The following is a 55,001-nucleotide window of genomic DNA, read 5'->3' on the forward strand; positions in this document are numbered from 1 at the left end:
GCAAGAAGAAGTTCACGTTCGCGGCCATGCGGTGGAATGCCGTATCAACGCCGAAGATCCGAACACCTTCCTGCCAAGCCCGGGCAAAATCACCCGTTTCCACGCACCTGGCGGTTTTGGCGTGCGTTGGGAGTCTCATATCTACGCGGGTTACACTGTACCGCCGTACTATGACTCAATGATCGGTAAACTGATTTGCTACGGTGAAAACCGTGACGTGGCGATTGCTCGTATGAAGAATGCGCTGCAGGAACTGATCATCGACGGTATCAAAACCAACGTTGATCTGCAGATCCGCATCATGAACGACGAGAACTTCCAGCATGGTGGCACTAACATCCACTATCTGGAGAAAAAACTCGGTCTTCAGGAAAAATAATTTGTGACGCGCGGTGTTTTCATCGCGCTGAGCAAAGGACATATTAACGCCGGGCTTGTTAACGCTGCCCGGCATTAATTAACGGTAGCCTGCAATTTCCGCTTTCAACGCGCTAATTTCAGCATCGCCTTCAACAATTCCCAGCTCAAAGCAGTATTTCTTTGCTTCCCCTGGCTCAATAAAGGGCAGACGCCCCTGCGCTCGTTCTTTATCACGACCGTCAGGAAAACTATTACTGACCTCCAGTCCCATAACATATTCACCCGCGCCTAAATTTTTCCACTGGATAAAGTTGGGTAGCTGCATGGTGTCGAATTTCTCGTAAATTCCCCACCCCAGTTCGGCGTTCGCCAGCGCAACTTTACTCATCCCCTGACTGTCGCTATTCAACGTGAGATAGTAAACCTGCTCGTCAAAACCGGGCTGTGGGGTACAAATCTCCAGATGACTGGTTAACCCTTCCGCCGCATGCAGAGTTCGTGGCGTTATGCTTTTAGCCGACAGCAAGATTTCTGCCTGTGGCGATAATAAAGGCCAGCCGTAATTAAAGTGATAAAGAATTTGTAGCGGCTGGCGGGTGAAACCATGATTAGTCACCTTGTCTTCAATGCGCATTACATTTTCGCCATAACGGCAGCGAATGGTCCTTTCCAGCGTCAGATTTTCACCGAACAATCGTGTTTCCCGAACTTTGCCATTGATGACAAATTCAATACTGTCGTCGGTCCGTTCTGTGCGATACCCCACCTCTTCTGCTGGAGTCGCAGCCAAACGCCCGTGTAACCCCAGCGTTTCTCCTTCATCCTCACAGGGCGTGCCAATGTAGCTAAGTCCGCAGGTAGTCAGTAACCCCGCGTAAAAGCTACGTAAAAACCCGTTGCCCTGAGACTCAAAAAAAGCGGGGGCGACAACACCGTTGGGGGTGATAAAAGAGAGCGCAGTGTCCTTGTAGCTGGCCCATGCAATATCCAGCGCGCGATCTTTTACCACCGTAAATGCCAGTCCCGCACCAGTACGGACATCAAACGCTTCTGTACCCTTTGCTCTGCCACTACGTAACTCATAGTGTTTAATTCCGGCAACCTGCGAGAGATCGCCAATCCACGACCAAATTTCGTTTTTCATTGTGCTGCTTCCCGAATGGACATGTCATGGCGCTGGATGAACGTCTCGATTTCCATAAGGCGAGACGTTCCCTCCATTGGGCCACGTCGGGTTACCGCCAGTGCACCGCAGGCGTTGGCATATTGTAATGCCCGATGGGCGTCAAACCCTAGCTGGCGGCAGGCAATCCACGCGCCACCAAAGCAGTCTCCTGCACCGGTCGGGTCAACTTCTTCCACCGGATAGCTCTCAACATGAAACTGCTCATTCGCGGAGTAGTAACTGGCTCCTTGATTGCCGCGCTTCACAATCACCTCTTTAACACCTTCTTCAAGAAAACCAGCGATTGCACGCTCCGGCGTCGAATGTGGCGACAAGAGCAACACTTCACCCTCACTGGGCATATAGATATCCGTTAACTCAAGAACAAAGTGGAGGGCATCACGCATTTCTGGAATATCAAGCATTTCTTTACGAATATTCGGGTCGAAAGAAATAACGCCACCATTTGCTTTAACGATGGTTACTGCTTTTTTTACTGCGTCTACCATATGGAATGAAAACAGGGATGAACCCATAATATGAAAATGGGTACAATCCTTCAGAATATTTTCATCAACATGCTGTGCCGATAATTTACCGCAAGCGGCATTCTTGATATTAAAAATAAAATCGCGATCGCCAGAGTTATGATAAGTAACAAAGGCACTACCGGTGGCTTCCAGAGGTAAGACTGAAATCCCCCTGATGTCCACACCGTCAGCAGCCAGACGATGTATATTAATATCACCAAAGCCATCATTCCCCACACAGCTAATGATGCCGCACGGAACGCCAAGACGTGTCACCTGGTCAATAAAAATAGCGGGCGCGCCACTGGGATAAGGGCCGTTCCAGATACCAGGTTGATCAAATGGCTGGCCGATTTTACTCGCCATAATTTCAACCAGAATTTCTCCAATTGTGAAGACCTTACTCATATGATTAATTCCTTGAAATGATTAGCTGCGTTTTCTTTTATTTCTTACGTCAAAATAAACGGCTACAAGAATGACTAATCCTTTAACCACCATCTGGTAAAAATAAGGAACATTCATTAAGTTCATGCCGTTATTAATAACGCCGATGGTTAATGCGCCGATCACTGTCCCCACCACGGTTCCATGGCCGCCGTTCAGGCTGGTGCCTCCCAGTACAGCCGCGGCAATAGCATCCAGCTCGTAGCTCAACGCGGAATTCGGTTGCCCGGAATAGAGGCGTGAGGCAAGGATCATCCCGCTGATACCTGCCAGCACGGCTGTAATCATAAAGACTTTAATTTTCAAGCGGGTGACATTTATCCCTGAATAAATTGCCGCTTCTTTATTACCACCAGTGATATAAATTTTTCGTCCAAAGGTTGTTTTAGTAAGAATGAAGTGGTTTATCAGCAATAAGATGATTAATATCCATATAGGAATAGGTATATAGAGAAATTCTCCATTTCCCAGCGCCAGAAAGGCATCATCTTTAATCATGATGGGCATACCATCGGTCACTATATAAGCGATACCACGGAAGATCCCCATAGTAGCAACGGTGACAATAAACGAAGGGATCCCCGCTATAGCCGTCAAGCCACCATTTATCATCCCCAGAGCCAGTGCTGCAATAATGGATAATGGGACCAATAAAACAAATGGAATTCCCCATGAAGCCCCAAGCGCAGCAAATGTGCCAATCAATGCAATGGTTGAACCGACCGATAAATCAATATCGCCAAGCAAAAGCACATAAGTCATTCCATAGGCGGTAATTGCAATTATCGAAACCTGAAGAATAATATTAGTAATGTTATTGGCGGTAAAAAAACTGTCATTAATAAAACTGAACAGAATGATTAACACCACCATTCCACTGAGGATACCGCCATATTGCCTGAAGACTTTTTTAAAATTATTTGCAATGGGAATTTCCGAAGGTTTCGGACTGGCAAGAGTTCTCTCTGTCATTTAACGTACTCCTGTTGCAGCGGTCATTACCTGTGTCTGCGTTAAATTTTCACATGAATAAATATCGGCAATCGTTTTATTACGCATTACCACCAGACGATCGCTAAGTGCCATGACTTCTGGCAGTTCAGAGGACACCAGAATAATTGCTGTCCCTGCCGCAGCCAGTTGACGTATCACGTTATAGATTTCAAATTTTGCGCCGACATCCACTCCGCGCGTTGGCTCATCGAGCAATAAAATACGCGGAGTTTTCTCCAGCCACTTCGATAACACGATTTTCTGTTGATTACCGCCGCTCAGTGCTCCCACTGCCTGATGTACAGAACTCACTTTAGTGTTCATTCTGGCAATTGATTGCAGCGTCTTCGCCTCTTCTTGTCGGTGATTGATGAGTCCTATCCGCGAAGCGTTATATTGAAACGCCACATGGTGCGTGTTCATATTGACGTCGTGCATCAGCACTAACCCTTCTTCCTTGCGGTTTTCGGTCACAAAAGCAATGCCATGATCAATAGCCTGTTTGGGATTAGCGATCCTGACTTCCTTACCATCAATCAACACAGTCCCGTGATACGAAACGAGGCCAAATAGCGCCTTCATCACATCGGAACGCCCGGCCCCCACCAGGCCAAAAAATCCGAGGACTTCCCCCGGACGCACAGCGAAACTGACCTCTTTAAAAAGCGAAGGATGGGAAAGATTTTTTACTTCCAGTTTTGCAGGAACATTTTCATCCGGTTTTTCCCCAAGACGTGCTGGCCAAATATTTTTCATTTCCCGACCAACCATTTGGGCAATCAAGTGCTGGATATCACTGTTTTTCTTTTCATGCGTAGCGATATACTCACCGTCGCGGATCACCGAAATATCATCTGAAATCCGCATAATTTCATCCATGCGATGAGAGATATAAATAACCGCACAGCCTCGCTGCTTTAATTTTTCAATAATGTTAAACAGGATCTCCGCTTCATTATCACTTAGCGAAGATGTCGGTTCATCCATAATCACGACATCCGCTGCATAGCTTAAGGCTTTAGCAATTTCTACCAGTTGCCTATGTGCCATCGACATATTGCCGACCATTTCCAGTGGGTCTAGTGGTATGCCCAGTTCCGCAAGGAGATTCTGGCAATCTGCGAGCATTTTTTTATCGTTAATAATGCCAAAACGTCGCGGTTCATTATTGGCATAAATATTTTCCGCCACAGTCATATTATTACTCAGGCTCAGCTCCTGAAAAATAATCGCAATCCCTAACTGGCGTGAATGCTGCGGATTATTAATAGCGATAGTTTCACCACGTAGTGTTATCGTTCCCTGGGTTGGCGGATAAATACCAGCCAATATTTTCATTAATGTCGATTTACCGGCACCATTCTCGCCTAATAAAGTATGTACCCGCCCTTTACGTAAAGAGAGTGTAATATCTTTTAATGCCTGAACATGACCAAATGTCTTCGCAATATGCGAAACATCAAGAATAACATCCGTCATAATGACCTCGGTGTCACAACAAAACGTCAATAACGTTTTGTTGTGAAATGAAGATGTTTATTATTTACCTGTATAAACGCCGGGTTGTACCGGGATCATTTTTTCTACCGGTTTACCATTGAGGTGATCAACAGCAGCATCAATGGCTTTAGCACCCATTTGATCGGGATATTGTCGAATCACGGCCGCAAACGTTTTTTCACTGTCAACGGCATCTCGCGCTTCTTTCATACCATCAAAACCAATGATTTTGATGTTGTCATTATGCGCAGATTTCGCTGCTATAACCGCTGCCAGCGCCGCATCATCACCAAAGCCAAACAGACCATTCAGGTTGGCATTGGCCTGCATAATATTTTGCGCAGTCGTTAACGCTTCAGCGCGCGTAATACCTGGTTGTTCCGCAACAATTTTAATATCCGGTGTATCGCTTAACCCTTTCTTAAAGCCATCAACGCGTGCAACCACCGATTGTAGTGCCGGATAAGAAATAATGGCTACAGTACCTTTACCATTTAAAAGCTTGCCCATTAACTTGCCAGCTTCTACACCTCCCGCGTAGTTATCGGTCGCAACATGCGATACGACTGGAACGCCTTCCGCGGCAACGTCGACGGTGATAACGGGAATACCGGCCTTATCGGCTTTAATTATCGCCGCCTGGACACCTTTCGAATCGACCGGAGAGATAATAATGGCATCCACTTTTTTAGTAATAAAATCTTCAACATCAGAAAGTTGTTTGTTTAAATCCTGATTGGCAATAGAGACGCTTAAATTGACATTGTCTTTTTTCGCCTCTTCTTTCATGGCATTCGCAAGGTCAATATAAAAAGGATGTTACTGCGTTAATAATGATGCACCAATTTTATACTCTTTTGCCAATGAACTTTGCGAGAACAATGCCAGGCTCACCAACATCACAGAACCAAGTAATTTAATATTTTTCATAAACAATCCTCATTGTTTTTGTCGGGTACAACGTATTAAATTTTTCCTTCACTACCACAGACGCCAATAATACGAGTTACGACTTCTTTCATGGCGGCCTTTGCGGGCTGCATATAGTGGCGAGGATCATTTGCCGTAGGATTGTTATAGAAATATCCTTTTAACGCATCGGCAAACGCAATTTTCAATTCTGTCGCGACATTTACTTTACAAATACCACGGCGAATACAGTGCTGAACGTCCTGTTCCGATAAGCCCGAAGCACCATGCAACACCAGCGGAATCTCCACCAGCTGACGAATTTGTTCCAGCCGCACAAAATCCAGTTGTGGTTCATGCGGATATAAACCATGCGCTGTGCCGATTGCTACCGCCAGGGAGTCAATTTGGGTACGTTGAACAAACTCTGCAGCTGCGGCTGGTGAGGTATAAGCTGAATCTTTTTCATCCACCAGCAGATCGTCCTCCTGGCCGCCAAGACGCCCTAGCTCGGCCTCAACGCTAACATCAAAGCGATGGCAAAAGATGGTAACTTCTTGCACTCGCGCAATGTTGTCTTCAAATGGCAAATGGGAACCATCAATCATGACAGAACGGATCCCAGCGCGAACCTTGTTAAAAATGTCATCACTCTCTTCATGATGGTCGAGATGAAGGACTAACGGCAGGTTGTACTCGCGAGCCAGCGATTGTACTAACGAAATTAAACTACCTACGCCGCCATAACGATAAGTACCCGGTGTTCCCGCCAGCATAACGGGAGAGCGAAGTTGTGCAGCGCTCTCAACGACTACCTGTAAAGTTTCAAGGTTATGAATGTTGAAAGCAGGGACGGCATATCCCTCTGACTGGGCTTTTTTCAGCATGTTTTTGCTTGAAATGATGTACATCGCAGCTCCTGTTATTTGTCGTTCGCCTTACAAAATGAAGAAAGAAAATCTTCACTTTCATTTTGAAAGCAAAATAGCACAGCAAAAGCGGCAAAAAGCGTGATGAATGTCGAATATCATCAAAATAACTTACAAAAAATAACTTAATTTGTTTTTCACTTTGCAAGTGAAACTAATGACACCTCTGCATAAACATCATAATATTCATTTATTTTTCAATGCATTAAGATATTTTTGTTGTAATTTTTGGCCCATGCTTTTCTTTTCGAATTGCCGATATTATTGAAGGGTAACTTTCAAAGAAAAATACAAGGGGATATAGTGTTACGCATTAAAGGCCAATGAAGAGTGTTAACGTGCCGAGAAAATCGTCTAACCTACTGAAACGCAGATTAAAAATTGCAGAAATTGTTGCCGCCCAGGGTGAAATCAAAGTTGATGACTTATCTGCGCAACTTGGTGTCTCTGGCGTGACGATCCGCGGCGATCTCAGTTATCTGGAGCAACAGGGATATTTAAAGCGATCATTTGGCGGTGCTATTGCGACACCACTCTTCTCTGAACCAGAAGCGATACCACCGATCGCACCGTTGTCTCTGGCACAACAAATGGAAATAGCACGACATTGCGCACGGCTAATTCGCGATCGTGACACGCTATTTCTTGGACATGGGTCAATCAGCCGTAAGATCATTCCCTTGCTCAGCGAAGTGAAAAAACTGCGTCTGATCACCAACGATCCCGAACATGCGTTGCTGGCAAATCAGTTTATTGATGGCGAAATAATACTGGCTGGCAGTGAAATGCTGCGTCCCGACACCGCACTGGCCGGAAAACCGCTTGAACAGGCACTTCAGCATTTCACCATTACACATAGCATTCTGGAAATCAGCCATCTGGATGCTGATGGTACTTTAAATATCAACGTTCCCAGACTCGCCGCTGCCTGGCAGCTCTGTTTCGATAATGCCCAGAATAAGACGGTTATCGTTGCCGCCGATCCTGCGCCATCAACGGCGGCTATCGGACATTTGCATCAGGCAGAAAATGTGATCGTCAGCCGCAACATTAACGAACAATATCAGCAACAATTGCAGTCGGCTGATTTCGTTATCCTTTATACCAGTAATGAGTGCTTTACCTGGTCCAATCGCGAAAGGCTTCAAGAATGAGAGGGGTTTTGTGACAATAACTATCTGCGCTATGGGCGAATTGCTGGCCGAGTTTTTGTCCCGCACCCCACATCAAAAATTCACTCAGCCGGGGGAGTTTATCGGGCCATTTCCCAGCGGCGCGCCAGCAATTTTTGCTGCTCAGGTGGCAAAACTGTCCCATCGGGCCATCTTCTTCGGATGTGTTGGTAATGATGATTTTGGCCGACTCATTATAGAGCGTCTCCGTCATGAAGGTGTCATTACCGATGGGATCCACGTGATGAACAATGCCGTGACAGGTACGGCGTTCGTGAGTTATCAAAATCCCCAGCAGCGGGATTTCGTCTTTAATATCCCTAATAGCGCCTGCGGTTTGTTTACTGCCGAGCACATTGATAAGGATCTACTAAAACAGTGTAACCATCTGCATATAGTGGGCTCATCATTATTCTCATTTCGTATGATCGATGTCATGCGTAAGGCAATAACGACGATCAAATCAGTTGGCGGCACCGTTTCTTTCGATCCCAATATTCGCAAAGAGATGCTAAGTATTCCTGAAATGGCGCAGGCTCTCGATTATTTGATTGAATATGCGGATATTTTTATTCCCAGCGAAAGCGAACTCCCTTTCTTCGCGCGTCACAAAAATCTGTCAGAAGAACAGATTGTTAGCGATCTTCTCCACGGCGGCGTAAAACATGTGGCGATAAAGCGCGCCCAGCGTGGGGCCAGCTATTACAAGATAAAAAACGGTACATTACACGCCCAGCATGTTGCAGGCCACGATATCGAAATTATCGATCCAACGGGCGCTGGTGACTGTTTTAGCGCAACTTTTATCACTCTTTTCTTATCCGGTTTCCCGGCACATAAGGCGCTGCAATATGCTAACGCCAGCGGCGCGCTCGCCGTAATGCAGCAAGGTCCGATGGAAGGGATATCCTCACTGGCTGACATTGAAGACTTTTTGCAGCAGCACTGAACGGCAATTTTCTGTCAGATTATTTTCCCTGCCTGAAGAGTTGCCGTAGAATTGCCCGTTTCTCATATCCCCCCATGAGGAGGACACCTTCCGTGGACACTCGTTTTGTTCAGGCCCATAAAGAGGCGCGCTGGGCGCTGGGGCTGACCCTTTTGTATCTGGCTGTATGGTTAGTAGCCGCTTACTTACCTGGCGTTACCCCCGGTTTTACCGGCTTTCCGCGCTGGTTTGAAATGGCCTGCATCCTGACGCCGCTGCTGTTTATTGGACTGTGCTGGGCGATGGTAAAATTTATCTATCGCGATATCCCGCTGGAGGATGACGATGCAGCTTGAAGTGATTCTACCGCTAGTCGCCTATCTGGTGGTGGTGTTCGGGATCTCTGTTTATGCAATGCGTAAACGAAGCACCGGAACCTTCCTTAATGAGTATTTCCTCGGCAGCCGCTCTATGGGCGGTATTGTGCTGGCGATGACGCTCACCGCGACCTATATCAGTGCCAGTTCATTTATCGGCGGGCCAGGAGCGGCTTATAAATACGGACTGGGCTGGGTGTTACTGGCGATGATCCAGCTACCTGCGGTCTGGCTTTCACTCGGTATTCTCGGCAAGAAGTTCGCAATTCTCGCGCGTCGCTATAATGCGGTAACGCTGAATGACATGCTGTTTGCCCGCTACCAGAGTCGTCTACTGGTGTGGCTAGCGAGCTTGAGTTTATTGGTCGCGTTCATTGGTGCAATGACTGTGCAGTTTATCGGAGGCGCCCGCTTGCTGGAAACGGCTGCAGGTATCCCTTATGAAACCGGGCTGCTGATTTTCGGTATCAGCATTGCGTTGTATACCGCCTTTGGCGGCTTTCGCGCCAGCGTGCTGAACGACACCATGCAAGGGCTGGTAATGCTGATTGGCACCACTGTGCTACTTATTGGCGTCGTACATGCCGCTGGCGGTTTAAGCAATGCGGTAGAAACTCTGCAATCTATTGATCCGCAACTGGTTACGCCGCAAGGCGCTGACGATATTCTGTCGCCTGCCTTTATGACGTCGTTCTGGGTACTGGTGTGCTTTGGGGTGATTGGCCTGCCTCATACCGCTGTGCGCTGTATTTCCTATAAAGACAGCAAAGCGGTACATCGGGGGATCATCATCGGGACGATTGTAGTGGCAATCCTGATGTTTGGTATGCACCTGGCCGGAGCGTTAGGTCGTGCGGTAATCCCCGATCTCACCGTGCCGGATCTGGTAATCCCAACATTAATGGTAAAAGTGCTGCCGCCGTTTGCTGCCGGAATCTTCCTTGCTGCACCTATGGCCGCGATCATGTCGACGATCAACGCTCAATTGCTGCAAAGTTCCGCTACGATCATTAAAGATCTCTATCTGAATTTGCGCCCGGACCAGATGCAAAACGAGACGCGTCTGAAGCGGATGTCGGCGGTGATCACGTTGGTTCTCGGTGCGTTGCTGCTGCTTGCCGCCTGGAAGCCGCCAGAAATGATCATCTGGCTGAATTTGCTGGCCTTCGGTGGGCTGGAAGCCGTTTTCCTGTGGCCGCTGGTGCTGGGTCTTTACTGGGAACGCGCCAACGCCAAAGGCGCGCTAAGTGCGATGATCGTTGGCGGCGTGCTATATGCCGTACTCGCGACGCTGAATATTCAGTACCTGGGCTTCCACCCTATCGTGCCCTCGTTACTACTAAGTTTGCTGGCTTTCCTGGTCGGAAACCGTTTCGGTACATCCGTCCCGCAAGCTACCGTTTTAACTACTGATAAATAAAGAGTTTTGCCATGCCTTGGATCCAACTGAAACTGAACACCACCGGCGCAAACGCGGAAGATCTTAGCGATGCGCTGATGGAAGCGGGTGCCGTTTCTATCACTTTTCAGGATACCCACGATACGCCAGTATTTGAGCCGCTGCCGGGCGAAACGCGCCTGTGGGGCGACACCGATGTGATTGGTCTGTTCGACGCTGAAACCGATATGAACGACGTGGTGGCGATTCTGGAAAACCATCCGCTGCTCGGCGCGGGCTTCGCGCATAAAATCGAACAACTGGAAGATAAAGACTGGGAGCGCGAATGGATGGATAATTTCCACCCGATGCGCTTTGGTGAGCGTCTGTGGATCTGCCCAAGCTGGCGTGATGTGCCGGATGAAAACGCGGTCAACGTGATGCTAGATCCGGGCCTGGCGTTTGGTACGGGGACTCATCCAACCACCTCTCTGTGCCTGCAATGGCTCGACAGCCTCGATTTAGAAGGTAAAACGGTTATCGACTTTGGCTGTGGCTCCGGCATTCTGGCTATTGCGGCGCTGAAACTGGGTGCAGCAAAAGCTATTGGGATTGATATTGATCCGCAGGCAATTCAGGCTAGCCGCGATAATGCCGAACGTAATGGCGTTTCCGACCGACTGGAACTCTACTTACCGAAAGATCAGCCAGAAGCGATGAAAGCCGACGTGGTGGTTGCTAACATTCTTGCAGGCCCATTACGTGAACTGGCGCCGTTAATCAGCGTCCTGCCGGTTTCAGGCGGTTTGCTGGGCCTTTCAGGTATTCTGGCAAGTCAGGCGGAGAGCGTTTGCGAAGCTTATGCCGACAACTTCACCCTGGACCCGGTTGTAGAAAAAGAAGAGTGGTGTCGCATTACCGGTCGTAAGCATTAACCTTCGCAATACTGCGCGGTGATGCAAGGCGAAGTGCGAGCAACGTCACAAAAGGCACGTAAATTTGCTGATTATTTACGCAATTTTGCGTGCCCAAATTTTCATTCATAAAGAAAAATTGAGAACTTACTCAAATTTCTTCAAGTGCAAAATTTAGCCACTAATTTCTAATGTGATGATTTTTATGATTAATTATCGACACACGCTCATTTTAAATGCAATTCTTTGATCCATCTCAGAGGATTGGTCAAAGTTTGGCCTTTCATCTCGTGCAAAAAATGCGTAATATACGCCGCCTTGCAGTCACAGTATGGTCATTTCTTAACTCATGCGCATCGGACAATATCAGCTCAGAAATCGCCTGATCGCAGCGCCCATGGCTGGCATTACAGACAGACCTTTTCGGACGTTGTGCTACGAGATGGGAGCCGGATTGACAGTATCCGAGATGATGTCTTCTAACCCACAGGTTTGGGAGAGCGACAAATCTCGTTTACGAATGGTGCACATTGATGAACCCGGTATTCGCACCGTGCAAATCGCCGGTAGCGATCCGAAAGAAATGGCAGATGCAGCACGTATTAACGTGGAAAGCGGTGCCCAAATTATTGATATCAATATGGGATGCCCGGCTAAAAAAGTGAATCGCAAGCTCGCAGGTTCAGCCCTCTTGCAGTACCCGGATGTCGTAAAATCGATTCTGACCGAGGTCGTTAATGCAGTGGACGTTCCTGTCACCCTGAAGATTCGCACCGGCTGGGCGCCGGAACACCGTAACTGCGAAGAGATTGCCCAACTGGCTGAAGACTGTGGCATTCAGGCTCTGACCATTCATGGCCGTACACGCGCCTGTTTGTTCAATGGAGAAGCTGAATACGACAGTATTCGGGCAGTTAAGCAGAAAGTTTCCATTCCGGTTATCGCGAATGGCGACATTACTGACCCGCTTAAAGCCAGAGCTGTGCTCGACTATACAGGGGCAGATGCCCTGATGATAGGCCGCGCAGCTCAGGGAAGACCCTGGATCTTTCGGGAAATCCAGCATTATCTGGACACTGGGGAGTTGCTGCCCCCACTGCCTTTGGCAGAGGTTAAGCGCTTGCTTTGCGCGCACGTTCGGGAACTGCATGACTTTTATGGTCCGGCAAAAGGGTACCGAATTGCACGTAAACACGTCTCCTGGTATCTCCAGGAGCACGCTCCAAATGACCAGTTTCGGCGCACATTCAACGCCATTGAGGATGCCAGCGAACAGCTGGAGGCGTTGGAGGCATACTTCGAAAATTTTGCGTAAACAGAAATAAAGAGCTGACAGAACTATGTTCGAACAACGCGTAAATTCTGACGTACTGACCGTTTCTACCGTTAACTCTCAGGATCAGGTAACCCAAAAACCCCTGCGTGACTCGGTTAAACAGGCACTGAAGAACTATTTTGCTCAACTGAATGGTCAGGATGTTAATGACCTCTATGAGCTGGTACTGGCTGAAGTAGAACAGCCCCTGTTGGACATGGTGATGCAATACACCCGTGGTAACCAGACCCGTGCTGCTCTGATGATGGGCATCAACCGTGGTACGCTGCGTAAAAAATTGAAAAAATACGGCATGAACTAATTCAGGTTAGTTAACTGCTTGATTAAAAGGCGCTACTCGGCATGGGGAAGCGCCTTTTTTATAGGTGTCACAAAGGGAGTGACCATGAGAACAGGATGTGAAGCCACCCGATTTGGCGATGAAACAAAAACCATCATCCAGGGCGATGCTCTCTGCGAACTAAAAAAAATGCCCGCAGCCAGCGTTGATCTTATCTTCGCCGACCCACCTTATAACATCGGCAAAAATTTTGATGGAATGGTCGAAAACTGGAAAGAAGACCAGTTTATAGATTGGCTGCTTGAGGTTATTGCGGAGTGCCATCGAGTTCTGAAAAAACAGGGCAGCATGTACATCATGAACAGCACAGAAAACATGCCTTTTGTTGATCTCTACTGCCGCAAGCTTTTTACCATCAAAAGCCGCATCATCTGGTCATATGACAGTTCCGGCGTACAAGCCAGGAAATATTACGGTTCCATGTATGAACCCATTCTGATGATGGTGAAAGACGCCAAAAACTACACGTTTAATAGCGACGCTATTCTGGTAGAAGCTAAAACTGGAGCGCGACGCGCATTGATCGACTACCGCAAAAACCCTCCCCAACCCTATAGCAACCAAAAAGTGCCTGGTAATGTCTGGGATTTTTCACGTGTGCGCTATTTGATGGATGAATATGAAAACCACCCGACACAAAAGCCGGAAGCCTTGTTGCAGCGCATCATCCTCGCCTCTTCCAACCCAGGCGATGTTGTCCTTGACCCATTTGCGGGTAGCTTTACCACCGGAGCAGTCGCTATCGCGACCGGGCGAAAATTTATTGGCATTGAGATCAACAATGAGTACATCAAGATGGGATTACGACGACTGAATATCTCGTCACACTACTCCGTGGAAGATCTGGCGAAAGTGAAAAAAAGAAAAACCGGCAATCTGTCTAAACAATGCAGAACCAGCGAAGTTGACCCCGCTCTCATTGCAAAGTAAAGGAAGTGTAAGCCTGGTTTTCAGATTATTCATTTCGTGTATATTTCCTGCCAGACTTGGTTAAACATGCACAGGCTCAGGTAATGGTTCGCAAGTATTGGTGGCTCGTTATTTTCGCAGTCTCCGTTTTTCTGTTCGATATTTTGCTAATACAGTGGATTGAACTGCTGACAACGGAAGCAGATAAATGTCGGAACATGAATTCGGTAAATCCGTTGAAACTGGTTAACTGTGATGAACTGGATTTTCAAAATAGAATATGAACTTATACAACATCTAATTCATTTATCGGATGAATTAATTTCGCCATGTTTTCCTCTGGCATAAGAATTCTTAATACATTATCTACAAGCACGGGCGCTTGTTTGTACAGATCAAAACTCGCGGTATTCATTAACCAGTTTTTGACAATACCACTGAAAGCGCCATCAATAACAATCGTGACAACGTCTAAATCCAGGTGATTTGCCATATACCCCTGCTTTTGACAGGCTTGCAATACTTCACGCAAAATTCGTAGATTAAACCCCATCTTCTCGCGTATTACTGCCTCAGCCAATATCTCATCATTAAATTCACATTTATGATACAGGATTTGCAACAATGCCTGTTGTCGTGGTATCTCAGCAATATACTGTAAACCAACAATGATTTTTTCACGTAAATACTGGAGCGGATTGCTATCCAGTCCTTCTATCAGCCGCTCCTGAATCAGTTCCCGCAAAGAGGGCTGTTGTAGCCACATTTCATTAAGTAGTTGAGTTTTGTTTTCAAAGTGCCAATAGATAGCACCACGAGTGACGTTAGCCGCATCGGCGATATCATTCAACGTCGTCTTGCTTACGCCATGCTGCGCAAACTGGACGATGGCCGTTTCAATCAGCTCTTGTCTGGTCTTCAGGGCTTCAGCCTTCGTTCTTTTTGCCATTTTTAGTTATTCAGAAAATAAATATATTGGATATAGAGGAAGAAAATCACGAAGAGTAATGTATCACCTAATCATTATTTATACGAGAAACTAAAGAAAGTCTCAGGCACAACATTAAAATAGGCATCAATTATCATTAAATATATATACATTCATAAGATGAATGTATATTTCACTATACATCAAACTGCATCGATACCTTTCAATACTCATCAAAATAAAACATTAAGATATTAAGCTTTTTTTGTGTTTATGTGCCTTGAGATACCCATATTCATAACTATTCCTTACATCGCCAGGAGATAATTTGTAGGATAGCCAACTGTATTTTCTTTCTGCGAGTTAACGCGTTGCCTTTTTCTGGCAAATAACACGCTTTTGGTTTTTTGAGGAATAGTAATGACGAAACATGCCAGGTTTTTCCTCCTGCCCTCCTTTATCATCATCTCCGCAGCATTAATTGCGGGTTGTAACGATAAGGGAGAAGAGAAAGCTCACGTCGGTGAACCGCAGGTTACCGTTCATATTGTGAAAACGGCCCCGTTAGAGGTTACAACCGAATTGCCAGGCCGCACCAACGCCTTCCGTATTGCAGAGGTTCGCCCGCAAGTTAGTGGGATTGTGCTAACAAGGAATTTCACCGAAGGCAGCGATGTGCAAGCAGGTCAGTCGCTGTACCAGATCGATCCAGCCACCTATCAAGCGAGTTATGACAGCGCGAAAGGTGAACTGGCGAAAAGCGAGGCCGCTGCCGCCATCGCTCATTTGACGGTAAAACGTTACGTTCCGCTCGTGGGTACAAAATACATCAGCCAACAGGAGTACGATCAGGCAATTGCAGACGCTCGTCAGGCCGATGCCGCCGTAATTGCCGCCAAAGCCACTGTTGAAAGTGCCCGGATTAATCTGGCTTATACCAAAGTAACCGCTCCTATTAGCGGTCGCATTGGCAAGTCTAATGTCACCGAAGGGGCGCTGGTCACCAATGGTCAAACGACTGAACTGGCCACTATTCAACAACTCGATCCAATCTACGTTGACGTTACCCAATCCAGCAACGATTTCATGCGACTGAAACAGTCCGTAGAACAAGGAAGCCTGCATAAAGATAACGCCACCAGCAACGTGGAGCTGGTTATGGAAAATGGCCAGAGTTATCCCCTGAAAGGCACGCTGCAATTCTCCGATGTTACCGTTGATGAAAGCACCGGTTCCATTACTCTGCGGGCTGTTTTTCCTAACCCTCAGCACACGCTATTGCCTGGCATGTTTGTACGCGCGCGAATTGACGAAGGTGTGCAACCTGATGCCATTTTAATCCCGCAACAAGGCGTTAGTCGCACACCGCGAGGTGATGCCACTGTCCTGATTGTTAACGAGAAAAGTCAAGTTGAAGCGCGTCCAGTCGTCGCCAGTCAGGCTATTGGCGACAAATGGTTAATTAGCGATGGACTGAAAACGGGCGATCAAGTCATTGTCAGCGGCTTACAAAAAGCGCGTCCGGGTGAACAGGTTAAAACCACAACCGATACCCCCGCAGATATTGCATCGAAGTAAGGTAATCTGAAATGGCAAACTTTTTCATTCGACGCCCGATCTTTGCATGGGTACTGGCTATCATCTTGATGATGGCCGGCGCGCTGGCGATTTTACAATTGCCGGTCGCACAGTATCCCACCATTGCGCCGCCTGCGGTGTCGATATCGGCCAATTATCCTGGAGCCGATGCACAAACCGTGCAGGATACGGTGACGCAGGTTATCGAACAGAATATGAACGGTATCGATAACCTGATGTATATGTCTTCTACCAGCGATTCGGCGGGAAGTGTGACAATCACCCTCACCTTCCAGTCCGGGACCGATCCAGATATTGCCCAGGTTCAAGTGCAAAACAAACTCCAGCTCGCTACGCCGCTGCTGCCGCAAGAAGTTCAACAGCAAGGGATCAGCGTTGAAAAGTCCAGCAGCAGCTATTTAATGGTGGCTGGTTTCGTTTCTGATAACCCAAATACCACGCAGGACGATATCTCTGACTATGTCGCTTCTAACGTCAAAGATACCATTAGCCGTCTGAACGGCGTTGGTGATGTGCAACTGTTCGGTGCCCAGTATGCTATGCGTATCTGGCTGGACGCCGATCTGCTGAACAAATATAAGCTCACATCAGTTGATGTTATTAATCAGTTGAAGGTACAGAACGACCAGATCGCCGCCGGTCAATTAGGCGGGACGCCTGCATTACCCGGCCAGCAGTTAAACGCCTCGATTATTGCCCAAACACGGTTAAAAGATCCTGAAGAATTTGGCAAAGTCACTCTGCGCGTAAATAGCGATGGTTCCGTTGTACGCCTGAAAGATGTTGCACGGATTGAACTTGGTGGTGAGAACTATAACGTTATCGCCCGCATCAACGGTAAACCCGCAGCCGGTCTCGGTATTAAACTGGCAACAGGTGCTAATGCGCTTGATACCGCCAAAGCCATCAAGGCCAAATTAGCGGAATTACAGCCATTCTTCCCACAGGGAATGAAGGTTCTCTACCCTTATGACACCACACCATTCGTGCAGCTTTCTATTCACGAAGTGGTCAAAACTCTGTTCGAAGCAATTTTACTGGTGTTCCTGGTAATGTATCTGTTCTTGCAGAATATGCGGGCAACGCTGATCCCTACCATCGCGGTACCCGTTGTGTTACTGGGTACGTTTGCCATACTCGCCGCTTTTGGTTATTCCATTAATACACTAACGATGTTCGGGATGGTGCTCGCTATCGGACTACTCGTCGATGATGCGATAGTGGTGGTGGAAAACGTCGAACGCGTGATGATGGAGGATAAACTCCCTCCCAGAGAAGCGACAGAAAAATCAATGTCACAAATCCAGGGAGCGCTGGTGGGTATCGCGATGGTGCTGTCGGCGGTATTTATCCCTATGGCCTTCTTTGGCGGTTCTACCGGAGCAATCTACCGACAGTTCTCTATTACCATTGTTTCGGCGATGGCGCTTTCTGTTCTGGTGGCATTGATTTTGACCCCGGCACTCTGCGCAACCTTACTTAAGCCTGTTTCTGCCGAACATCACGAGAAAAAGAGCGGTTTCTTCGGCTGGTTTAATAACATCTTTGAACATAGCGTCAATCACTACACCAATAGCGTTAGCCGAATCCTCGGCGCAACGGGGCGTTATTTGCTGATTTATGTGCTGATCGTTGCGGGAATGGTGGTGCTATTTTTACGCCTGCCCTCTTCCTTCCTGCCGGAAGAAGATCAGGGCGTCTTCCTGACAATGATCCAACTGCCTGCGGGTGCGACACAAGAGCGCACGCAAAAAGTGCTGGATCAGGTAACGGATTATTATCTGCACAATGAAAAAGCCAACGTTAAAAGTGTCTTTACTGTTAACGGTTTTAGTTTTAGCGGTCAGGCGCAAAACGCTGGTATGGCCTTCGTTAGCCTGAAACCCTGGGAAGAGCGCAGTGGTAAAAAAAATAGCGCAGAAGCAGTAATTGCCCGCGCAAAGATGGAACTGGGTAAGATTCGCGATGGCTTTGTCATCCCATTTAACATGCCAGCGATTATCGAACTCGGCACTGCAACAGGTTTTGACTTTGAGCTAATCGATCAGGCTGGTCTTGGGCACGATGCCCTGACTCAGGCTCGCAACCAACTCCTTGGCATGGCTGCGCAACATCCTGACAGCTTAGTCAGTGTGCGACCTAATGGTCTGGAAGATACCGCGCAGTTCAAACTCGAAGTTGACCAGGAAAAGGCGCAGGCATTAGGTGTATCACTCTCTGATATCAACGACACGATTTCCACTGCCTTAGGTGGAACCTACGTTAACGACTTTATTGACCGTGGACGCGTGAAGAAAGTATACGTTCAGGCCGATGCAAAATTCCGTATGTTGCCAGAAGACGTTGATAAACTTTATGTCCGCAGTAACAGCGGTGAAATGGTGCCATTCTCCACCTTTACTACTTCTCATTGGGTGTATGGTTCTCCGCGTCTGGAACGCTACAACGGCCTGCCTTCCATGGAAATTCAAGGGGAGGCCGCGCCGGGCACCAGTTCCGGTGATGCGATGGCGCTAATGGAAAATCTTGCCTCACAATTGCCTAACGGAATCGGCTATGACTGGACAGGGATGTCGTATCAGGAACGTTTGTCCGGAAACCAGGCTCCGGCTCTGGTTGCCATCTCCTTTGTGGTGGTTTTCCTGTGTCTGGCTGCACTTTATGAAAGCTGGTCAATTCCTTTCTCGGTTATGTTGGTGGTGCCATTGGGTATCGTTGGTGTACTGTTGGCAGCCACGCTTTTTAACCAGAAAAATGATGTTTACTTTATGGTGGGCTTGTTAACCACTATCGGCTTGTCAGCCAAAAACGCCATTTTGATTGTTGAGTTTGCTAAAGACTTGATGGAAAAAGAAGGCAAAGGCATCATCGAAGCGACACTGATGTCAGTACAAATGCGTCTGCGCCCTATACTGATGACGTCTCTCGCTTTTATTCTCGGTGTATTGCCCCTGGCTATCAGTAACGGAGCAGGAAGTGGCGCGCAGAACGCGGTGGGAATTGGCGTGATGGGGGGGATGATCTCCGCAACATTGCTGGCTATCTTCTTTGTACCTGTATTCTTTGTAGTTATTCGCCGTTGCTTCAAAGGGTAAATCAGAAACAAAAAGGCGTCTCTGGACGCCTTTTTTAATCCTCCAAAAAGCGAGAATAATTAATAAGATAATCATTATTTCTTCTATAGTTACCTCTCCTTTATCTCTTATACCTTCATTATTTTTACAATTCACATAATTTGTCATTATTCACCCTGCAAGAGTTATAAGTACCAATGATAAAATAATCCTCCCTCCGTTAATAAGAGAGTTAGCTTATTAAGCGGCAGCATTCTTATTGAGGTAACACAATGAAAAAATTAATTTCTGTGGCATTGCTCACTGCACTGTTGGCGGGCTGCGCTCACGATTCATCCTGCGTTCCGGTTTATGACGATCAAGGTCGTCTGGTTCACACCAATACCTGTATGAAAGGCACCACTCAGGATAATTGGGAAACTGCAGGGGCAATTGCTGGCGGGGCTGCAGCTGTCGCAGGCCTGACAATGGGAATCATCGCTCTGTCGAAATAACGGAACAGAGCGTGGCACTTCCACGCTCTGTTTAATAATACAGAACCTGTCCGTAAGACATATACATTGTTATATTTTTCAATTAAATCTCCCCACTGATACTCACACAAATAATCATTATTCTATTTAGCAAAATGTGAATAATATTTTTGCATCCAAATATGGCGCATGTTTCATTTTTGCGCTAGCGACAACAGGAAAGCGAAATACACATCGATTATTACCAACTAGCGACAGTCGGGTATGACAATATTATTGTATGAGGTATGAAATGGGATTCACACGAACCAGGTAATTTTTGTGGATTAAGAGAGATTTTGGAACACACTACGACAGATAAATTTTTGCACACCCTGCATCGGAGCATATTCAGCCATCTTTATCGCAAGGCTTTATCAGGTTATATAGGCCCAAAATGCAAAAAGGCCATCCTCTCGGATGGCCTCTCGCTTGATTTGATGTCTGGCGGTTCCCTACTCTCGCATGGGGAAGCCCCACACTACCATCGGCGCTACGGCGTTTCACTTCTGAGTTCGGCATGGGGTCAGGTGGGACCACCGCGCTATTGCCGCCAAACAAATTCTTTTTTAATCTGTCGAACTTTAATCGAGAAAGTGGTGCTGATACCCAGAATCGAACTGGGGACCTCACCCTTACCAAGGGTGCGCTCTACCAACTGAGCCATATCAGCACGCTTAATTTTATGCCTGGCAGTTTATGAATCACTTCGTGATTCACCCTTCGGGCCGTTGCCTTGCAACGTTCAAAAGCCCTCGCTTTTGTCCTACTCTCTTATCGAGTAGCTAACTGCCTCAAAGGTCAGTGCCGTTCTTCGTAATTTGATGCCTGGCAGTTCCCTACTCTCGCATGGGGAAGCCCCACACTACCATCGGCGCTACGGCGTTTCACTTCTGAGTTCGGCATGGGGTCAGGTGGGACCACCGCGCTATCTCCGCCAGGCAAATTCTTTGTGCTCTGTCCTGTGTCTTTTCCACTGATACTGCGTCGGCTGCATTCCCGAAAGTCAGTCACATACTTCAGTATGCTCCTTCCTTCGCTTCATTTGCCGCCTTGTCTCAGCGTAAAACCCTTCGGACTCTGAATCTGAGCTGAAAATCTTCTCTCAATCCGCCAAAACACCTTCGGCGTTGTAAGGTTAAGCCTCACGGTTCATTAGTACCGGTTAGCTCAACGCATCGCTGCGCTTACACACCCGGCCTATCAACGTCGTCGTCTTCAACGTTCCTTCAGGAGACTCTAAGTCTCAGGGAGAACTCATCTCGGGGCAAGTTTCGTGCTTAGATGCTTTCAGCACTTATCTCTTCCGCATTTAGCTACCGGGCAGTGCCATTGGCATGACAACCCGAACACCAGTGATGCGTCCACTCCGGTCCTCTCGTACTAGGAGCAGCCCCCCTCAGTTCTCCAGCGCCCACGGCAGATAGGGACCGAACTGTCTCACGACGTTCTAAACCCAGCTCGCGTACCACTTTAAATGGCGAACAGCCATACCCTTGGGACCTACTTCAGCCCCAGGATGTGATGAGCCGACATCGAGGTGCCAAACACCGCCGTCGATATGAACTCTTGGGCGGTATCAGCCTGTTATCCCCGGAGTACCTTTTATCCGTTGAGCGATGGCCCTTCCATTCAGAACCACCGGATCACTATGACCTGCTTTCGCACCTGCTCGCGCCGTCACGCTCGCAGTCAAGCTGGCTTATGCCATTGCACTAACCTCCTGATGTCCGACCAGGATTAGCCAACCTTCGTGCTCCTCCGTTACTCTTTAGGAGGAGACCGCCCCAGTCAAACTACCCACCAGACACTGTCCGCAACCCCGATAAGGGGCCAACGTTAGAACACCAGCCATTAAAGGGTGGTATTTCAAGGACGGCTCCATGCAGACTGGCGTCCACACTTCAAAGCCTCCCACCTATCCTACACATCAAGGACCAGTGTTCAGTGTCAAGCTATAGTAAAGGTTCACGGGGTCTTTCCGTCTTGCCGCGGGTACACTGCATCTTCACAGCGAGTTCAATTTCACTGAGTCTCGGGTGGAGACAGCCTGGCCATCATTACGCCATTCGTGCAGGTCGGAACTTACCCGACAAGGAATTTCGCTACCTTAGGACCGTTATAGTTACGGCCGCCGTTTACCGGGGCTTCGATCAAGAGCTTCGCTTGCGCTGACCCCATCAATTAACCTTCCGGCACCGGGCAGGCGTCACACCGTATACGTCCACTTTCGTGTTTGCACAGTGCTGTGTTTTTAATAAACAGTTGCAGCCAGCTGGTATCTTCGACTGATTTCAGCTCCACGAGCAAGTCGCTTCACCTACCATCAGCGTGCCTTCTCCCGAAGTTACGGCACCATTTTGCCTAGTTCCTTCACCCGAGTTCTCTCAAGCGCCTTGGTATTCTCTACCTGACCACCTGTGTCGGTTTGGGGTACGATTTGATGCTACCTGATGCTTAGAGGCTTTTCCTGGAAGCAGGGCATTTGTTGCTTCAGCACCGTAGTGCCTCGTCATCACGCCTCAGCCTTGATTCTCCGGATTTGCCTGGAAAACCAGCCTACACGCTTAAACCGGGACAACCGTCGCCCGGCCAACATAGCCTTCTCCGTCCCCCCTTCGCAGTAACACCAAGTACAGGAATATTAACCTGTTTCCCATCGACTACGCCTTTCGGCCTCGCCTTAGGGGTCGACTCACCCTGCCCCGATTAACGTTGGACAGGAACCCTTGGTCTTCCGGCGAGCGGGCTTTTCACCCGCTTTATCGTTACTTATGTCAGCATTCGCACTTCTGATACCTCCAGCATGCCTCACAGCACACCTTCACAGGCTTACAGAACGCTCCCCTACCCAACAACGCATCAGCGTCGCTGCCGCAGCTTCGGTGCATGGTTTAGCCCCGTTACATCTTCCGCGCAGGCCGACTCGACCAGTGAGCTATTACGCTTTCTTTAAATGATGGCTGCTTCTAAGCCAACATCCTGGCTGTCTGGGCCTTCCCACATCGTTTCCCACTTAACCATGACTTTGGGACCTTAGCTGGCGGTCTGGGTTGTTTCCCTCTTCACGACGGACGTTAGCACCCGCCGTGTGTCTCCCGTGATAACATTCTCCGGTATTCGCAGTTTGCATCGGGTTGGTAAGTCGGGATGACCCCCTTGCCGAAACAGTGCTCTACCCCCGGAGATGAATTCACGAGGCGCTACCTAAATAGCTTTCGGGGAGAACCAGCTATCTCCCGGTTTGATTGGCCTTTCACCCCCAGCCACAAGTCATCCGCTAATTTTTCAACATTAGTCGGTTCGGTCCTCCAGTTAGTGTTACCCAACCTTCAACCTGCCCATGGCTAGATCACCGGGTTTCGGGTCTATACCCTGCAACTTAACGCCCAGTTAAGACTCGGTTTCCCTCCGGCTCCCCTATTCGGTTAACCTTGCTACAGAATATAAGTCGCTGACCCATTATACAAAAGGTACGCAGTCACCCCATTAAGAGGCTCCCACTGCTTGTACGTACACGGTTTCAGGTTCTTTTTCACTCCCCTCGCCGGGGTTCTTTTCGCCTTTCCCTCACGGTACTGGTTCACTATCGGTCAGTCAGGAGTATTTAGCCTTGGAGGATGGTCCCCCCATATTCAGACAGGATACCACGTGTCCCGCCCTACTCTTCGAGCTCACAGCATGTGCATTTTTGTGTACGGGGCTGTCACCCTGTATCGCGCGCCTTTCCAGACGCTTCCACTAACACACACACTGATTCAGGCTCTGGGCTCCTCCCCGTTCGCTCGCCGCTACTGGGGGAATCTCGGTTGATTTCTTTTCCTCGGGGTACTTAGATGTTTCAGTTCCCCCGGTTCGCCTCATTAACCTATGGATTCAGTTAATGATAGTGTGTCGGAACACACTGGGTTTCCCCATTCGGACATCGCCGGTTATAACGGTTCATATCACCTTACCGACGCTTTTCGCAGATTAGCACGTCCTTCATCGCCTCTGACTGCCAGGGCATCCACCGTGTACGCTTAGTCGCTTAACCTCACAACCCGAAGATGTTTCTTTCGATTCATCACCGTGTTGCGAAAATTTGAGAGACTCACGAATAATCTTTCGACTATTCAGTGTTTCAATTTTCAGCTTGATCCAGATTTTTAAAGAGCAAATATCTCAAACTTCACCCGAAGATGAGTTTTGAGATATTAAGGCAGGTGACTTTCACTCACAAACCAGCAAGTGGCGTCCCCTAGGGGATTCGAACCCCTGTTACCGCCGTGAAAGGGCGGTGTCCTGGGCCTCTAGACGAAGGGGACGTATCAGTCTGCTTCGCAAGACGCCTTGCTTTTCACTTTTCATCAGACAATCTGTGTGAGCACTGCAAAGTACAGTTCTTTCAGGTAAGGAGGTGATCCAACCGCAGGTTCCCCTACGGTTACCTTGTTACGACTTCACCCCAGTCATGAATCACAAAGTGGTAAGCGCCCTCCCGAAGGTTAAGCTACCTACTTCTTTTGCAACCCACTCCCATGGTGTGACGGGCGGTGTGTACAAGGCCCGGGAACGTATTCACCGTGGCATTCTGATCCACGATTACTAGCGATTCCGACTTCATGGAGTCGAGTTGCAGACTCCAATCCGGACTACGACGCACTTTATGAGGTCCGCTTGCTCTCGCGAGGTCGCTTCTCTTTGTATGCGCCATTGTAGCACGTGTGTAGCCCTGGTCGTAAGGGCCATGATGACTTGACGTCATCCCCACCTTCCTCCAGTTTATCACTGGCAGTCTCCTTTGAGTTCCCGGCCTAACCGCTGGCAACAAAGGATAAGGGTTGCGCTCGTTGCGGGACTTAACCCAACATTTCACAACACGAGCTGACGACAGCCATGCAGCACCTGTCTCACGGTTCCCGAAGGCACATTCTCATCTCTGAAAACTTCCGTGGATGTCAAGACCAGGTAAGGTTCTTCGCGTTGCATCGAATTAAACCACATGCTCCACCGCTTGTGCGGGCCCCCGTCAATTCATTTGAGTTTTAACCTTGCGGCCGTACTCCCCAGGCGGTCGACTTAACGCGTTAGCTCCGGAAGCCACGCCTCAAGGGCACAACCTCCAAGTCGACATCGTTTACGGCGTGGACTACCAGGGTATCTAATCCTGTTTGCTCCCCACGCTTTCGCACCTGAGCGTCAGTCTTCGTCCAGGGGGCCGCCTTCGCCACCGGTATTCCTCCAGATCTCTACGCATTTCACCGCTACACCTGGAATTCTACCCCCCTCTACGAGACTCAAGCTGACCAGTATCAGATGCAGTTCCCAGGTTGAGCCCGGGGATTTCACATCTGACTTAATCAACCGCCTGCGTGCGCTTTACGCCCAGTAATTCCGATTAACGCTTGCACCCTCCGTATTACCGCGGCTGCTGGCACGGAGTTAGCCGGTGCTTCTTCTGCGGGTAACGTCAATGAGCAAAGGTATTAACTTTACTCCCTTCCTCCCCGCTGAAAGTACTTTACAACCCGAAGGCCTTCTTCATACACGCGGCATGGCTGCATCAGGCTTGCGCCCATTGTGCAATATTCCCCACTGCTGCCTCCCGTAGGAGTCTGGACCGTGTCTCAGTTCCAGTGTGGCTGGTCATCCTCTCAGACCAGCTAGGGATCGTCGCCTTGGTGAGCCGTTACCTCACCAACAAGCTAATCCCATCTGGGCACATCCGATGGCAAGAGGCCCGAAGGTCCCCCTCTTTGGTCTTGCGACGTTATGCGGTATTAGCTACCGTTTCCAGTAGTTATCCCCCTCCATCGGGCAGTTTCCCAGACATTACTCACCCGTCCGCCACTCGTCAGCAAAGAAGCAAGCTTCTTCCTGTTACCGTTCGACTTGCATGTGTTAGGCCTGCCGCCAGCGTTCAATCTGAGCCATGATCAAACTCTTCAATTTAAAAGTTTGATGCTCAAAGAATTAAACTTCGTAATGAATTACGTGTTCACTCTTGAGACTTGGTATTCATTTTTCGTCTTGCGACGTTAAGAATCCGTATCTTCGAGTGCCCACACAGATTGTCTGATAAATTGTTAAAGAGCAGTTGCGACGCGGCTTTCAGCTCACTGTCGCGAGGTGGCGTATATTACGCTTTCCTCTTTCAGAGTCAACCCCGAATTTCAGGATTTTTCTCTTCATTGTTACGACCATCTTGTGAAGTGTTTCACGTTGTCGTCTCAACGGAGGCGCATTATAGGGATCCCAATTTTTTGCACAAGTACTTTTTTGATCTTTTTTTTCGTTTGTTGTTTTTTCAGCCTTTTTGCTGTATTCGCACACAAAACGGTGCTTTTTTGCATACAAAAAGACTTGCACAAGGCCAATAATGCACCCAAAGTCATCAGTAAATCATTTATTGTTGAGGTAAGTATGTCTGATGTTTTACGCCCATACCGCGATCTTTTTCCACAAATCGGTCAGCGCGTAATGATCGACGATAGTAGTGTCGTGATTGGTGACGTTCGTCTGGCTGATGATGTGGGGGTTTGGCCGCTCGTTGTGATTCGCGGTGACGTGAATTATGTACAGATCGGTACCCGCACTAATATTCAGGATGGTAGCGTCTTACATGTAACCCATAAATCGACAACCAATCCCCAGGGTAATCCATTAATCGTAGGTGAAGACGTCACGGTTGGACACAAGGTCATGCTTCATGGCTGTACTATTGGTAATCGAGTACTGGTTGGAATGGGCTCAATTTTACTTGATGGCGCTGTAATAGAAGATGATGTGATGATCGGCGCGGGTAGCCTGGTACCGCAAAATAAACGGCTGGAGAGCGGATATCTGTATCTCGGTAGCCCCGTTAAACAGATCCGCCCGTTAAGTGATGAAGAGAAGGCTGGGTTACGCTACTCCGCGAATAACTACGTCAAATGGAAAGATGAGTATCTGGATCAGGGTAACCAGACCCAACCTTGATCATCTTCGCTTTGATCCTGAATCAAGCTTTCTGCCTCTTCTTCCAGGTCCCAGCGATGCTGACGAAAATTCGCTAACCACTGTTCTGGCGTATCTCCTGCAAAGCGGTTCGCCAGACTCTCTCCAGTAATAGCGCAAGTGAGCTGCATACCATTTACAAGAGCGGGAAAACAAACGCATTTTTTACTCTCGTTCCACTCTTCCCTGTCTGGAAACTGGATGGCCTGATTCACGCGGACAACTCCTCCTGCAATTGCTTTATAACTGGTTCTACGTCAGGCAGAACACCGTGCCAGAGAAGAAAGGCATGAGCAGCCTGCGCGACTAACATCCCCAATCCATCCGCATTACGTTTTGAGCCTTGCTGCTCACACCATGCCAGAAAAGGCGTTTTTCCTTTCTGATAGAACATGTCATAGCAACAAATGCCAGGATGAATGAGCGATGCCGGGATCGCCGGAATATCACCACTAATCCCACTGGATGTCGCGTTAATAATAAGATCGAACTCATGACCTTCCAGTTCGTCCATACCCAACGCCTGAATACTGCCAGTGTGCGCAAACAATTTAGCCAGCTCTTCCGCGCGGGATACCGTCCGGTTAGTGATTGTCACCGCACAGTCCAGGGAAAGGAGTGGCAGTAGTACGCCGCGAGATGCTCCACCAGCGCCGATCAACAAAATACGTAAGCCGGAGCGAATGAAAGACAGACGTTCCAGATCGCTTAGCAAACCTATGCCATCAGTATTGTCACCCAGCAGGCGCCCATCTTCTAACCGCTTGAGAGTATTAACTGCTCCAGCCAACGCCGCCCGTTCCGTGAGCTCGTCCGCTCTGGCAAATGCTTCCTCTTTAAAAGGCACAGTAACATTCGCACCTTTGCCACCCGCAGCAAAAAACGCATTCAATGTATTAATGAAATCATTGATTGGCGCCAGTACGCGACCGTAGGGATGTTCAATATGCAATTGCTGTGCAAATTGCTGATGAATAAATGGCGATTTGCTGTGGGCTATCGGATTACCAAAAACAACGTAGGTTTCCATTATGTCACCCCTGTCGAAACAGTTCACCCGTCAGGGCATCGCGGATTTCTGAAGGATTTAAGCGCCCCCCCGTTTCACCGGGCACAACCGGGAACTCCACACCAAATTGTGCGCGAACTTCCTCAACTGTTCGACAAGGCGGCAATCCACTCAAGTTGGCACTGGTAGAAACCAGAGGTTTACCATAAGCCTGGCACAAAGCAACCACCAACGGATGGTCGGTGACTCGTACAGCAAGCGAATCAAAGCGCCCCGTTAACCAGCGCGGTGTTGTCGAAGGCGCGGGAAAGACAAAGGTTACAGGGCCAGGCCAACGAGAAAAAATGGTTTCACGCTGCGCTTTCGTCAGCATGCTGTCATCAATATAGGGTTTAAGCTGCTCGTAATTTGCCGCGATTAAAATCAGTCCCTTATCAACCGGGCGCTGTTTTAAATCCAACAGTCGCATCACTGCTGTTTCGCTATCAGGATCGCACCCGACACCGAAAACGGCTTCCGTTGGATAGGCGATGACACGTTCTTCATTGAGAACATCTATCGCTGATGCGATAGCGTCTCCTTGCAGGTTATTATTCACGTTATTATTCCGCCGAAGCCGGCTTTCCACATTGTTTACTGGCACAAAAGTGTTTTACACCCTGCGCGGTTTTCTTTTCGATGAGTAGCGGATAATGACACTCAGGGCACTCTCCGGCTATGGGCTTGAAGTTAATAGCAAATTGACACTCAGGATAGCGATCACAGGAGTGAAATGTTTTGCCATAACGGGAACGGCGCTGGACCAGATGGCCCGTCCGACATTGGGGACATGTAATTGCGGTTTCGTCCGGTTTATCGATAAGTTCGGTATGTTCGCATTCAGGGTAGTTACTACAACCAATAAACATACCAAAGCGTCCCTGGCGTAATACCAGATTTGCCCCACATGCAGGGCAAATTTGCCCCTCCAGAACTTTGACGATATGACCGTCCGCTGATGATTTCAGAGGACGGACGTAGTCACACGCCGGATACTGTGAGCATCCAAGAAACGGACCGTGTTTCCCGGATCGAATAACCAGTTCAGCCCCGCACTTTGGGCAGGACTCATTATTACGCACCGTGAACAGTGCTGATTTCGCCATAACAACTTATGCTGAATTAAAGAAATGATTAATGCAGCATACCTTCATTCACTTCAAAGAGTAATTCTTCCATTTGCTGGTACGCATTTTCGCAGCCCGGAATGTTGAATAACACCATCAGGATCACCCACTTCAGGTCTTCCAGGTCGAACTCTGCGGTATCCAGCGCGAGCACTCGCTCTATCACCATTTCACGGGTTTCAAGATTGAGCACCTGAATTTGCTCAAGGAAAAGCAAAAATCCACGACAGCTGGCATCCAGTCTTTCACACTCTTCAGGCGTATAAATACGCATGGAAAGAGGATCAGAAGCCAGTTGCATCGGTTCTGCCAGTCCTTCCTGATAATCCGCAAGCTTTTCCAGCCAAAGCAGAGCATTGTAGATATCTTCTCGCTCAAAACCTGCGTCGGTAAGATCCTGTTCAAGTTTGTCTTGATCCACACGCAACTCAGCTTCAGTGTGAATATAGGTTTCAAACAAATACATTAGTACGTCGAACATGGCATGCCCTCCTCAATCGGACATAGCCGCCGGGTACAGCTGCGATCCATCCTGCTAACTCCAGTTCAAGTAGTTGAGTAACTACCTCTGGCACAGGTTGGCCGGCACGTTCAGCGACGACGTCAACAGGTGTTACCTCATCTCCTACGTTAGCCAGGAGCTCAGGAAATGGCAATGCCACGTCTTCCTGATCTGGTGAATAAAATGATTTTTCAGGGGCACCAGGCAACCATCGCAATCCGTTTTGCAAATTTGCCAGAATTTCTTCTGGCTCCGTCACAAGAATCGCACCTTGCTTTATTAACCAGTGAGGTCCTTCACTTCCCGGATTACCTAATGGGCCAGGCAACGCAAAAACGTCGCGCCCCTGTTCAAGCGCACAACGCGCTGTCACCAGAGAACCACTACGCAAAGCAGCCTCCACCACCAGCACACCTTTACTTAGACCGCTAATAATGCGATTTCTTCGTGGGAAATTATAAGCCAGTGGGGGTGCATCAAGGGGAAATTCCGAGACAAGAGCGCCACCATGTTCAAGTAAACCGGCGGCCAGCCGGGCATGGCGACGAGGATGAATAGTATTAAGCCCATTGCCCAGAACAGCAATACTGACACCATTGACCTGCAAGGCCGCTTTATGCGCCACACCGTCGATTCCACGCGCCAGGCCGCTGGTAATTGTCACGCCATACGCCGCCAACGATTCGCAAAACAGGCGCCCCCACCGTTCACCATACCATGAATGTGCCCGACTCCCCACGACGGCAAGCTGAAACGATTGCAAGGCGTGCAGCTCTCCAGCAACAAACAGCGCGCCTGGATAATCTGTCGTCGCAAGAAGTTGAGGAGGATAAAATTTGCTGTCCGCAGGGATTAAATGGTGATTTGGTTGTTCCAGCCAGCGGAGTGAACTTTCGAAACTCTTCTGCGAAAATGAAAGAAAACGATGTGCCTGTCGCGATGAAAGCCCCGCCTGTTGTAATACAAGATCATCAATATGCGACTGTTCTGCCAACCTGCGAGCTATACGGACCATATCATCGCCGTACAATGTACTCACGCTCATCAAACGCAGCCAAATTTCTGTGTCGACCATCCTTATCCCCTTGCCATAAGCAGCTTTAGCAATCTTTGCGATTGGTCAGTGATGCTGTCAATCAGAGGGGGATTTGTCTAGAATAGAAGAAATAATCTTTCTAACTCCTGAACACATCTCTGGAGATTTATGTCAGTTTTGCAAGTGTTACATATTCCGGACGAGCGGCTTCGCAAAGTGGCTAAACCGGTAGAAGAAGTGAATGCAGAAATTCAGCGTATCGTCGATGATATGTTCGAGACGATGTACGCAGAAGAAGGTATTGGCCTGGCAGCAACCCAGGTTGATATCCATCAACGTATCATCGTTATTGATGTTTCGGAAAACCGTGACGAACGGCTGGTGTTAATCAACCCGGAGCTTTTAGAAAAAAGCGGCGAAACAGGCATTGAAGAAGGCTGCCTGTCGATCCCTGAACAGCGTGCTTTAGTGCCGCGTGCAGAGAAAGTGAAAATTCGCGCCCTGGACCGTGACGGTAAACCATTTGAACTGGAAGCAGACGGTCTGTTAGCCATCTGTATTCAGCATGAAATGGATCACCTGGTTGGCAAGCTATTTATGGATTACCTGTCACCGCTGAAACAACAACGTATTCGTCAGAAAGTTGAAAAACTGGATCGTCTGAAAGCCCGGGCTTAAGGATAAGAACTAACGTGTCAGAATCACTACGTATTATTTTTGCGGGTACACCTGACTTTGCAGCGCGTCATCTGGACGCGCTGCTGTCTTCTGGACATAACGTCGTTGGTGTGTTCACCCAACCGGATCGACCAGCAGGTCGCGGCAAAAAACTGATGCCCAGCCCGGTCAAAGTCCTGGCAGAAGAGAAAGGGTTACCGATTTTTCAGCCTGTTTCCCTGCGCCCACAAGAAAATCAACAACTGATCGCCGATCTGCAGGCTGATGTCATGGTCGTCGTCGCCTATGGGTTAATTCTGCCTAAAACTGTGCTGGAAATGCCGCGTCTCGGCTGTATCAACGTTCATGGTTCACTACTGCCACGCTGGCGTGGTGCCGCACCGATTCAACGCTCACTTTGGGCGGGCGATGCAGAAACCGGTGTCACCATTATGCAAATGGATGTCGGCCTGGACACGGGCGACATGCTCTATAAACTCTCCTGTCCGATTACCACCGAAGATACCAGTGGTACGTTGTATGACAAACTGGCAGAGCTTGGCCCACAAGGGCTTATCACCACGTTGAAACAACTGGCAGACGGGACGGCGAAACCAGAAGTTCAGGACGAAACTCTTGTCACTTACGCCGAAAAGTTAAGTAAAGAAGAAGCGCGTATTGACTGGTCACTTTCGGCAGCACAGCTTGAACGCTGCATTCGCGCTTTTAATCCATGGCCAATGAGTTGGCTGGAAATTGAAGGACAGCCGGTTAAGGTCTGGAAAGCGTCGGTCATTGATACGGCGACCAAAGCTGCACCAGGAACGATCCTTGAAGCCAACAAACAAGGCATCCAGGTTGCAACTGGCGATGGCATCCTGAACCTGCTCTCGTTACAACCTGCGGGTAAGAAAGCGATGAGCGCGCAAGACCTCCTGAATTCACGTCGGGAATGGTTTGTCCCGGGCAACCGTCTGGCCTGATAGTCCACTCTTCTAAGCCCGGTCTTGCCGGGCATTTTTATACTTATGAAAAAACAACGTAATTTACGTAGCATGGCGGCCCAGGCCGTTGAACAAGTCGTCGAGCAAGGGCAATCATTAAGCAACATTCTGCCACCGCTACAGCAAAAAGTTTCTGATAAAGATAAAGCACTTCTACAAGAGTTGTGCTTTGGCGTACTGCGTACGCTTTCACAGTTAGACTGGCTGATTAATAAGTTAATGGCCCGTCCGATGACCGGCAAACAGCGTACTGTGCATTACCTGATTATGGTTGGTTTGTATCAACTGCTTTATACCCGCATTCCACCTCATGCTGCGCTGGCTGAAACGGTTGAAGGTGCTGTCGCAATTAAGCGCCCACAACTTAAGGGGCTGATTAACGGCGTGTTACGCCAGTTCCAACGTCAGCAAGAAGAGTTATTAGCCGAGTTTAATGCCAGTGATGCACGTTATCTGCATCCCTCCTGGCTGCTAAAACGTCTGCAAAAAGCGTATCCAGAGCAGTGGCAATCCATCGTTGAAGCCAATAACCAGCGCCCTCCCATGTGGCTGCGCGTCAACCGCACACACAATTCCCGCGACAGTTGGCTTGCCTTACTGGAAAAGGCAGGAATGAAAGGATTCCTGCATGCTAATTATCCTGATGCAGTCCGCCTGGAAATACCCGCGCCCGTTCATGCGCTGCCCGGTTTTGACGAAGGATGGGTTACCGTTCAGGATGCATCAGCGCAAGGTTGCATGACCTGGCTTGCTCCACAAAACGGTGAACACATTCTGGATCTTTGCGCCGCCCCCGGCGGTAAAACAACGCATATCCTTGAAGTTGCTCCAGAAGCGCAAGTTATGGCGGTTGATATTGACGAACAGCGCCTGTCTCGCGTGTATGACAATCTAAAACGCCTTGGGATGAAGGCAACCGTGAAACAAGGTGATGGCCGCTCCCCTTCCCAATGGTGTGGTGAGCAACAGTTCGATCGTATTTTATTAGATGCGCCTTGCTCTGCTACCGGTGTGATTCGTCGCCATCCCGATATTAAATGGCTGCGTCGCGATCGCGATATCGCCGAACTCGCTCAGTTGCAGTCTGAAATTCTCGATGCTATCTGGCCACATTTAAAATCAGGCGGAACGTTGGTGTATGCCACTTGCTCGATATTGCCGGAAGAGAATAGCCAACAAATTAAAGCCTTTTTGCAACGTACTGAAGATGCCATGCTTTGCGAAACCGGAACACCAGAGCAACCGGGTAAGCAGAATCTGCCAGACGCTGAAGAAGGTGACGGCTTCTTTTACGCTAAGCTAATCAAAAAGTGATGAAATAACAGGTCGCGACTGATGAAAATTATCATTCTGGGCGCCGGACAAGTTGGCGGCACACTAGCTGAAAATCTGGTTGGCGAAAACAACGATATTACTGTTGTCGATACCAACGGTGAACGTCTGCGAACGTTGCAGGATAAATTTGATCTGCGGGTAGTACAAGGGCATGGCTCGCACCCACGTGTGTTACGGGAAGCCGGTGCCGACGATGCTGATATGCTGGTCGCCGTGACCAGTTCAGACGAAACAAACATGATTGCCTGCCAGGTGGCCTATTCACTTTTCAATACGCCAAATCGCATCGCCCGTATTCGTTCTCAAGACTATGTCCGCGATGCCGACAAGTTATTCCACACAGATGCCGTACCTATTGACCATTTGATCGCGCCAGAGCAGTTGGTTATCGATAATATTTATCGCCTGATCGAATATCCTGGCGCATTACAGGTGGTAAATTTTGCGGAAGGCAAAGTCAGTCTGGCTGTGGTAAAGGCCTATTACGGTGGCCCACTGATTGGTAATGCGCTTTCGACTATGCGCGAACATATGCCGCATATTGACACCCGCGTCGCTGCAATTTTCCGTCATGATCGCCCCATTCGCCCACAAGGATCAACCATCGTTGAAGCGGGTGATGAGGTATTCTTTATTGCCGCATCGCAACATATCCGCGCGGTGATGAGTGAATTACAACGTCTGGAAAAACCGTATAAACGGATCATGCTGGTTGGCGGAGGTAATATCGGTGCTGGGCTGGCGCGTCGTCTGGAAAAAGACTACAGCGTCAAACTCATCGAACGTAATCAGCAACGCGCTGCCGAGCTGGCAGAAAAATTACAGAATACGATCGTCTTTTTTGGTGATGCTTCAGATCAGGAACTGCTAGCCGAAGAGCACATTGATCAAGTGGATCTATTTATCGCTGTCACCAATGATGACGAAGCCAATATCATGTCCGCTATGCTTGCTAAACGTATGGGCGCGAAAAAAGTGATGGTTTTGATCCAGCGTCGCGCTTATGTGGATTTGGTTCAGGGAAGCGTGATCGATATTGCAATTTCTCCCCAGCAAGCAACCATCTCCGCACTGCTCAGTCACGTACGAAAAGCGGATATTGTTGGCGTTTCCTCACTTCGCCGTGGTGTAGCAGAAGCTATTGAAGCCGTTGCTCACGGTGACGAAAGTACCTCTCGTGTCGTAGGCAGGGTTATTGATGAAATTAAACTGCCGCCGGGAACAATTATTGGAGCAGTGGTACGTGGAAATGATGTCATAATCGCCAATGACAATTTACGCATTGAGCAGGGCGATCACGTGATTATGTTCCTGACGGATAAAAAATTTATTACCGACGTTGAACGACTGTTCCAGCCAAGTCCTTTCTTCTTGTAATTAATAAGGCGTCTTACGGCGCCTTATTATTTCCCTTTTTTCTTCAAGGTTTAATTAAATTTATTCCTGAAAGGAAAATAGCTTAACATTTGTTAGACTTATCATTGTCAGTTTCATAGGGGGAACAACATGAGTATTATTAAAGAATTTCGCGAATTTGCGATGCGCGGGAATGTGGTGGATTTGGCGGTAGGTGTCATTATCGGTGCGGCCTTCGGTAAAATTGTCTCCTCACTGGTTGCCGATATCATCATGCCACCACTGGGGTTATTAATTGGTGGGATCGACTTTAAACAGTTTGCCGTTACTCTGCGCGATGCACAGGGAGATGTACCCGCAGTTGTGATGCATTATGGTGTCTTCATTCAAAACGTATTCGATTTCCTGATCGTTGCCTTTGCTATCTTTATGGCAATAAAGCTAATCAATAAACTGAATCGTAAGAAAGAAGAACCGATCGCCGCGCCTGCGCCGACCAAAGAAGAAGTGTTACTGACAGAGATTCGTGATTTGCTGAAAGAGCAGAATAACCGCTCTTAACAAATATCCAAAAGCAGAAGGCCAGTGGTAAAAAAGTGATTTACTTTCTTGCCACTGGCCTCCCAGTTACCCCGATTACCATGTTTACCTTTACGCATATAACTGCCTTTCCCTTTCTTGTTTTTCTCTACTCGCAGTCTGAACAAGGGGTCATGCAGTAATGCTTCAACTGCATTATCCTTTATCTGCCCTTTTGTATGCTGATATCGGCTCATAAAAACTCCAGTTGGTTGTTTTAACGGCGCGAGTGTAATCTCGCCAGTGCAATAAATCAACAGTCAACCTTAAGGCCGCTCGTACCTTGTTCAAGAGCTTCAAGAATCGAGCAATAAACGCTGCTATGGGCTGTGCCGCAGCAGGCATCATTAAGTCGTTGCAAGGAACGCTGCATATTCTGCAATTCGGCTATCCTGGCTTCCACTTCCTGTAATCTTTCCTGCACAATGCCTTTCGATTCCTGACAAGTATGATGTTCAGGATCGATACGGATCGACAGTAATTCGCGGATCGACTCAAGGCTAAAACCGAGCTGTCTGGCATGACGAATAAACTTCAAGCGTCTGAGATCACTTTCAGTATAAAGACGAAAACCACCTTCGGTACGTACTTCATGATCCATCATCTGTTGCTTTTCGTAATAACGAATAGTGTCAGGCGTCACTTCTGCCATTTTTGCCAACTCACCAATGCGATACATACATACTCCACTAGTTATCATTGATTTTATTCAACAACTTGTCAGCATAATCGCCGCGTAAAAAGTCAGTACTCAATCCAGCTTGTCGCAGTTTTAATTCCAGTAATGACAACCGGCGGCTAACCTCCTGATATTGTGGATCATCCTGACGAATAGCTTTGAGAATATCCAAAAGCAGTATTGCTTCCTTTCGCTGCTCAAGTTCTGGCGGTAAGCAACCTGCATTCTTCAACAATCGATAACCTGCACGCAGTTCCGGCGGTACATGGGAATCATCATCCAGCATCAATGGTTCGCCGTTACCTGGTAAGTTATCAAATTCACCTTTCGCTTGAGCTTCTGATATATGGCGCTCTGCCCACTGGTCAAGTAACCACATAAATACTCCAGGGGATGAACAAAAAGAGTACGGCTATTGTAGATAAGTGGGGATACTACGGGTATAAAAAAACCCGCCGGGGCGGGTTTTTTTACGTTGCTTCAGATTACTCTGCAGCAGCTTCTGCTTTCTCTGAACGATCAACCAGCTCGATGTAAGCCATCGGCGCGTTGTCGCCTGCACGGAAGCCACACTTCAGAATACGAGTGTAACCACCGGCACGGCTCGCAAAACGCGGGCCCAGTTCGTTAAACAGTTTTGCCACGATCTCGTTATCACGAGTACGGGCGAATGCCAGACGACGATTAGCAACGCTATCAGTCTTGGCAAGAGTAATCAGCGGCTCAACTACGCGGCGCAGCTCTTTCGCTTTAGGCAGAGTCGTCTTGATGATTTCATGACGAACCAGTGAACCTGCCATATTGCGGAACATAGCCTGGCGATGGCTGCTGTTGCGGTTCAGTTGACGACCACTCTTACGATGGCGCATGACCTTATCCTTCTCAGTAAAACCTTAACCTGTGATCCGGTTACTCGTCAGCGATGCTTGCCGGTGGCCAGTTTTCCAGGCGCATGCCCAGAGACAGCCCACGGGAAGCCAGCACGTCTTTAATCTCGGTAAGAGATTTTTTACCAAGGTTAGGCGTTTTAAGGAGCTCAACCTCAGTACGCTGTACCAGATCACCGATATAGTGGATAGCTTCTGCTTTAAGGCAGTTAGCAGAGCGGACAGTCAATTCCAGATCGTCAACAGGGCGCAGCAGGATCGGATCGAACTCTGGTTTCTCTTCCTTCACTTCCGGCTGACGTACATCACGTAAGTCAACGAAAGCTTCCAGTTGTTCAGCCAGAATGGTTGCCGCACGACGAATCGCCTCTTCAGGATCGATTGTGCCGTTGGTTTCCATTTCGATGACCAGCTTGTCCAGGTCGGTACGCTGTTCTACACGCGCTGCTTCAACATTGTAGGCAATACGCTCTACAGGGCTGTAGCATGCGTCGACCAGCAGACGACCGATTGGGCGCTCATCTTCTTCCGAATGAATTCGGCTAGAAGCCGGCACATAACCACGACCGCGCTGAACTTTGATACGCATGCTAATAGACGCGTTCTCATCGGTCAGGTGGCAGATCACGTGCTGCGGCTTGACGATTTCGACATCACCGTCGTGGGTGATATCGGCTGCAGTCACAGGGCCAATGCCAGATTTATTCAAGGTAAGAATAACTTCATCTTTGCCCTGAACTCTCACCGCCAGCCCTTTCAGGTTGAGCAGGATTTCCAGGATATCTTCCTGAACGCCTTCTTTGGTGCTGTACTCATGCAGTACACCATCAATCTCAACCTCGGTCACCGCGCAACCCGGCATCGATGAGAGCAGAATACGGCGCAGTGCGTTACCCAGAGTATGGCCAAAGCCACGCTCTAAAGGCTCAAGGGTCACCTTGGCGTGCGTCGAACTCACTTGCTCGATATCAACCAGGCGCGGTTTTAGAAACTCTGTCACAGAACCCTGCATTGTGTCCTCTCTTTGGTACTAAGCTTTACTTGGAGTAAAGCTCGACGATCAGGTGTTCGTTAATGTCCGCAGACAGATCAGAACGCTCCGGCTTACGCTTAAACGTACCTTCCATCTTGCCAGCATCAACTTCCAGCCAGGTTGGCTTTTCACGCTGCTCAGCCAGCTCCAGAGCGGCTTTCACGCGAGACTGCTTCTTCGCTTTCTCACGAATGCTTACAACGTCATTCGGACTAACCTGATAAGAAGCGATGTTAACAACACGACCGTTTACCATAATTGCTTTATGGCTAACCAGCTGACGTGCTTCTGCACGAGTGGCACCGAAGCCCATACGGTATACAACGTTGTCCAGACGACCTTCCAGCAGAGCCAACAGGTTTTCACCGGTGTTGCCTTTCAGACGTGCTGCTTCTTTGTAGTAGTTACGGAACTGACGCTCCAGCACACCATAGATACGGCGAACTTTTTGCTTTTCACGCAACTGCACACCATAGTCAGACAGACGCGGTTTACGCGCACCGTGCTGGCCAGGAGCTTGTTCAATTTTACACTTGGTATCGATCGCGCGAACGCCAGACTTAAGGAATAAGTCGGTGCCCTCACGACGGCTCAGCTTGAGCTTAGGACCCAAATATCTTGCCATTTTCTTTCTCCAACAAACCTGGAAAACGAAGCGTTATACGCGACGTTTTTTCGGCGGACGACAACCGTTATGAGGGATCGGAGTCACATCAGTAATGTTAGTGATGCGGAAACCTGCGGCATTCAGAGCACGAATAGTAGATTCGCGACCTGGACCCGGACCTTTAACCATAACTTCCAGATTCTTGATGCCGTATTCTTTCACGGCGTCAGCGCAACGCTCTGCTGCAACCTGAGCTGCAAACGGAGTGGATTTGCGAGAACCACGGAAACCGGAACCACCGGCAGTTGCCCAACCCAACGCGTTACCCTGACGATCAGTGATAGTCACGATGGTGTTGTTGAAAGAAGCATGGATATGAGCCACGCCGTCAGAGACTTGTTTTCTTACACGTTTACGTGCACGAATTGGTGCCTTTGCCATTATTCAATCACCCCGATTATTTCTTGATCGGTTTGCGCGGACCCTTACGGGTACGAGCGTTGGTCTTGGTACGCTGACCGCGAACCGGGAGACCACGACGATGACGCAAACCGCGATAGCAACCAAGATCCATCAGGCGCTTGATGCTCATGCTGATTTCACGGCGCAGATCACCTTCAACGACAAATTTGGCAACTTCGTCACGCAGCGTGTCGATTTGTCCTTCAGACAGCTCACTGATCTTAACATCTTCAGCGATACCCGCTGCAGCCAGAATGGCTTTGGAACGGGTCTTGCCGATGCCATAAATCGAAGTTAATGCGATTACGGCATGCTTATGATCAGGAATGTTAATGCCTGCTATACGGGCCACTATGCACTCCTACTATTTAATATGTACGTTCCATGCTGAAAAGCCCGTTTTCAGGATACTCAAATGGAAACGTACAGACATACAAAAGATTGGCTGGCTAATCTAGCCAGCTCAACCCAACTTTGCAAGAAAAATATGCGAATAAATCAGCCTTGGCGCTGTTTATGCTTCGGCTCGGCACTGCAAATCACACGGATGACACCATCACGCTTAACGATTTTGCAGTTACGGCATAATTTCTTGACGGAAGCACGAACTTTCATTTTTACTCTCCGTAACTTCTCGGGCGCCCAATTAACGGCCGTAGCCTTTCAGGTTCGCCTTCTTCAATGCAGACTCATACTGACTGGACATCATCAGAGTTTGCACTTGAGCCATAAAGTCCATAATCACGACAACAACGATAAGCAGTGAGGTTCCACCGAAGTAGAACGGTACTTTCATTGCATCACGCATGAACTCCGGGATCAGGCAGATAAAGGTAATGTACAGCGCACCAACTAAAGTCAGACGGGTCATTACTTTATCGATATACTTCGCCGTTTGCTCTCCCGGACGAATTCCTGGTACAAATGCACCGGACTTCTTCAGGTTATCTGCTGTTTCACGCGGGTTGAAGACCAACGCCGTGTAGAAGAAACAGAAGAAGATGATTGCAGACGCATAGAGTAACACATAAAGCGGTTGCCCAGGCTGCAAATACAGCGAAATTGTTGTCAGCCAGTTCCAACCAGTACCGCCCCCGAACCATGACGCGATGGTCGCCGGGAACAGAATAATACTGGAAGCGAAGATTGCCGGGATTACCCCCGCCATATTCACTTTCAGCGGTAAATGTGTGCTCTGTGCAGCATAGACACGACGACCCTGCTGACGTTTTGCGTAGTTTACCACAATACGGCGTTGACCACGCTCAACAAATACAACAAAGAACGTCACTGCAAATACTAATACTGCAACCAACAGCAACACGAGGAAGTGCAGGTCGCCTTGACGCGCTTGCTCGATAGTATGGGCAATGGCTGGCGGGAGTCCCGCGACAATACCGGCGAAGATAATGATTGAAATACCGTTGCCGATACCTCGTTCAGTGATCTGTTCGCCCAACCACATCAGGAACATCGTTCCTGTGACCAGACTTACAACAGCGGTGAAATAGAATGCAAAGCCCGGGTTCATTACCAGGCCTTGCATACCAGGCATATTCGGCAAACCGGTAGCAATACCGATCGACTGGAATATCGCCAGCACCAGAGTACCGTAGCGGGTGTACTGGCTGATCTTACGCCGACCAGACTCCCCTTCTTTCTTAATTTCTGCCAACGTTGGATGGACCACCGTTAGCAGCTGGATAATAATTGATGCCGAAATGTACGGCATGATACCCAGAGCAAAGATAGAAGCACGGCTAAGGGCACCACCAGAGAACATGTTAAACATTTCAATGATGGTGCCTCGCTGTTGCTCAAGCAGTTTGGCAAGTACAGCGGCATCAATACCAGGGATCGGAATAAAAGAGCCAATACGGAACACAATCAGCGCGCCGATAACGAACAGCAGTCTGCGTTTCAGCTCGCCTAAGCCACCTTTGGCACTTTGAAAATCTAATCCCGGTTGTTTAGCCATCTGCTACTTATTCCTCGATTTTACCGCCAGCAGCTTCGATAGCAGCACGAGCGCCTTTAGTAACACGCAGACCACGAACAGTTACCGGAGTAGTGATTTCACCAGCCAGGATCACTTTCGCGAACTCGATCTGGATACCGATAATGTTAGCCGCTTTCAGCGTGTTCAGGTCTACAACACCGCCTTCTACTTTAGCCAGGTCAGACAGACGAACTTCGGCTGTAATCGCTGCTTTACGAGAAGTGAAGCCGAATTTCGGCAGACGACGGTACAGTGGCATCTGACCACCCTCGAAACCGCGACGTACGCCACCGCCAGAACGAGATTTCTGACCTTTGTGACCACGACCACCGGTTTTACCGAGGCCAGAACCGATACCACGACCCAGGCGTTTACCCGCCTTTTTGGAGCCTTCGGCCGGAGACAGAGTATTTAAACGCATCTCTTACTCCTCAACTTTAACCATGAAGGAAACCGCGTTGATCATACCGCGAATAGCAGGAGTATCCTCGCGCTCTACGGTGTGACCAATACGACGCAGACCCAGGCCAAGCAGCGTTGCCTTATGTTTCGGCAGACGACCGATTGCACTGCGGGTTTGAGTAATTTTAATAGTCTTTGCCATGGTTTATTTCCCCAGAATTTCTTCAACGGATTTACCACGCTTGGCAGCGACCATTTCTGGAGAACTCATATTTTCCAGGCCATCAATAGTTGCACGAACCACGTTGATCGGGTTGGTGGAACCATATGCTTTAGCCAGAACGTTATGAACCCCAGCGACTTCCAGAACGGCACGCATTGCACCGCCGGCGATGATACCGGTACCTTCGGAAGCCGGCTGCATGAATACGCGAGAACCCGTGTGAACACCTTTAACAGGGTGCTGCAGAGTGCCGTTATTCAGCGCGACGTTAATCATATTGCGACGGGCTTTTTCCATCGCTTTCTGGATCGCTGCTGGAACTTCACGCGCTTTACCGTAACCAAAACCAACGCGACCGTTACCATCGCCAACTACAGTCAGAGCTGTGAAGGAGAAAATACGACCACCTTTAACGGTTTTAGATACGCGGTTTACCGCGATCAGCTTTTCCTGCAGTTCGCCAGCTTGTTTTTCGATGTGAGCCATCTTACACCTCTACCTTAGAACTGAAGGCCAGCTTCACGGGCAGCATCTGCCAGTGCCTGGACACGACCATGATATTGGAACCCGGAACGGTCAAAGGATACATCTTTGATGCCTTTTTCCAGAGCGCGTTCAGCGACAGCTTTACCCACAGCTGCAGCCGCGTCTTTGTTACCGGTGTACTTCAGTTGTTCAGCGATAGCTTTTTCTACAGTAGAAGCGGCTACCAGAACTTCAGAACCGTTCGGTGCAATTACCTGTGCGTAAATGTGACGCGGGGTACGATGTACCACCAGGCGAGTTGCGCCCAGCTCCTGGAGCTTGCGGCGTGCGCGGGTCGCACGACGGATACGAGCAGATTTCTTATCCATAGTGTTACCTTACTTCTTCTTAGCCTCTTTGGTACGCACGACTTCGTCGGCGTAACGAACACCCTTGCCTTTGTAAGGCTCAGGACGACGGTAGGCGCGCAGATCCGCTGCAACCTGGCCGATCACCTGCTTATCAGCGCCTTTCAGCACGATTTCAGTCTGAGTCGGACATTCAGCAGTGATACCCGCAGGCAGCTGATGGTCAACAGGATGAGAGAAACCCAAGGACAGGTTAATCACATTGCCTTTAACCGCTGCACGATAACCTACACCAACCAGCTGCAGCTTCTTAGTGAAGCCTTCGGTAACACCGATAACCATTGAGTTCAGCAGGGCACGCGCGGTACCAGCCTGTGCCCAACCGTCTGCGTAACCATCACGCGGACCGAAGGTCAGGGTATTATCTGCATGTTTAACTTCAACAGCATCGTTGAGAGTACGAGTCAGCTCGCCGTTTTTACCTTTGATCGTAATAACCTGACCGTTGATTTTTACATCAACGCCGGCAGGAATAACGACCGGTGCTTTAGCAACACGAGACATTTTTTCCTCCGATTAGGCTACGTAGCAGATAATTTCGCCACCAAGACCAGCCTGGCGCGCTGCACGATCAGTCATAACACCTTTAGAGGTAGAAACAACTGCGATACCCAGACCCGCCATAACTTTCGGCAGCTCATCTTTACGTTTATAGATGCGCAGACCTGGGCGGCTGACACGCTGAATGCTTTCTACAACAGCTTTGCCCTGGAAATACTTAAGAGTGAGTTCCAGTTCAGGCTTGGTGTCGCCTTCAACTTTAAAATCTTCAATAAAACCTTCTTCCTTCAGCACGTTGGCGATTGCCACTTTCAGCTTGGAGGAAGGCATGGTGACCGCAGCTTTGTTCGCGGCCTGACCGTTACGGATACGGGTCAGCATATCCGCGATCGGATCTTGCATGCTCATCTGTCTTTACTCCCGTGATTCAATTGGTGACAATTACCAGCTAGCCTTTTTCAGACCCGGGATTTCACCGCGCATAGCGGCTTCACGGACCTTAATACGGCTCAACCCGAACTTCCGCAGGAAACCATGCGGACGACCTGTTTGACGGCAGCGGTTACGCTGACGAGACGGGCTGGAATCACGCGGCAGAGTCTGCAGCTTGAGAACAGCGTTCCAACGATCTTCGTCGGAAGCGTTCACATCAGAGATGATCGCTTTCAGTTCAGCGCGTTTCGCGAAGTATTTATCAGCTAAAGCTACGCGTTTTACTTCGCGTGCTTTCATTGATTGCTTAGCCATTTAGTAACCCTACCTTACTTGCGGAACGGGAAGTCAAAGGCAGCCAGCAGAGCACGGCCTTCTTCATCAGATTTCGCAGTAGTGGTAATGGTAATATCCAAACCACGAACGCGGTCGACTTTATCGTAGTCGATTTCTGGGAAGATGATCTGCTCACGGACACCCATGCTGTAGTTACCACGACCGTCGAAAGACTTAGCGGACAAGCCACGGAAGTCACGGATACGCGGTACAGCAATAGTGATCAGGCGCTCAAAGAACTCCCACATGCGTTCGCCACGCAGAGTTACTTTACAGCCGATCGGATAGCCCTGACGGATTTTGAAGCCTGCAACGGATTTGCGTGCTTTGGTGATCAGCGGTTTTTGACCGGAGATTGCTGCCAGATCTGCTGCTGCGTTATCCAGCAGTTTTTTGTCAGCGATCGCTTCACCAACACCCATGTTCAGGGTGATCTTCTCGACCCGAGGGACTTGCATGACAGAATTGTAGTTAAACTCAGTCATGAGTTTTTTAACTACTTCGTCTTTGTAGTAATCATGCAGTTTCGCCATCGTACTACTCCAAATTACTTGATAGTTTCGCCGTTAGATTTGAAGAAACGGACTTTTTTACCGTCTTCGAATCTAAAGCCTACACGGTCAGCCTTGCCGGTTGCCGCATTGAAGATTGCTACGTTGGAAACCTGAATAGCGGCTTCTTTTTCAACGATGCCACCCGGTTGATTCAGAGCCGGAACCGGCTTCTGGTGTTTCTTAACCAGGTTGATACCTTCAACAATGACCTTGCCGGAAGACAGGACATTCTTAACTTTACCGCGCTTACCTTTGTCTTTACCGGTTAACACGATAACTTCGTCATCACGACGGATCTTCGCTGCCATGATTCGCTCCTTAGAGTACTTCTGGTGCCAGAGAGATAATTTTCATGAACTTCTCACTACGAAGCTCACGAGTTACCGGCCCAAAAATACGCGTACCGATAGGCTGCTCGCTGTTGTTGTTCAGAAGAACACAAGCATTACCATCGAAGCGAATGACAGAACCGTCCGGGCGACGAACACCCTTCTTGGTGCGCACCACTACCGCCTTCAGCACATCACCTTTTTTGACCTTACCACGCGGAATTGCTTCTTTGATGGTGATCTTGATGATGTCGCCTACGCCTGCGTAGCGACGGTGCGAGCCACCCAGAACCTTGATACACATTACGCGACGTGCACCGGAGTTGTCGGCGACGTTCAGCATAGTCTGTTCTTGGATCATTTTAGTGCTCCGCTAATGTCAACTACTACTGAGACCCGAAAATCAGGTCGTTAAAAAGCCCCATATCGAGGGCGCGGCATTATAACACCGCTTCAGCGATATGGGTAGAAAAAATAAACGGCTCATTACTGAGCCGTTTATTCGTATCGAGAGAGTGTACTGTATTACAGAACCGCTTTCTCTACAACGCGAACCAGCGTCCAGGATTTAGTCTTGGACAACGGACGGCATTCGCGGATTTCAACCACGTCGCCGATACCGCATTCGTTGTTCTCGTCATGTACGTGCAGTTTGGTCGTACGCTTGATGAATTTACCGTAGATCGGGTGTTTCACAAAACGTTCGATAGCAACAACAATGGATTTCTCCATTTTGTCGCTAACAACGCGACCTTGCAGAGTACGGATTTTATCGGTCATTACGCACCCGCCTTCTCAGTCAGTAAAGTCTTAACGCGTGCGACATCACGACGCACTTGCTTCAACAGGTGAGACTGTTGCAGCTGGCCACTTGCAGCCTGCATACGCAGGTTGAACTGCTCACGCAGCAGGTTCAGCAGCTCGGTGTTCAGCTCTTCAACGCTCTTCTCACGCAGCTCTTTTGCTTTCATTACATCACCGTCTTAGTTACAAAGGTGGTTTTAATCGGCAGTTTCGCTGCTGCCAGCTTGAATGCTTCACGGGCCAGCTCTTCCGGAACACCGTCCATTTCATACAGGACTTTACCCGGCTGAATCAAGGCAACCCAATACTCCACGTTACCTTTACCTTTACCCATACGCACTGCCAGCGGCTTTTCAGTGATCGGTTTGTCCGGGAACACACGGATCCAGATCTTACCTTGACGCTTAACTGCACGGGTCATAGCACGACGTGCTGCTTCGATCTGACGGGCAGTCAGACGACCACGGCCAACAGCTTTCAGACCGAAGCTGCCGAAGCTAACATCCGTACCCTGCGCCAGACCGCGGTTACGGCCTTTGTGCATTTTACGGAATTTTGTACGCTTTGGTTGTAACATCAGCGACGCTCCTTATTTACGGCCTTTACGCTGCTGCTTTTTAGGCTGAGCAGCCGGTTTTTCCGGTTGTTCAACAGCAGCCATACCACCCAGGATCTCGCCTTTGAAGATCCACACTTTAACGCCGATTACACCGTAAGTGGTGTGCGCTTCAGAGGTGTTGTAGTCGATATCAGCACGCAGAGTGTGCAGCGGTACGCGACCTTCGCGGTACCATTCGGTACGTGCGATTTCCGCGCCGCCCAGACGGCCGCTAACTTCAACTTTGATACCTTTAGCGCCCAGACGCATTGCGTTCTGTACAGCACGCTTCATCGCACGACGGAACATAACACGACGTTCCAGCTGAGAAGTGATGCTGTCAGCAACCAGTTTTGCGTCCAGTTCAGGCTTACGAACTTCGGCGATGTTGATCTGTGCAGGAACGCCAGCGATGTCCGCTACGACCTTACGCAGTTTTTCTACGTCTTCACCTTTTTTACCGATAACGATACCCGGGCGAGCAGTGTGAATAGTTACACGGATGCTCTTAGCCGGACGCTCGATAACGATACGAGATACGGACGCTTTAGCCAGTTCCTTCGTCAGGTACTGACGTACTTTAAAATCGCTGTCCAGGTTGTCAGCGAATTCTTTGGTGTTCGCAAACCAGGTAGAGTTCCATGGTTTTACAATACCCAGGCGAATACCATTAGGATGTACTTTCTGACCCATTGCTAGTCTCCAGAGTCTCAGCGATCGGACACAACCACAGTAATGTGGCTGGTGCGCTTCAGGATGCGATCTGCACGACCTTTTGCACGCGGCATAATGCGCTTCATGCTCGGGCCTTCGTCTACGAAAATTTTCGTAACTTTCAGATCGTCAATGTCAGCGCCATCGTTGTGTTCAGCGTTAGCAATGGCAGATTCCAGAACTTTCTTGACCAGTACAGCCGCTTTCTTATTGGTGTAGGTCAGAATATCCAGAGCCTGCGACACTTTCTTACCGCGAATCAGGTCCGCAACAAGGCGAACCTTCTGAGCAGAAGAACGAGCATGGCGATGTTTAGCGATAGTTTCCATCTCTTCCTCCTACCTTATTTCTTCTTCGCTTTTTTATCAGCAGCGTGGCCGCGATAAGTACGAGTCGGTGCGAATTCACCCAGTTTGTGACCGACCATTTCGTCGGTTACAAATACCGGAACGTGCTGACGACCATTATGGACAGCGATGGTCAAACCGATCATGTTAGGAAAGATCGTTGAACGACGGGACCAAGTGCGCAGGGGCTTCTTGTCTCCGCTTTCCACCGCTTTCTCTACCTTCTTCAGCAAGTGCAGGTCAATAAAAGGACCTTTCTTGAGAGAACGTGGCATGGCTTATCCTCTAAAATTATTTGCTACGGCGACGTACGATAAATTTATCAGTACGCTTGTTGCTGCGGGTCTTCTTACCTTTGGTCTGAACGCCCCACGGAGTTACCGGGTGCTTACCAAAGTTACGACCTTCACCACCACCATGTGGGTGGTCTACCGGGTTCATCGCGGTACCGCGAACGGTCGGACGAACACCACGCCAGCGTGCAGCACCAGCTTTACCCAGAACGCGCAGCATATGCTCAGCATTGCCAACTTCGCCCAGGGTTGCACGGCAGTCTGCTTCGACTTTACGCATTTCACCAGAACGCAGACGCAGGGTGACATAAGCACCATCACGAGCAACGATCTGAACGTAAGTACCAGCAGAACGTGCCAGCTGACCGCCTTTACCTGGTTTCATTTCTACGTTGTGAACGGTAGAACCAACCGGGATGTTGCGCATCGGCAGGGTGTTGCCTGGTTTGATTGCAGCATCAACGCCAGACTGAATCTGGTCGCCAGCTTTCAGGCCTTTAGGGGCCAGGATGTAACGGCGTTCACCGTCTTTGTACAGAACCAGCGCGATGTTCGCAGAACGGTTCGGATCGTACTCAAGACGTTCAACAACTGCCGGGATACCGTCTTTGTTGCGTTTGAAGTCAACAATACGGTAAGCCTGCTTGTGGCCACCACCGATATGACGAGTGGTGATACGGCCATTGTTGTTACGACCACCGGATTTGCTGTTTTTTTCCAGCAACGGAGCAAAAGGTTTGCCCTTGTGCAGCTCAGGGTTAACCACTTTAACTACGTGGCGACGACCCGGAGATGTCGGTTTACATTTAACAACTGCCATTGTATTACTCCTCCGACTTACTCAGCGCCGCCAACGAAGTCCAGATTCTGGCCTTCTTTCAGGGTGACGTAAGCTTTTTTCCAGTCGCTACGACGACCGATACGCTGTCCGTGACGTTTAACTTTCCCTTTAACTACCAGGGTGTTAACGACTTCGACTTCGACTTCAAACAGTTTCTGCACAGCAGCTTTGATTTCTGCTTTGGTCGCGTCTTTAGCAACTTTGAGTACGATGGTGTTGGATTTTTCCATCGCAGTAGACGCTTTTTCAGAAACGTGCGGTGCACGCAGCACCTTCAGCAGACGTTCTTCACGAATCATGCCAGCATCTCCTCAACTTGCTTAACAGCATCAGCAGTCATTACGACTTTGTCGAAGGCGATCAGGCTAACCGGGTCGATACCAGTTGCATCGCGTACGTCAACCTTGTGCAGGTTGCGCGCAGCCAGGAACAGGTTCTCGTCCAGCTCACCGGTGATGATCAGCACATCTTCCAGAGCCATGTCTTTCAGTTTCTGTGCCAGCAGCTTAGTTTTCGGCGCTTCTACAGAGAACTTCTCGACAACGATCAGACGATCCTGACGTACCAGTTCGGACAGGATGCTTTTCAGCGCGCCGCGGTACATCTTCTTGTTAACTTTTTGACTGTGGTCCTGCGGACGAGCAGCAAAGGTCACGCCACCAGAACGCCAGATCGGGCTCTTGATAGAACCAGAACGCGCACGGCCGGTACCTTTCTGGCGCCACGGTTTTTTACCGGAACCAGTTACTTCAGCACGAGTCTTCTGAGCACGAGTGCCCTGACGAGCACCAGCTGCATAAGCAACAACAACCTGGTGAACCAGCGCTTCGTTGAAATCACGACCGAAGGTAGTTTCGGAAACAGTCAGCGCGCTCTGCGCGTCTTTCAATACTAATTCCATTGCTATCTCCTCACGCCTTCACAGCTGGTTTAACGATCAGGTCGCTACCGGTAGCACCCGGAACTGCACCTTTAACCAGCAGCAGGTTGCGCTCAGCGTCAACACGTACTACGTCCAGGCTCTGAACGGTTACACGCTCGTTACCCAGCTGACCTGCCATTTTCTTGCCTTTGAATACTTTGCCCGGAGTCTGGTTCTGACCGATAGAACCCGGTACGCGGTGAGACAAGGAGTTACCGTGAGTAGCGTCCTGGGTACGGAAGTTCCAGCGCTTAACGGTACCTGCGAAACCTTTACCTTTGGAGGTGCCAGTTACGTCAACTTTTTTAACGTCAGCAAACAGTTCAACGCTAATGCTCTGACCTACAGTGAACTCTTCGCCTTCAGCCAGGCGGAATTCCCACAGACCACGACCAGCTTCTACGCCAGCTTTAGCGAAGTGACCAGCTTCAGGCTTGGTCACACGGTTAGCTTTTTTAGCACCGGTGGTTACCTGAATAGCACGGTAGCCATCGTTAGCCAGGTCTTTAACCTGAGTAACGCGGTTTGCTTCAACTTCGATTACGGTTACTGGGATAGAAACGCCGTCTTCTGTGAAGATACGGGTCATACCCACTTTTTTACCGACTAAACCAATCATTGTTTCAACCTCTCAATCGCTCAATGACCTGATTAACCCAGGCTGATCTGCACGTCTACACCGGCAGCCAGATCCAGACGCATCAGAGCATCAACGGTTTTCTCGGTTGGCTCAACGATGTCAACCAGACGCAAGTGAGTACGAATTTCGTACTGATCGCGCGCGTCTTTGTTGACGTGCGGGGAGATCAGAACAGTGAAGCGCTCTTTGCGTGTCGGCAGCGGGATCGGACCACGGACCTGCGCACCAGTGCGCTTGGCAGTCTCGACGATTTCCGCGGTTGCTTGATCGATCAGACGATGATCAAACGCTTTCAGGCGGATACGGATTCTTTGGTTCTGCATGAGACCAGAGCTCCAATTATTTTATAAACGAAAATGATTACTCCTCAGACCCATTACGATTGATGGGAGAGTGTAACCGTTCTTACGTAGCCCCCCGATTGGGAGCATTGTTAGGTAGCCAAAATCAGCTAACTGAGGTTCAGATTGAACCTGCTGTCAACTACGACAAGCCCGCGCATTATACGTAAATCTGAGTCTGACGCAAGCATCGCGTAGAAATTAATCGCAATGAACAGATTGCGAGCTGTATTCCACCCAATATGTAAGATTGTGAAGACAGGATTTTTCGCTGGAACGAGGTTAACAAAGCAGTAAATCCTTTGTTGATGATTATCTGACGCTATTAGAAGGTGATACGTCAATTACAGAGGATGTTTTATGGATACTACCCTTCCCTTTCTGAGCTTATACGTTTGTTTATCGACGCTGCTTTTCTTCTATGATGCAAAGCATGGTTTGTTGCCCGACAGATTTACCTGCCCGCTGCTCTGGTCAGGGCTTCTGTTTTATCAAATTTGTCACCCGGCCGATTTAGCCAATGCGTTATGGGGGGCAATTATCGGCTACGGCGCATTCGCCATTATTTACTGGGGTTACCGCACTCTGCGACATAAAGAAGGATTAGGTTATGGAGATGTGAAGTTTCTCGCCGCGCTGGGTGCCTGGCATACATGGACATTCCTGCCGCGGCTGGTTTTCCTTGCTGCCTCATTTGCTTGCGGGGCTGTTGCTCTTGGTGTACTCATAAGAGGAAAAGAATCATTAAAAAACCCGCTGCCTTTTGGACCATTTCTGGCGGCTGCGGGTTTCGTTGTTGGCTGGGATAGTTTGCTGACAGACAGTTAGTCTTAAACTTTAATTTGTGATTGCAGATAATTTTGCAGCCCAATTTTACTTATCAGATCCAGTTCAGTTTCGAGCCAATCGATGTGACCTTCTTCATCGCCAAGGATCTCAATCATCATATCGCGGCTGACATAATCATGGACACTGTCAGCATAAGCAATAGCCTCACGGAGATCCTTAGCGCCTTCCTGCTCTAATCGCAGGTCGGATTGCAGCATCTCTTCGACATCTTCACCAATCCCCAGTTTGCCTAAATCCTGTAAGTTGGGGATCCCCTCTAAGAACAAAATACGCTCGATATATTTATCTGCGTGTTTCATCTCATCAATAGATTCATGGTATTCGACATCATTAAGACGCATCAGACCCCAGTTTTTAAACATTCGGGCATGAAGAAAATACTGATTTATTGCAACAAGCTCGTTTCCCAATAGTTTATTGAGATAATTTATGATTTTAACATCGCCTTTCATTTTATAGTCCCTCCGCTTCCACTATTAGAGCGTAGATGGGGCTAGCGGGATGTCAAAAAATAAGCGGGAACTTTAGGCGCTCTCTTTGAATTCGGGCATCTGCAACAACTCATCCTGCATTACTTCACGTGCAGCACGAATGCACTTACCACATTGATTTCCAACAGGAATAAACTTGCGTAATTGTTGAAAGGATTGAGGATGAAACTGACGCACTGCCTGGCGAATTTTTTTGTCGCTTACACCATTACACAAACAAATGTACATGATTGCTCCCGTGCAAATTATGCGCAAAGTGTAAATGAGAATGGTTATAATTACAATAGCACAGTTTTATTTACCCCTGAAGTAAGCGAGCAAAAATTACGGCTAAATATTTCCAGATAAAATCACGGACAGCAAAAAGGGCGCCGAAGCGCCCTTTTCAATTCAAAACTAATTAACGAGTAATTAGCCCAGAACTTTAGCTACAACGCCCGCGCCAACGGTACGGCCGCCTTCACGGATTGCGAAACGCAGACCGTCGTCCATCGCGATCGGGTGGATCAGGGTAACAACCATTTTGATGTTGTCGCCCGGCATTACCATCTCTACGCCTTCCGGCAGTTCGATGGTACCCGTCACGTCAGTAGTACGGAAGTAGAACTGCGGACGGTAGCCTTTGAAGAACGGAGTATGACGACCGCCTTCATCTTTGGACAGAATGTACACTTCAGATTCGAACTTGGTGTGCGGCTTGATGGTGCCCGGCTTAGCCAGTACCTGACCACGTTCGATTTCTTCACGTTTGATACCACGCAGCAGAACACCTACGTTCTCACCAGCACGGCCTTCGTCCAGCAGTTTGCGGAACATTTCAACGCCAGTACAGGTAGACTTCTGAGTCTCTTTGATACCAACGATTTCAACTTCTTCGCCCACTTTGATGATACCGCGTTCTACACGACCGGTAACAACGGTACCACGACCGGAAATGGAGAATACGTCTTCGATCGGCAGCAGGAACGGCTTGTCAATCGCACGCTCTGGTTCCGGAATGTAAGAATCCAGGAAGCCAGCCAGTTCCAGGATTTTCGCTTCCCACTCTGCGTCGCCTTCCAGCGCTTTCAGAGCAGAACCACGAACGATCGGGGTGTCGTCGCCCGGGAAGTCGTACTGAGACAGAAGTTCACGAACTTCCATTTCAACCAGTTCCAGCAGCTCTTCGTCATCAACCATGTCGCATTTGTTCAGGAACACGATGATGTACGGAACGCCTACCTGACGACCCAGCAGGATGTGCTCACGAGTCTGCGGCATCGGGCCGTCAGTCGCAGCAACAACCAGGATAGCGCCGTCCATCTGCGCAGCACCAGTGATCATGTTTTTAACATAGTCAGCGTGGCCCGGGCAGTCTACGTGTGCGTAGTGACGGGTCGGGGTGTCGTATTCAACGTGGGAAGTGTTGATGGTGATACCACGCGCTTTTTCTTCCGGCGCGTTATCGATCTGGTCGAATGCGCGAGCAGCACCGCCGTAGGTTTTAGCCAGTACGGTGGTGATTGCAGCGGTCAGAGTAGTTTTACCGTGGTCAACGTGGCCGATAGTACCAACGTTAACGTGCGGTTTTGTACGTTCAAATTTTTCTTTAGACACGGCTATATTCCTTACTATAGTGCTCTCCCCTTCAGGAGAGAGCACGGGACTTTGGTATTAACCCTGAGGCTTATTTACCACGGGCTTCAATTACGGCCTGAGCAACGTTACTCGGCGCTTCATCATACTTCAGGAACTCCATGGTGTATGATGCACGACCTTTGGTCAGAGAACGCAGCTGAGTTGCATATCCGAACATTTCAGACAGCGGTACTTCAGCGTGGATCTTAACGCCAGTAACTTCAGATTCCTGACCTTTGAGCATACCACGACGACGGCTCAAGTCACCGATAACGTCACCGGTGTTCTCTTCCGGAGTCTCTACTTCAACCTTCATGATCGGCTCAAGCAGAACGGGTTTCGCTTTCTTAAAGCCTTCTTTAAAGGCGATAGACGCAGCCAGTTTAAACGCCAGTTCAGAGGAGTCAACGTCATGGTAAGAACCGAAGTGCAGACGAATACCCATGTCTACTACCGGGTAGCCTGCCAGCGGACCTGCTTTCAACTGTTCCTGGATACCTTTATCAACGGCCGGGATGTATTCGCCAGGGATTACACCACCTTTAATGTCGTTGATGAACTCGTAGCCTTTCGGGTTTGAACCCGGCTCCAGCGGGTACATGTCGATAACAACATGACCATACTGACCACGACCACCAGACTGTTTCGCGTGTTTACCTTCAACATCGGTAACTTTCTGGCGGATAGTTTCACGGTAAGCAACCTGCGGTTTACCGACGTTTGCTTCAACGTTGAATTCACGTTTCATACGGTCAACGATGATGTCGAGGTGCAGTTCGCCCATACCCGCGATGATGGTCTGGTTAGATTCTTCGTCAGTCCATACACGGAAAGACGGGTCTTCTTTAGCCAGACGGCCCAGAGCCAGACCCATTTTTTCCTGGTCAGCTTTGGTTTTCGGTTCAACTGCGATGGAGATTACCGGCTCAGGGAATTCCATACGTTCCAGAATGATCGGCGCATCCGGGTCACACAGGGTGTCACCAGTGGTTACGTCTTTCAGACCGATTGCAGCTGCGATGTCGCCCGCGCGAACTTCTTTGATCTCTTCACGTTTGTTAGCGTGCATCTGAACGATACGACCGAAACGCTCACGTGCAGCTTTCACGGAGTTCAGTACGGTATCACCAGAGTTAACCACACCGGAGTACACACGGAAGAAGGTCAGGTTACCCACAAACGGGTCGGTAGCGATTTTGAACGCCAGTGCAGAGAACGGCTCGTCATCACTTGCGTGACGCTCAGCCGGAGTGTCTTTACCGTCGTCCAGAATACCGTTGATCGC

At 49.0% G+C, this 55,001-nt stretch carries 68 protein-coding genes, 2 tRNA genes and 4 rRNA genes (2 of these 74 only partly in view); 20 read left to right on the plus strand and 54 right to left on the minus strand.

The window, feature by feature from the left end; all coding sequences use genetic code 11:
• On the plus strand, positions 1-379 hold the 3' portion of the coding sequence (gene accC / locus PS053_RS11730; protein ID WP_000884646.1) for an acetyl-CoA carboxylase biotin carboxylase subunit. It extends 971 nt beyond the left edge of the window; the window shows 379 of its 1,350 coding nt (coding positions 972-1,350); its start codon lies beyond the left edge, outside the window; its stop codon occupies positions 377-379.
• Between the two features lie 78 nt (positions 380-457).
• On the opposite strand, the gene PS053_RS11735 is transcribed toward accC, so the two are convergent.
• From PS053_RS11735 to PS053_RS11760, 6 genes are all read right to left on the minus strand, one after another.
• Positions 458-1,504, minus strand: coding sequence for an aldose 1-epimerase family protein (locus PS053_RS11735; RefSeq protein WP_256878788.1), 1,047 nt, complete (start codon positions 1,502-1,504; stop codon positions 458-460).
• The gene (locus PS053_RS11740; RefSeq protein WP_000048611.1) at positions 1,501-2,463 is read right to left on the minus strand and encodes a sugar kinase; all 963 of its coding nucleotides are present in this window, start codon (positions 2,461-2,463) and stop codon (positions 1,501-1,503) included. Before PS053_RS11740 ends, PS053_RS11735 begins: the two co-directional genes overlap by 4 nt.
• 21 nt (positions 2,464-2,484) lie before the next feature.
• Positions 2,485-3,474: an ABC transporter permease gene (locus PS053_RS11745; protein ID WP_256878787.1), complete on the minus strand. Its 990-nt coding sequence runs from the start codon at positions 3,472-3,474 to the stop codon at positions 2,485-2,487.
• Positions 3,475-4,974, minus strand: coding sequence for a sugar ABC transporter ATP-binding protein (locus tag PS053_RS11750; RefSeq protein WP_256877541.1), 1,500 nt, complete (start codon positions 4,972-4,974; stop codon positions 3,475-3,477).
• Between the two features lie 60 nt (positions 4,975-5,034).
• On the minus strand, positions 5,035-5,802 hold the full coding sequence (locus tag PS053_RS11755) for a substrate-binding domain-containing protein (RefSeq protein WP_256878890.1): 768 nt from the start codon (positions 5,800-5,802) through the stop codon (positions 5,035-5,037).
• Between the two features lie 158 nt (positions 5,803-5,960).
• Positions 5,961-6,815 carry a tagatose bisphosphate family class II aldolase gene (locus PS053_RS11760; protein WP_256877539.1) on the minus strand — a complete coding sequence of 285 codons (855 nt, stop codon included), beginning with the start codon at positions 6,813-6,815 and terminating at the stop codon, positions 5,961-5,963.
• 341 nt (positions 6,816-7,156) lie between these two features.
• Here PS053_RS11760 and PS053_RS11765 point away from each other — a divergent pair, with 341 nt between their 5' ends.
• The 9 genes from PS053_RS11765 (at position 7,157) to PS053_RS11805 (ending at position 14,471) form a co-directional block, all read left to right on the plus strand.
• Positions 7,157-7,987: a DeoR/GlpR family DNA-binding transcription regulator gene (locus PS053_RS11765; protein WP_306294465.1), complete on the plus strand. Its 831-nt coding sequence runs from the start codon at positions 7,157-7,159 to the stop codon at positions 7,985-7,987.
• A 31-nt stretch (positions 7,988-8,018) separates the two neighbouring features.
• A complete protein-coding gene (locus PS053_RS11770; RefSeq protein ID WP_256878889.1) occupies positions 8,019-8,954 on the plus strand; it encodes a sugar kinase in 936 nt (311 codons plus the stop codon).
• Between the two features lie 92 nt (positions 8,955-9,046).
• Positions 9,047-9,289 (plus strand): YhdT family protein, encoded by a 243-nt coding sequence (locus PS053_RS11775; RefSeq protein ID WP_000381171.1) that lies wholly within the window; start codon positions 9,047-9,049, stop codon positions 9,287-9,289.
• Positions 9,279-10,730 (plus strand): sodium/pantothenate symporter, encoded by a 1,452-nt coding sequence (gene panF / locus PS053_RS11780; RefSeq protein WP_001175708.1) that lies wholly within the window; start codon positions 9,279-9,281, stop codon positions 10,728-10,730. The genes PS053_RS11775 and panF overlap by 11 nt, the downstream gene beginning before the upstream one ends.
• 11 nt (positions 10,731-10,741) lie before the next feature.
• Positions 10,742-11,623, plus strand: coding sequence for a 50S ribosomal protein L11 methyltransferase (prmA, locus tag PS053_RS11785; protein WP_059227590.1), 882 nt, complete (start codon positions 10,742-10,744; stop codon positions 11,621-11,623).
• Positions 11,624-11,951: 328 nt separating this feature from the next.
• Positions 11,952-12,917 carry a tRNA dihydrouridine synthase DusB gene (gene dusB, locus PS053_RS11790; RefSeq protein WP_001219652.1) on the plus strand — a complete coding sequence of 322 codons (966 nt, stop codon included), beginning with the start codon at positions 11,952-11,954 and terminating at the stop codon, positions 12,915-12,917.
• Positions 12,918-12,942: 25 nt separating this feature from the next.
• The gene (gene fis, locus PS053_RS11795; protein WP_000462905.1) at positions 12,943-13,239 is read left to right on the plus strand and encodes a DNA-binding transcriptional regulator Fis; all 297 of its coding nucleotides are present in this window, start codon (positions 12,943-12,945) and stop codon (positions 13,237-13,239) included.
• A gap of 84 nt (positions 13,240-13,323) precedes the next feature.
• Positions 13,324-14,208 (plus strand): adenine-specific DNA-methyltransferase, encoded by an 885-nt coding sequence (gene yhdJ, locus PS053_RS11800; RefSeq protein WP_001258880.1) that lies wholly within the window; start codon positions 13,324-13,326, stop codon positions 14,206-14,208.
• An 83-nt stretch (positions 14,209-14,291) separates the two neighbouring features.
• Entirely contained in the window at positions 14,292-14,471 is a 180-nt protein-coding gene (locus tag PS053_RS11805; protein WP_256878786.1) for a DUF2556 family protein, read from the plus strand.
• Positions 14,472-14,473: 2 nt separating this feature from the next.
• On the opposite strand, the gene envR is transcribed toward PS053_RS11805, so the two are convergent.
• Entirely contained in the window at positions 14,474-15,136 is a 663-nt protein-coding gene (gene envR / locus PS053_RS11810; RefSeq protein ID WP_001129533.1) for an acrEF/envCD operon transcriptional regulator, read from the minus strand.
• 399 nt (positions 15,137-15,535) lie between these two features.
• Between envR and acrE the strand changes: the two genes are divergently transcribed.
• From acrE to PS053_RS11825, 3 genes are all read left to right on the plus strand, one after another.
• Entirely contained in the window at positions 15,536-16,693 is a 1,158-nt protein-coding gene (acrE, locus tag PS053_RS11815; protein ID WP_000160321.1) for a multidrug efflux RND transporter periplasmic adaptor subunit AcrE, read from the plus strand.
• Between the two features lie 11 nt (positions 16,694-16,704).
• Complete coding sequence (gene acrF, locus PS053_RS11820; protein WP_131109313.1) at positions 16,705-19,809, plus strand: multidrug efflux RND transporter permease subunit AcrF; 3,105 nt, start codon at positions 16,705-16,707, stop codon at positions 19,807-19,809.
• A gap of 251 nt (positions 19,810-20,060) precedes the next feature.
• Complete coding sequence (locus tag PS053_RS11825; RefSeq protein ID WP_000733857.1) at positions 20,061-20,282, plus strand: lipoprotein; 222 nt, start codon at positions 20,061-20,063, stop codon at positions 20,280-20,282.
• A gap of 460 nt (positions 20,283-20,742) precedes the next feature.
• Here the strand turns inward: PS053_RS11825 and rrf (PS053_RS11830) are convergent.
• The 6 genes from rrf (PS053_RS11830) to PS053_RS11855 all read right to left on the minus strand — a co-directional run bounded on the left by rrf (PS053_RS11830) (position 20,743) and on the right by PS053_RS11855 (position 26,234).
• Positions 20,743-20,858: ribosomal RNA gene (gene rrf / locus PS053_RS11830) — 5S ribosomal RNA — on the minus strand.
• Positions 20,859-20,897: 39 nt separating this feature from the next.
• Positions 20,898-20,973: transfer RNA gene (locus tag PS053_RS11835), tRNA-Thr, on the minus strand.
• A gap of 153 nt (positions 20,974-21,126) precedes the next feature.
• Positions 21,127-21,242, minus strand: a 5S ribosomal RNA gene (rrf, locus tag PS053_RS11840).
• A 192-nt stretch (positions 21,243-21,434) separates the two neighbouring features.
• A 23S ribosomal RNA gene (locus tag PS053_RS11845) occupies positions 21,435-24,336 on the minus strand.
• 195 nt (positions 24,337-24,531) lie between these two features.
• Positions 24,532-24,607 (minus strand) — tRNA-Glu (locus PS053_RS11850).
• Between the two features lie 85 nt (positions 24,608-24,692).
• A 16S ribosomal RNA gene (locus PS053_RS11855) occupies positions 24,693-26,234 on the minus strand.
• Together the 16S, 23S and 5S rRNA genes with 2 tRNA genes alongside form the textbook arrangement of a ribosomal RNA operon.
• A gap of 471 nt (positions 26,235-26,705) precedes the next feature.
• Between PS053_RS11855 and PS053_RS11860 the strand changes: the two genes are divergently transcribed.
• Positions 26,706-27,260 carry a gamma carbonic anhydrase family protein gene (locus PS053_RS11860; protein ID WP_001286225.1) on the plus strand — a complete coding sequence of 185 codons (555 nt, stop codon included), beginning with the start codon at positions 26,706-26,708 and terminating at the stop codon, positions 27,258-27,260.
• On the opposite strand, the gene PS053_RS11865 is transcribed toward PS053_RS11860, so the two are convergent.
• From PS053_RS11865 to dprA, 6 genes are read right to left on the minus strand one after another with little or no spacing between them, the layout of a single operon-like run.
• On the minus strand, positions 27,236-27,493 hold the full coding sequence (locus tag PS053_RS11865; RefSeq protein ID WP_001070583.1) for a DUF1488 family protein: 258 nt from the start codon (positions 27,491-27,493) through the stop codon (positions 27,236-27,238). The genes PS053_RS11860 and PS053_RS11865 overlap by 25 nt on opposite strands.
• The gene (gene aroE, locus PS053_RS11870) at positions 27,490-28,308 is read right to left on the minus strand and encodes a shikimate dehydrogenase (protein WP_000451362.1); all 819 of its coding nucleotides are present in this window, start codon (positions 28,306-28,308) and stop codon (positions 27,490-27,492) included. Before aroE ends, PS053_RS11865 begins: the two co-directional genes overlap by 4 nt.
• A gap of 4 nt (positions 28,309-28,312) precedes the next feature.
• Positions 28,313-28,885: an L-threonylcarbamoyladenylate synthase type 1 TsaC gene (tsaC, locus tag PS053_RS11875; protein WP_010331672.1), complete on the minus strand. Its 573-nt coding sequence runs from the start codon at positions 28,883-28,885 to the stop codon at positions 28,313-28,315.
• 4 nt (positions 28,886-28,889) lie between these two features.
• The gene (locus tag PS053_RS11880) at positions 28,890-29,432 is read right to left on the minus strand and encodes a DNA topoisomerase family protein (RefSeq protein ID WP_024164695.1); all 543 of its coding nucleotides are present in this window, start codon (positions 29,430-29,432) and stop codon (positions 28,890-28,892) included.
• A gap of 28 nt (positions 29,433-29,460) precedes the next feature.
• Positions 29,461-29,934 (minus strand): DUF494 family protein Smg, encoded by a 474-nt coding sequence (gene smg / locus PS053_RS11885; RefSeq protein WP_000460681.1) that lies wholly within the window; start codon positions 29,932-29,934, stop codon positions 29,461-29,463.
• Entirely contained in the window at positions 29,906-31,030 is a 1,125-nt protein-coding gene (dprA, locus tag PS053_RS11890; protein WP_000228574.1) for a DNA-protecting protein DprA, read from the minus strand. Before dprA ends, smg begins: the two co-directional genes overlap by 29 nt.
• Before the next feature lie 129 nt (positions 31,031-31,159).
• Between dprA and def the strand changes: the two genes are divergently transcribed.
• From def to mscL, 5 genes are all read left to right on the plus strand, one after another.
• Positions 31,160-31,669 carry a peptide deformylase gene (gene def, locus PS053_RS11895; protein ID WP_000114984.1) on the plus strand — a complete coding sequence of 170 codons (510 nt, stop codon included), beginning with the start codon at positions 31,160-31,162 and terminating at the stop codon, positions 31,667-31,669.
• A 14-nt stretch (positions 31,670-31,683) separates the two neighbouring features.
• Complete coding sequence (gene fmt, locus PS053_RS11900; protein WP_256879169.1) at positions 31,684-32,631, plus strand: methionyl-tRNA formyltransferase; 948 nt, start codon at positions 31,684-31,686, stop codon at positions 32,629-32,631.
• A gap of 45 nt (positions 32,632-32,676) precedes the next feature.
• Positions 32,677-33,966 carry a 16S rRNA (cytosine(967)-C(5))-methyltransferase RsmB gene (gene rsmB / locus PS053_RS11905; protein WP_010331623.1) on the plus strand — a complete coding sequence of 430 codons (1,290 nt, stop codon included), beginning with the start codon at positions 32,677-32,679 and terminating at the stop codon, positions 33,964-33,966.
• Between the two features lie 21 nt (positions 33,967-33,987).
• A complete protein-coding gene (gene trkA / locus PS053_RS11910; RefSeq protein WP_000691376.1) occupies positions 33,988-35,364 on the plus strand; it encodes a Trk system potassium transporter TrkA in 1,377 nt (458 codons plus the stop codon).
• Positions 35,365-35,493: 129 nt separating this feature from the next.
• On the plus strand, positions 35,494-35,904 hold the full coding sequence (mscL, locus tag PS053_RS11915; RefSeq protein WP_059277966.1) for a large-conductance mechanosensitive channel protein MscL: 411 nt from the start codon (positions 35,494-35,496) through the stop codon (positions 35,902-35,904).
• Here the strand turns inward: mscL and PS053_RS11920 are convergent.
• The 31 genes from PS053_RS11920 to rpsJ all read right to left on the minus strand — a co-directional run bounded on the left by PS053_RS11920 (position 35,901) and on the right by rpsJ (position 50,741).
• Positions 35,901-36,119, minus strand: coding sequence for an alternative ribosome-rescue factor A (locus tag PS053_RS11920; protein WP_000092707.1), 219 nt, complete (start codon positions 36,117-36,119; stop codon positions 35,901-35,903). The genes mscL and PS053_RS11920 overlap by 4 nt on opposite strands.
• A 56-nt stretch (positions 36,120-36,175) precedes the next feature.
• A complete protein-coding gene (zntR, locus tag PS053_RS11925) occupies positions 36,176-36,601 on the minus strand; it encodes a Zn(2+)-responsive transcriptional regulator (protein ID WP_000285599.1) in 426 nt (141 codons plus the stop codon).
• 10 nt (positions 36,602-36,611) lie between these two features.
• Positions 36,612-36,980: a DnaJ family domain-containing protein gene (locus PS053_RS11930; RefSeq protein ID WP_000266520.1), complete on the minus strand. Its 369-nt coding sequence runs from the start codon at positions 36,978-36,980 to the stop codon at positions 36,612-36,614.
• A gap of 106 nt (positions 36,981-37,086) precedes the next feature.
• Positions 37,087-37,470, minus strand: coding sequence for a 50S ribosomal protein L17 (rplQ, locus tag PS053_RS11935; protein ID WP_001216368.1), 384 nt, complete (start codon positions 37,468-37,470; stop codon positions 37,087-37,089).
• 40 nt (positions 37,471-37,510) lie between these two features.
• Positions 37,511-38,500 carry a DNA-directed RNA polymerase subunit alpha gene (locus tag PS053_RS11940; protein ID WP_001162092.1) on the minus strand — a complete coding sequence of 330 codons (990 nt, stop codon included), beginning with the start codon at positions 38,498-38,500 and terminating at the stop codon, positions 37,511-37,513.
• A gap of 25 nt (positions 38,501-38,525) precedes the next feature.
• Positions 38,526-39,146 carry a 30S ribosomal protein S4 gene (rpsD, locus tag PS053_RS11945; RefSeq protein WP_000135224.1) on the minus strand — a complete coding sequence of 207 codons (621 nt, stop codon included), beginning with the start codon at positions 39,144-39,146 and terminating at the stop codon, positions 38,526-38,528.
• Between the two features lie 33 nt (positions 39,147-39,179).
• A complete protein-coding gene (rpsK, locus tag PS053_RS11950) occupies positions 39,180-39,569 on the minus strand; it encodes a 30S ribosomal protein S11 (protein ID WP_001029684.1) in 390 nt (129 codons plus the stop codon).
• 16 nt (positions 39,570-39,585) lie between these two features.
• Positions 39,586-39,942 carry a 30S ribosomal protein S13 gene (gene rpsM / locus PS053_RS11955; protein ID WP_000090773.1) on the minus strand — a complete coding sequence of 119 codons (357 nt, stop codon included), beginning with the start codon at positions 39,940-39,942 and terminating at the stop codon, positions 39,586-39,588.
• 146 nt (positions 39,943-40,088) lie between these two features.
• A complete protein-coding gene (gene rpmJ / locus PS053_RS11960) occupies positions 40,089-40,205 on the minus strand; it encodes a 50S ribosomal protein L36 (RefSeq protein ID WP_000868187.1) in 117 nt (38 codons plus the stop codon).
• Between the two features lie 31 nt (positions 40,206-40,236).
• Positions 40,237-41,568, minus strand: a complete 1,332-nt coding sequence (gene secY / locus PS053_RS11965; protein WP_001118864.1) for a preprotein translocase subunit SecY — start codon at positions 41,566-41,568, stop codon at positions 40,237-40,239.
• Positions 41,569-41,575: 7 nt separating this feature from the next.
• Complete coding sequence (rplO, locus tag PS053_RS11970) at positions 41,576-42,010, minus strand: 50S ribosomal protein L15 (protein WP_001238916.1); 435 nt, start codon at positions 42,008-42,010, stop codon at positions 41,576-41,578.
• Positions 42,011-42,013: 3 nt separating this feature from the next.
• Positions 42,014-42,193, minus strand: a complete 180-nt coding sequence (gene rpmD / locus PS053_RS11975; protein WP_001140433.1) for a 50S ribosomal protein L30 — start codon at positions 42,191-42,193, stop codon at positions 42,014-42,016.
• Positions 42,194-42,196: 3 nt separating this feature from the next.
• A complete protein-coding gene (gene rpsE / locus PS053_RS11980; protein WP_000940122.1) occupies positions 42,197-42,700 on the minus strand; it encodes a 30S ribosomal protein S5 in 504 nt (167 codons plus the stop codon).
• 14 nt (positions 42,701-42,714) lie between these two features.
• A complete protein-coding gene (gene rplR / locus PS053_RS11985; RefSeq protein WP_000358960.1) occupies positions 42,715-43,068 on the minus strand; it encodes a 50S ribosomal protein L18 in 354 nt (117 codons plus the stop codon).
• Between the two features lie 9 nt (positions 43,069-43,077).
• Positions 43,078-43,611 carry a 50S ribosomal protein L6 gene (gene rplF, locus PS053_RS11990; RefSeq protein ID WP_000091934.1) on the minus strand — a complete coding sequence of 178 codons (534 nt, stop codon included), beginning with the start codon at positions 43,609-43,611 and terminating at the stop codon, positions 43,078-43,080.
• A gap of 12 nt (positions 43,612-43,623) precedes the next feature.
• Positions 43,624-44,016 (minus strand): 30S ribosomal protein S8, encoded by a 393-nt coding sequence (gene rpsH, locus PS053_RS11995; protein ID WP_000062611.1) that lies wholly within the window; start codon positions 44,014-44,016, stop codon positions 43,624-43,626.
• Positions 44,017-44,049: 33 nt separating this feature from the next.
• Complete coding sequence (rpsN, locus tag PS053_RS12000) at positions 44,050-44,355, minus strand: 30S ribosomal protein S14 (RefSeq protein ID WP_001118930.1); 306 nt, start codon at positions 44,353-44,355, stop codon at positions 44,050-44,052.
• A gap of 14 nt (positions 44,356-44,369) precedes the next feature.
• Positions 44,370-44,909 carry a 50S ribosomal protein L5 gene (gene rplE, locus PS053_RS12005; protein ID WP_001096200.1) on the minus strand — a complete coding sequence of 180 codons (540 nt, stop codon included), beginning with the start codon at positions 44,907-44,909 and terminating at the stop codon, positions 44,370-44,372.
• Positions 44,910-44,923: 14 nt separating this feature from the next.
• Positions 44,924-45,238, minus strand: a complete 315-nt coding sequence (gene rplX / locus PS053_RS12010) for a 50S ribosomal protein L24 (protein WP_000729184.1) — start codon at positions 45,236-45,238, stop codon at positions 44,924-44,926.
• 10 nt (positions 45,239-45,248) lie between these two features.
• Positions 45,249-45,620: a 50S ribosomal protein L14 gene (gene rplN / locus PS053_RS12015; RefSeq protein WP_000613955.1), complete on the minus strand. Its 372-nt coding sequence runs from the start codon at positions 45,618-45,620 to the stop codon at positions 45,249-45,251.
• Positions 45,621-45,784: 164 nt separating this feature from the next.
• Positions 45,785-46,039, minus strand: a complete 255-nt coding sequence (rpsQ, locus tag PS053_RS12020) for a 30S ribosomal protein S17 (RefSeq protein WP_000130100.1) — start codon at positions 46,037-46,039, stop codon at positions 45,785-45,787.
• Positions 46,039-46,230 (minus strand): 50S ribosomal protein L29, encoded by a 192-nt coding sequence (gene rpmC, locus PS053_RS12025; protein ID WP_000644742.1) that lies wholly within the window; start codon positions 46,228-46,230, stop codon positions 46,039-46,041. Before rpmC ends, rpsQ begins: the two co-directional genes overlap by 1 nt.
• On the minus strand, positions 46,230-46,640 hold the full coding sequence (gene rplP, locus PS053_RS12030) for a 50S ribosomal protein L16 (protein ID WP_000941212.1): 411 nt from the start codon (positions 46,638-46,640) through the stop codon (positions 46,230-46,232). The genes rpmC and rplP overlap by 1 nt, the downstream gene beginning before the upstream one ends.
• A gap of 12 nt (positions 46,641-46,652) precedes the next feature.
• Complete coding sequence (gene rpsC / locus PS053_RS12035; RefSeq protein ID WP_000529945.1) at positions 46,653-47,354, minus strand: 30S ribosomal protein S3; 702 nt, start codon at positions 47,352-47,354, stop codon at positions 46,653-46,655.
• A 17-nt stretch (positions 47,355-47,371) separates the two neighbouring features.
• On the minus strand, positions 47,372-47,704 hold the full coding sequence (gene rplV, locus PS053_RS12040; protein WP_000447529.1) for a 50S ribosomal protein L22: 333 nt from the start codon (positions 47,702-47,704) through the stop codon (positions 47,372-47,374).
• A 14-nt stretch (positions 47,705-47,718) separates the two neighbouring features.
• Complete coding sequence (gene rpsS / locus PS053_RS12045) at positions 47,719-47,997, minus strand: 30S ribosomal protein S19 (protein WP_001138117.1); 279 nt, start codon at positions 47,995-47,997, stop codon at positions 47,719-47,721.
• A gap of 16 nt (positions 47,998-48,013) precedes the next feature.
• The gene (gene rplB, locus PS053_RS12050; protein ID WP_000301864.1) at positions 48,014-48,835 is read right to left on the minus strand and encodes a 50S ribosomal protein L2; all 822 of its coding nucleotides are present in this window, start codon (positions 48,833-48,835) and stop codon (positions 48,014-48,016) included.
• Positions 48,836-48,852: 17 nt separating this feature from the next.
• The gene (rplW, locus tag PS053_RS12055; protein WP_000617544.1) at positions 48,853-49,155 is read right to left on the minus strand and encodes a 50S ribosomal protein L23; all 303 of its coding nucleotides are present in this window, start codon (positions 49,153-49,155) and stop codon (positions 48,853-48,855) included.
• Positions 49,152-49,757, minus strand: a complete 606-nt coding sequence (rplD, locus tag PS053_RS12060) for a 50S ribosomal protein L4 (protein WP_000424395.1) — start codon at positions 49,755-49,757, stop codon at positions 49,152-49,154. The genes rplW and rplD overlap by 4 nt, the downstream gene beginning before the upstream one ends.
• A 10-nt stretch (positions 49,758-49,767) precedes the next feature.
• On the minus strand, positions 49,768-50,397 hold the full coding sequence (gene rplC, locus PS053_RS12065) for a 50S ribosomal protein L3 (protein ID WP_000579831.1): 630 nt from the start codon (positions 50,395-50,397) through the stop codon (positions 49,768-49,770).
• 32 nt (positions 50,398-50,429) lie between these two features.
• The gene (rpsJ, locus tag PS053_RS12070; protein ID WP_001181004.1) at positions 50,430-50,741 is read right to left on the minus strand and encodes a 30S ribosomal protein S10; all 312 of its coding nucleotides are present in this window, start codon (positions 50,739-50,741) and stop codon (positions 50,430-50,432) included.
• 378 nt (positions 50,742-51,119) lie between these two features.
• Between rpsJ and PS053_RS12075 the strand changes: the two genes are divergently transcribed.
• On the plus strand, positions 51,120-51,587 hold the full coding sequence (locus PS053_RS12075; RefSeq protein WP_000381756.1) for a prepilin peptidase: 468 nt from the start codon (positions 51,120-51,122) through the stop codon (positions 51,585-51,587).
• A gap of 2 nt (positions 51,588-51,589) precedes the next feature.
• On the opposite strand, the gene bfr is transcribed toward PS053_RS12075, so the two are convergent.
• From bfr to fusA, 4 genes are all read right to left on the minus strand, one after another.
• The gene (gene bfr / locus PS053_RS12080; protein ID WP_059225501.1) at positions 51,590-52,060 is read right to left on the minus strand and encodes a bacterioferritin; all 471 of its coding nucleotides are present in this window, start codon (positions 52,058-52,060) and stop codon (positions 51,590-51,592) included.
• A 72-nt stretch (positions 52,061-52,132) separates the two neighbouring features.
• Positions 52,133-52,327 (minus strand): bacterioferritin-associated ferredoxin, encoded by a 195-nt coding sequence (gene bfd, locus PS053_RS12085; protein WP_000275034.1) that lies wholly within the window; start codon positions 52,325-52,327, stop codon positions 52,133-52,135.
• Positions 52,328-52,510: 183 nt separating this feature from the next.
• Entirely contained in the window at positions 52,511-53,695 is a 1,185-nt protein-coding gene (tuf, locus tag PS053_RS12090; protein ID WP_000031783.1) for an elongation factor Tu, read from the minus strand.
• 70 nt (positions 53,696-53,765) lie between these two features.
• Positions 53,766-55,001: the 3' portion of an elongation factor G gene (gene fusA / locus PS053_RS12095; protein ID WP_000124700.1), read on the minus strand. Its footprint extends 879 nt past the window's final position; only the last 1,236 of its 2,115 coding nucleotides appear in the window; the start codon falls outside the window, past its right edge — the gene reads right to left on this strand; it ends in the stop codon at positions 53,766-53,768.

It is taken from the genome of Escherichia albertii (genome assembly GCF_028622335.1).
GTDB lineage: Bacteria > Pseudomonadota > Gammaproteobacteria > Enterobacterales > Enterobacteriaceae > Escherichia > Escherichia albertii.

What these genes read in the sequence shown, in the direction of transcription:
- PS053_RS11735 (WP_256878788.1), bottom strand. Translation starts at nt 1,504, where the DNA reads ATGAAAAACGAAATTTGGTCGTGGATTGGCGATCTCTCGCAGGTTGCC.
- PS053_RS11740 (WP_000048611.1), bottom strand. Translation starts at nt 2,463, where the DNA reads ATGAGTAAGGTCTTCACAATTGGAGAAATTCTGGTTGAAATTATGGCG.
- PS053_RS11745 (WP_256878787.1), bottom strand. Translation starts at nt 3,474, where the DNA reads ATGACAGAGAGAACTCTTGCCAGTCCGAAACCTTCGGAAATTCCCATT.
- PS053_RS11750 (WP_256877541.1), bottom strand. Translation starts at nt 4,974, where the DNA reads ATGACGGATGTTATTCTTGATGTTTCGCATATTGCGAAGACATTTGGT.
- PS053_RS11760 (WP_256877539.1), bottom strand. Translation starts at nt 6,815, where the DNA reads ATGTACATCATTTCAAGCAAAAACATGCTGAAAAAAGCCCAGTCAGAG.
- PS053_RS11765 (WP_306294465.1), top strand. Translation starts at nt 7,157, where the DNA reads ATGAAGAGTGTTAACGTGCCGAGAAAATCGTCTAACCTACTGAAACGC.
- PS053_RS11770 (WP_256878889.1), top strand. Translation starts at nt 8,019, where the DNA reads ATGGGCGAATTGCTGGCCGAGTTTTTGTCCCGCACCCCACATCAAAAA.
- panF (WP_001175708.1), top strand. Translation starts at nt 9,279, where the DNA reads ATGCAGCTTGAAGTGATTCTACCGCTAGTCGCCTATCTGGTGGTGGTG.
- prmA (WP_059227590.1), top strand. Translation starts at nt 10,742, where the DNA reads ATGCCTTGGATCCAACTGAAACTGAACACCACCGGCGCAAACGCGGAA.
- dusB (WP_001219652.1), top strand. Translation starts at nt 11,952, where the DNA reads ATGCGCATCGGACAATATCAGCTCAGAAATCGCCTGATCGCAGCGCCC.
- fis (WP_000462905.1), top strand. Translation starts at nt 12,943, where the DNA reads ATGTTCGAACAACGCGTAAATTCTGACGTACTGACCGTTTCTACCGTT.
- yhdJ (WP_001258880.1), top strand. Translation starts at nt 13,324, where the DNA reads ATGAGAACAGGATGTGAAGCCACCCGATTTGGCGATGAAACAAAAACC.
- PS053_RS11805 (WP_256878786.1), top strand. Translation starts at nt 14,292, where the DNA reads ATGGTTCGCAAGTATTGGTGGCTCGTTATTTTCGCAGTCTCCGTTTTT.
- envR (WP_001129533.1), bottom strand. Translation starts at nt 15,136, where the DNA reads ATGGCAAAAAGAACGAAGGCTGAAGCCCTGAAGACCAGACAAGAGCTG.
- acrE (WP_000160321.1), top strand. Translation starts at nt 15,536, where the DNA reads ATGACGAAACATGCCAGGTTTTTCCTCCTGCCCTCCTTTATCATCATC.
- acrF (WP_131109313.1), top strand. Translation starts at nt 16,705, where the DNA reads ATGGCAAACTTTTTCATTCGACGCCCGATCTTTGCATGGGTACTGGCT.
- PS053_RS11825 (WP_000733857.1), top strand. Translation starts at nt 20,061, where the DNA reads ATGAAAAAATTAATTTCTGTGGCATTGCTCACTGCACTGTTGGCGGGC.
- PS053_RS11860 (WP_001286225.1), top strand. Translation starts at nt 26,706, where the DNA reads ATGTCTGATGTTTTACGCCCATACCGCGATCTTTTTCCACAAATCGGT.
- aroE (WP_000451362.1), bottom strand. Translation starts at nt 28,308, where the DNA reads ATGGAAACCTACGTTGTTTTTGGTAATCCGATAGCCCACAGCAAATCG.
- PS053_RS11880 (WP_024164695.1), bottom strand. Translation starts at nt 29,432, where the DNA reads ATGGCGAAATCAGCACTGTTCACGGTGCGTAATAATGAGTCCTGCCCA.
- smg (WP_000460681.1), bottom strand. Translation starts at nt 29,934, where the DNA reads ATGTTCGACGTACTAATGTATTTGTTTGAAACCTATATTCACACTGAA.
- dprA (WP_000228574.1), bottom strand. Translation starts at nt 31,030, where the DNA reads ATGGTCGACACAGAAATTTGGCTGCGTTTGATGAGCGTGAGTACATTG.
- def (WP_000114984.1), top strand. Translation starts at nt 31,160, where the DNA reads ATGTCAGTTTTGCAAGTGTTACATATTCCGGACGAGCGGCTTCGCAAA.
- rsmB (WP_010331623.1), top strand. Translation starts at nt 32,677, where the DNA reads ATGAAAAAACAACGTAATTTACGTAGCATGGCGGCCCAGGCCGTTGAA.
- trkA (WP_000691376.1), top strand. Translation starts at nt 33,988, where the DNA reads ATGAAAATTATCATTCTGGGCGCCGGACAAGTTGGCGGCACACTAGCT.
- mscL (WP_059277966.1), top strand. Translation starts at nt 35,494, where the DNA reads ATGAGTATTATTAAAGAATTTCGCGAATTTGCGATGCGCGGGAATGTG.
- PS053_RS11920 (WP_000092707.1), bottom strand. Translation starts at nt 36,119, where the DNA reads ATGAGCCGATATCAGCATACAAAAGGGCAGATAAAGGATAATGCAGTT.
- zntR (WP_000285599.1), bottom strand. Translation starts at nt 36,601, where the DNA reads ATGTATCGCATTGGTGAGTTGGCAAAAATGGCAGAAGTGACGCCTGAC.
- PS053_RS11930 (WP_000266520.1), bottom strand. Translation starts at nt 36,980, where the DNA reads ATGTGGTTACTTGACCAGTGGGCAGAGCGCCATATATCAGAAGCTCAA.
- rplQ (WP_001216368.1), bottom strand. Translation starts at nt 37,470, where the DNA reads ATGCGCCATCGTAAGAGTGGTCGTCAACTGAACCGCAACAGCAGCCAT.
- PS053_RS11940 (WP_001162092.1), bottom strand. Translation starts at nt 38,500, where the DNA reads ATGCAGGGTTCTGTGACAGAGTTTCTAAAACCGCGCCTGGTTGATATC.
- rpsD (WP_000135224.1), bottom strand. Translation starts at nt 39,146, where the DNA reads ATGGCAAGATATTTGGGTCCTAAGCTCAAGCTGAGCCGTCGTGAGGGC.
- rpsK (WP_001029684.1), bottom strand. Translation starts at nt 39,569, where the DNA reads ATGGCAAAGGCACCAATTCGTGCACGTAAACGTGTAAGAAAACAAGTC.
- rpmJ (WP_000868187.1), bottom strand. Translation starts at nt 40,205, where the DNA reads ATGAAAGTTCGTGCTTCCGTCAAGAAATTATGCCGTAACTGCAAAATC.
- secY (WP_001118864.1), bottom strand. Translation starts at nt 41,568, where the DNA reads ATGGCTAAACAACCGGGATTAGATTTTCAAAGTGCCAAAGGTGGCTTA.
- rplO (WP_001238916.1), bottom strand. Translation starts at nt 42,010, where the DNA reads ATGCGTTTAAATACTCTGTCTCCGGCCGAAGGCTCCAAAAAGGCGGGT.
- rpmD (WP_001140433.1), bottom strand. Translation starts at nt 42,193, where the DNA reads ATGGCAAAGACTATTAAAATTACTCAAACCCGCAGTGCAATCGGTCGT.
- rpsE (WP_000940122.1), bottom strand. Translation starts at nt 42,700, where the DNA reads ATGGCTCACATCGAAAAACAAGCTGGCGAACTGCAGGAAAAGCTGATC.
- rplR (WP_000358960.1), bottom strand. Translation starts at nt 43,068, where the DNA reads ATGGATAAGAAATCTGCTCGTATCCGTCGTGCGACCCGCGCACGCCGC.
- rplF (WP_000091934.1), bottom strand. Translation starts at nt 43,611, where the DNA reads ATGTCTCGTGTTGCTAAAGCACCGGTCGTTATTCCTGCCGGCGTTGAT.
- rpsH (WP_000062611.1), bottom strand. Translation starts at nt 44,016, where the DNA reads ATGAGCATGCAAGATCCGATCGCGGATATGCTGACCCGTATCCGTAAC.
- rpsN (WP_001118930.1), bottom strand. Translation starts at nt 44,355, where the DNA reads ATGGCTAAGCAATCAATGAAAGCACGCGAAGTAAAACGCGTAGCTTTA.
- rplE (WP_001096200.1), bottom strand. Translation starts at nt 44,909, where the DNA reads ATGGCGAAACTGCATGATTACTACAAAGACGAAGTAGTTAAAAAACTC.
- rplX (WP_000729184.1), bottom strand. Translation starts at nt 45,238, where the DNA reads ATGGCAGCGAAGATCCGTCGTGATGACGAAGTTATCGTGTTAACCGGT.
- rplN (WP_000613955.1), bottom strand. Translation starts at nt 45,620, where the DNA reads ATGATCCAAGAACAGACTATGCTGAACGTCGCCGACAACTCCGGTGCA.
- rpsQ (WP_000130100.1), bottom strand. Translation starts at nt 46,039, where the DNA reads ATGACCGATAAAATCCGTACTCTGCAAGGTCGCGTTGTTAGCGACAAA.
- rpmC (WP_000644742.1), bottom strand. Translation starts at nt 46,230, where the DNA reads ATGAAAGCAAAAGAGCTGCGTGAGAAGAGCGTTGAAGAGCTGAACACC.
- rplP (WP_000941212.1), bottom strand. Translation starts at nt 46,640, where the DNA reads ATGTTACAACCAAAGCGTACAAAATTCCGTAAAATGCACAAAGGCCGT.
- rpsC (WP_000529945.1), bottom strand. Translation starts at nt 47,354, where the DNA reads ATGGGTCAGAAAGTACATCCTAATGGTATTCGCCTGGGTATTGTAAAA.
- rplV (WP_000447529.1), bottom strand. Translation starts at nt 47,704, where the DNA reads ATGGAAACTATCGCTAAACATCGCCATGCTCGTTCTTCTGCTCAGAAG.
- rpsS (WP_001138117.1), bottom strand. Translation starts at nt 47,997, where the DNA reads ATGCCACGTTCTCTCAAGAAAGGTCCTTTTATTGACCTGCACTTGCTG.
- rplB (WP_000301864.1), bottom strand. Translation starts at nt 48,835, where the DNA reads ATGGCAGTTGTTAAATGTAAACCGACATCTCCGGGTCGTCGCCACGTA.
- rplW (WP_000617544.1), bottom strand. Translation starts at nt 49,155, where the DNA reads ATGATTCGTGAAGAACGTCTGCTGAAGGTGCTGCGTGCACCGCACGTT.
- rplD (WP_000424395.1), bottom strand. Translation starts at nt 49,757, where the DNA reads ATGGAATTAGTATTGAAAGACGCGCAGAGCGCGCTGACTGTTTCCGAA.
- rplC (WP_000579831.1), bottom strand. Translation starts at nt 50,397, where the DNA reads ATGATTGGTTTAGTCGGTAAAAAAGTGGGTATGACCCGTATCTTCACA.
- rpsJ (WP_001181004.1), bottom strand. Translation starts at nt 50,741, where the DNA reads ATGCAGAACCAAAGAATCCGTATCCGCCTGAAAGCGTTTGATCATCGT.
- PS053_RS12075 (WP_000381756.1), top strand. Translation starts at nt 51,120, where the DNA reads ATGGATACTACCCTTCCCTTTCTGAGCTTATACGTTTGTTTATCGACG.
- bfr (WP_059225501.1), bottom strand. Translation starts at nt 52,060, where the DNA reads ATGAAAGGCGATGTTAAAATCATAAATTATCTCAATAAACTATTGGGA.
- bfd (WP_000275034.1), bottom strand. Translation starts at nt 52,327, where the DNA reads ATGTACATTTGTTTGTGTAATGGTGTAAGCGACAAAAAAATTCGCCAG.